Below are 53,566 nucleotides of genomic sequence, written 5' to 3'. Positions count from 1 at the left end.
ATTAACCCTCCTTTGCATACGTTTAGTGTTACCTATGTTCCCGGTCTATTTTGTTACCCATGTCTCCGGTTTGTACCAGGGTGGGGCCTTTTTACAACCAAAGCTCTCAATCAAAGTCATATCTCCCTCCCGCGACAGCGATGCGCAGGGTTTAGTCTCGAAGAGACCGAAGCGATAGCGTAGCCCGTAGCAGCGCGGCCTCGCGTTCGCGAGGAGTCGCCCGCATCCCTAAAGGGACTCGTTTTGATATTTCGAATTATTGGATAGGATATGAAAATGTAGTTACTACAAAATTATAGTTGATATTGTTTTATGGCCTCGCAGGCTCAATATTGAGATCGATCGTAGGAGAGAATTCGGATGGGATTGCGTGAGACAAAGAAGGCTAAAACTCGTAAACTTATCTCGGATATTGCTCGTGATCTATTTATAGAAAAGGGGTATGACGCGGTTACTATCGTTGAAATAGCCGAAAAGGCGGAAGTCGCCGTTACTACACTTTTCAATTATTTTCCGACCAAAGAATCTCTCATTTTCGATCTTGAAGATGAGATAGATGCGGATATCTTGAAGGCGATTCGAGAACGAAAGAAGGACCAAACCATTCTGGATGCTCTCTATCGATACTTTTTCTCAAGCAAGTTATTCAACCCTCCGAATAAAAAGACCTTCTCCGGATTTGGAAAACTTATCCGATCTTCTCCTGAACTTACTTCCTATCTGCGCGGTTTATGGGCTCGTTATGAAAATTCTTTAGCTAAAGAGATCCAAAACGATTCAGGCGTCAATAAGATGGAAGCGGAATGTATTGCAAAGTTGGTCCTGGAAGGTGTGAGTTTCGCATGTAATTCTCCTTCTCCAAAGGATGTATTAAATCTCACGTTTAAAATTTTGAAGAATGGGTGGAATAAATGAAACAAGGCCAACCACATGATGTTATTATTTCCGGAGCGGGCCCGGTAGGACTTTTTTTAGCCTGCGAACTTGCATTAGCAAAATGCAAAGTTCTTATATTAGAAAAAGCGGAGAGTCCTTGGTCTCCATTCAAACAACTTCCTTTTGGAGTGCGTGGACTATCTGCTCCGAGTATAGAGGCTCTCTACCGCAGAGGATTATTAGAAGAACTTGAAATACATAAACGTCTTAAAAATCCTCATGCAAACACGGTTCAACAGGGGCCGCGTCGTCAGGTAGGACATTTTGCCGGGATTCCATTTCTTGAAGGTAATGTGGATACTTCGCAATGGAAACATCGATTAGATAGTTCCACTGAGACCAATTTGATCTCCGCAATGGAAGAGATGGAAACTATTCTGACTCGTCGCGCAGAAGCGCTCGGTGTAGAGATTAAGAGAGGTTTTCCTCTGACCTCTTTTAACCAGACGGATGATGGAGTGACTGTTCAATCGGGAGATCGATCTTTTCAAGGCCGATGGCTTGTAGGTTGCGATGGAGCTCGAAGTGTTGTTCGTAAATTTGGAGGTTTTGAATTTGCAGGTACTGAGCCCGAATTTACAGGCTATTCCACCAAGGTTGATATCGCCGATCCGGAAAAGTTAGGTCCAGGAAGGAATCTAACCGAAAGAGGAATGTATTTACAATCCCAGCCCGGCTTCATCGTGATCCAAGATTTTGATTCTGGAGAATTCCATAGTTCAGAAAAGCCGATCACACTCGAGCATGTGCAGAAAGTTCTACGCCGTATTTCGAATACGGATGTTACTATCAGCGCTCTTCATTTTGCAACTACTTGGACTGATAGAGCAAGACAGGCAACAAACTATAGAAATGGAAGGATCCTTTTAGCAGGAGATGCAGCGCATATTCATTCCCCTTTAGGAGGCCAAGGGTTAAATCTTGGATTGGGAGATGCTATGAATCTTGGATGGAAACTTGCTGCGACCATTCATAAAAAAGCTCCGGAAGGTTTATTGGATACTTATTATACGGAGCGGCATCCGATTGGCGCCCAGGTTCTGGATTGGTCTCGCGCTCAGGTGATGATCATGAAGCCGGATCCACAGGCTCGCGCATTGAATTCTATTATGAGAGATCTTATGGAGACTCGCGATACTTCTACCTATATGGCCGCAAGAGTTTGGGGAATTTTCACTCATTATGATCTGGGTGATGTTCATCCTTTGGCGGGTTATAGTGTTCCGAACTTTGAGTTTGAAGATGGTAGAAGGATCGGTGAACTTATGAAGGACGGCCAAGGAATACTTCTCGATTTTGATACAAAAACTTCTCTTAAAACCTTGGCGGATGAATATGGAGATAGAATAAAATATGTTTCTGGCAGGGCAAAAGAGCAGTTAGGTTTGAGCGCTGTGCTGATACGTCCCGACGGAATTATCGCCTGGGCTTCCGATAGTGAACCTAATGAGCAATCTATTAGACAGTCAGCTTCACTTTGGTTTGCTCAATTAATTTCCTGAAAATTCTACTAGGTAATCATTAACAGAACGAACGTTCTGTTTTTTATATGCTTTCGGATCGCCAAAATCTAGGAAAATAACGAGATTTCCAGGAATTCTGTCCCATTAGGGCTAAAATGAACGTTTAATCAGCCATGTTTTTCTTGATCGAATCGACTATGGCGAAAAATTAGGACTAGAAACTCTCGCAAGAAGGGAAAAAATGTATCAGGAACTGACTGAGCAGCAGATCGAGATTAGGGACACGATTCGTTCTTTCGTTAAGAAAGAGATCACCCATGAAGTTGCTATCCATTGGGACGAAGCAAATAAGCATCCAGAAGAACTTATCAATAGAATGAGAACCGAGTTAGGAGTCAACGGACTCACTATCCCCGAAGAATACGGTGGATGGGGACTTGGTTCAGTAGAGCAGTGTTTGGTAACCGAAGAACTTTCCAGAGGATGTCTCGGTATCAGCCTTTGTTTCGGTTATACCGGTCTTGGTATCCTTCCAATCATGAAAGGTGCGAGCCACGAACAAAAGAAAAAATGGCTTCAGCCAGTCGTTGACGGAGAATACGGAGTTTCTTTCTGTCTTTCCGAGCCTGGCGCAGGTTCTGACGTTCCTGGTATGAGCACTACTGCAGTTAAAAAAGGCGACAAATGGGTCATCAACGGAACCAAACAATGGATTACCGGTGGCGGTAGCGCAGGGGCTTATACCGTTTTTGCTTATACTGATAAAGGCCGTGGAACTCGCGGAGTTTCCTGCTTCTACGTAAAACGTGATACCCCAGGTTTGATCGTTGGTAAAAAAGAAGATAAACTAGGTATTCGTGCATCCGACACTCGTCAGATCATCTTCGAAGATTGTGCAGTTGAAGAAGCTAACATGATCGGAAAAGAAAACCTCGGGTTTATCTACGCTCTTCAAACTCTGAACGCATCTCGTCCATACGTTGCTGCTATGGGAGTGGGTGTCGCTCAAGCTGCTTTAGATCACGCATCTAAATACGCTCGCCAAAGAGAGCAGTTCGGTTCTAAAATTTCCAGCTTCCAAGCTGTTCAACACATGCTTGCTGATATGTCTATCGGTGTAGAAACTGCACGTCAGATCTGCTATCTTTCTGCTCGTATGTCTGACGCTGAAGATCCTCGTCTTCCGAAATATTCTGCAATCGCAAAAGCTTATTGCTCCGAGACTGCAATGAAAGCTGCTACTGACGCAGTTCAAATTTTCGGCGGATACGGTTACACTAAAGAATATCCGGTTGAAAAACTGATGAGAGACGCGAAAATCCTTTGTATCTTTGAAGGAACCACTCAAATTCAGAAAAACGAGATCGCAGCTTATGTGATCCGCGAAGCAGCTTCCGCAAAATAAGAATTTTCTAATATTGCAAAGCTTTAAGAAGGCGTCGGTTTCCCCGGCGCCTTTTTTATTTTCTCTTCGCTCTGATCCTGCTTAAGGATACGGGAGTAATTCCTAAATAGGACGCTATATGATATTGAGGAATCAGCTCTTCTATATCCGGTCTGGATCCTAAAAGTAGATCGTATCTTTCTTCTGCACTTAAAGCTAAGAGCTCATATTCTCTTCTCGCTTTTTTTAAGAATAAATTCTCCGCGAATATTCTACCCAGCCTTTCCCAGGCGATGTTTTGGGAGAAAAGTTTTCTGAATTCCGAGAATTTTGCGACTGCAAGTTCACAATCAGTGATCGCTCTGATATTACAGGTAGAAGGTTGTTCTGTTAGTAAATCGAAATAAGATCCAGTAAAGTCTCCCGGGAAATTGAAACTTTTGATGTACTCATTTCCTTGGTCGGTGAGATAATATTCTCTCAAAACACCCGAAAATACGAAAGCAAACTCAGTGGGCTGGGCTCCCTGTTTGATCAGAAAATCTCCGTATTCTAATTTGCGGATCGTATATAGTGCTTCCGATTTTTTCCAGACTTCTTTTGGGATGGGGGAGATCCGGTTCACGGTTTGGTAAATTTTTTCCCAATTTAGATCTTTTTGATCCATACAATTCCCGCTCGCAGATTTCTAAAGAAAGTCCGCCAACGGAAATTTTACAAATCTAATTATTGGGAAAATCCAAAAACATTCGAAGTCGGTGGTGCGGCTCTTATATGGAATCCAAAAAGGGGAGGGCGACTTTTAGAAATTCTTTCGGATTTTCTGCAAAAGGTACATGTCCTGTTTTTAGATACGCAAGCTTTGAACCTTTTACTTTTTCATGAAGCCTAAGAGCAAGTTTCGGATCTATAACAGGATCATATTCTCCCCAAACGATCAATGTGGGCGCCTGGATCTGAGAGACTTTCTCTCTTAGATCATGTCTTTCATCCAAAAAACTTTTCCAGATGGAAGCGTTTACTTCTTTCGCGCCTTCTACATCTTCTCTTTCTTTGATCCTGGTTAGAATGGACTCTGTGTATTTGTTTCTGATCTTTATATAATGATTCGGGAAGATATTCCAAACGAGTCCTGTAAACCAAACCTTGGATTTTAATCCTGCAAAACTTTTTGTGATCCAGTCCGGATCGTTTAGCCCACCGGAGTCTACGATCACTAACCCTTTTACAAGTTCGGGTTTTTTCAAAGCAAGATCCATGGAGGCAAATCCTCCTAGAGAATTGCCAATAAAGATCCCGCCTTCTGGAGCCAGTTGTGTAACTAAGTCAGGAAGAATTTCCGCATATTCTACCGCAGAAGCAGAAGCCGCAGGTTGTGGATTTTCAGATAGTCCATGGCCCGGCCAGTCCAGAGAAATCACTTTATATTTTTCTGATAAACTTGGAAGAATAGATTCAAAATCGTTATGATCATGTCCTGCGGAATGTAGTAAGAAGATGGTTTTTCCTTTTCCTTCTATCCAATAGGCGATCTTTCCTAATTTAGAAGTATAATATCCGCTGGGTAATTTTGGGGACGGTTTTTTGTTTTCTAAAACTGTTTCCATCTTTTCTCCTCCACTGCATTGAATGAGTAACAAACCTAAGAGTAAGTTTGTCGTTAGTATTCGTTTCATATTTGGATCTTCTCTTAAAGAAGAATGGAAGTCAAGAAGGGAGAAGGGGATCTGTAGATAAACGGATTATCCTATGTTAATTGCTTTTATAGTCGCAACACAACATAAGGCAGCTTCAGGAGCGAAGCGACTATCTTACTATCGCCCATTTTACTAGTTTGGCCACTGGGTTTAACCATTTTGCGACCTTCTTACGATATGTATGAGGGAATAATAAGAAATTCTCTAAAGGATAGATCAGCCCTTCTTCGATCAGTTTATGTTTGTTCTCCATCGATTTTAATTTATCCGGATTTAGCACTGAATAAATTTTAGAAATTCCGTCTTCCTCTATGAGAAAACTTTGCAGATATGCAGGTTGATTATTATAATAGCCGATCAATGTTTCCGCGCCATTTACCATTCCGAAATAAAAGTCCAAAGTATATTTGAGTTTATTACTTCCGGTCCGGATGAAGAAATGAGAAGCTCTTTCTTTTCCAATGATTGGAATTCTCGCAGCATTTACTTTTCCACCGCCGTCAGACCAAAGAACGATTTCTTCCTTTAAGAAAGGAACGAGCAGCTCCGGTTTTCCTTTGGAAGAAGCGAGTAAAAAATCACGGAAGATCTTTTTTCTTTTTTCGGAAGGGGCATCATACTTTTTACGATCGGATTTGAGAGATTCTTTGGCTCTTTTTAGGATTTGCCTGCAATTCTCCTGATTTTTTCCCACTACTTGGGAAATGGAATCGTAACCCATTTCGAAACTTTCTCTAAGTAAGAACACTGCTCTTTCGATTGGATTCAGTTTTTCTAATAGATGTAAAAATGCCAGATCCAATGTTTCAGTATCCGGCTCTTCTTCCATAGGTTCCGGAGCCAATGGCTCCGGTAACCATGGACCTATATAGGTTTCCCTTTTCCTTTTTGCTTTTCTTAAAGAATCCAGGGAGAGTCTGGCTGCAACTGTGGATAAAAATGCCTTAGGAGATCTGATCTTTTCTTCTTTGGATTTTTCCCATCGTAGAAAAGTTTCCTGCACTATATCCTCGGCTTCTACCACACTCCCTGTCATCTTATAGGCGATCCCAAAGACCAAACCTTTGTTTTCTATAAATTGATCTAGTCTTTCTTGGGTGTTCATTTTTCTGCCGTCGCCAATCTTTCGTTTTGTTTGACTGAATCTTTTTCTTTAGGTTGAGGGATCGCATAAAAATCGAAATATTTTTCTGCCTTAAAGGAGAAGACTGTGAATTTACAAATAAGCTCTTTTACAAAGGCTCCTAATCTTCCTGTCCAAAATTTTTCCTTAGGGCTATCGTCATAGTTTAAGAATTGGAATAATCCTTCTTTCCTTCCTAAACTTACACAACGTCCTACATATGCCAGTTCGAAAGGTTTTTGCCCTATTGCGGATTTATTTCCCATTAGGCTGGATATTCTTTCTCCCAGATAAATTCCCATTGGAAGAGCTGTGGCACATGCCATTCTTAAATAGGAATATTCTTCGCCCGGAACTTTTACCGCGTCTCCCGCTCCAATGATATTGGAATATTCAGGAACCTGCATATACTCGTTCAGATAAACCTGGCCGATCTTGTTGGATTCTAATCCTGAGTTTTTTCCCAGATCGGAAGCCACAAGCCCTGCGGAGATCACGCAATAATCATGAAGGACCTCGGTTCCACTAGAAGTTTTGATTTTATCTTCTAATAGAAGCTCTCCTCTTTCTCCTTCGATCAGGTTTACGTGCAGATTTTTCAGGACTTCTTTCATATAAAGAACTGCGTTTGAAGAGAAATTTTTTCCGATCTTATCCGAATCCAAAAGTGTTATTTTTGCATTTGGATAATTTTCTGCGAGTTCCGTTGCTACTTCTATCCCTGAAAGTCCTCCGCCTAATACGGTAATTTTTGCATTAGGACGATTGTTTAATTCTTTTCTCAGTCGTTCCGAATCTTGGAAACTCGCCACCGAGAAATAATTGATCCCTTTTGTGCCTGGATCTCCTGCCCTCATCCCTGCGGTATAGCCCAGATAATCGTATTCAAAGGTGGTCCCATCATTTAAGAGAACTTTGTTCTCTTTCGGAAATATTTTTTCTACTCTTTGGATGATAAGACTTACCTTTGGATTCAATAAATTTCGGATCTGGAAATCTTTTCCTTTGGTTCCTGCGATTACTTGGTGGTTTCTGATCTTTTCCCTAAAGATCGGTTCCGCAGTGATCAGAGTAATTTCTACTTCTGGACTTTTGCGCGTTAATCTGTTTGCCGCTGCGATCCCTGCGTAACCTCCGCCGACGATCAATACCTTCTTCTTTGACATGGTTGCCTCCGGTTCTATAGGCAAGACGCATCCGAATCATTACTTGTGACAGTGTTTTGAATTTTCTTTGAGAAGAGGTCTCAGACGACTTTTAGAATGCTTCTGATTAGGAGATTGACAGAGGCATTCTTTTAAGCATCCTGGATAAGGAACTATGAAGCGTATTTTTTTCCTGATCCTTTTCTTGGTTTCGATCTTAGGATTGATTGTATGTAAGGAAAAAAAGCCGATCCCAGAGCTGGAAGGATTCGTTGTTAAAAGTGTAATTCACCCCAGTAATAACCCATTCAACCAAGAAAAGGTGGAGTTGGGTAAGACTCTATATTTCGATTCTAGACTTTCTTTCAACCAAGATGTAAGCTGTGCAAGCTGTCATAATACTGCTTCTCCTGCCGAAGGTTTTCCTCGTACCAAAATCCATAATCCTGCTCCTTCTCTTACCAACGTAGCATTGTATAAGGATGTATTCAAAGATCCGGAAGCAAAAGAGTTGGAAGATCTTGTAAAAGATAAAGTGCATTCAAAACTATTATTCCAAAATGAAACAAAGCTCATCCAAAGGATCTCTTCTATCCAGGGTTATAAGGAACTTTTTGAAAAGGCATATGGAGATCCTGGAATTACGGGAGAAAGAATAGTTTTAGCACTTTCTACATTCCAAAGGACCATAGTAAGTAAAAACTCCAGCTTTGATAAATTCGTGATGGGAGAAGAGACAGCACTCACTCCTGCTCAGATCAGAGGTTGGGATGTTTTCCAGAACAAGGCAAAATGTATCCAATGTCACCAGGGGCCTAACTTCTCCGATTCCGAATTGCATACAACCGGTCTTGCAGGTATTAAAGATAAGGTTAGAACTCCTACATTAAGAGATGTTACCAAAAAGAAAACATTCATGCATAATGGGATTTTCGGATCTATAGAAGATACGGTGAACCACTTCGCTGAAGGTGGTCATTCCAAAGCGGTCCACGATCCAATGTTAAGACCTGCGGAACTTTCCGATCAGGACAAAAAGGATTTGATCGAGTTCTTAAAAGCGTTAGAAGGGGAACCAATCCAATTGGAAATACCTTCTATACCAAAAGCTTAATATATCTTAGATTATTTATCGGAAGGAGTAGCTTGCCGCGCTCTCTCTACTTCGTTTTTGATGATCGTGTCTACGATCTCATTCACATTCACTCCGAACTTCTCGAAAACGGAGTTTCTTGCCAGTTCGTAACGGATGATATCCACGTTAAAATTGATCCTTGCTTGGGCCACTTGTAACTCTGCTTGGATCAAACCGTCCAGAGCGGATTTAACCAATACTGCGGTAAATCTTCCCTGATTGAAACGTGCTTGGACACCTTTATAGAACTTCTCCGCTTCTTCTTTACGAGTGTTGGCGGTTTCTAAAAGTTCCTGTCCTGCAACGATCGCATAATATCTATTGTCCAACTCTTCTTTGATCAGAGTTCTGAGTTCTGTTTCTTGTTTCGACAAGATATCCAGTTTGAGTTTTGCATCTCTGATATCCGTTTGGATCCCGGTATCAAATAAAGGATAAGATAATGCGAAATTTAAAGTTTTTTCAGGATATTTAAAAGACATCATCCCAGTATCAGGATTCACATAGTTTGTCTGAGGATTTAAGAAAGTTTGTCCTCTTGTAGAATAACTTCCTGTGATCTTTAAAGAAGGCATATCTTCCGCGTTTTTGATCTTCAGCTCTAATTCTGCGATCTGTCTTTGGCGGATCAAATTTTTTAGATCAATTCTATGATCCAATGCGTATTGGTAATCTTTAGTAGGATTGATATCGTTCGGAACTTTTTCCTGAAGATCGGTGATGCCGGAAATTTTAGAACTCGGGTCCACATTCAAAACTCGGATCAAATTTCTTTCCGCTTCCGATCTTGCAAGTCTTGCTCTTTCCAAACTATTCTCAGTTTGAGTGAGAGCACTATTCCATTGGTTGACCTCGAATCCTTCGGAAAGACCTAAATTACGTTTTCTGACGGTGAGATCTCGGATATTTTTGGTATTCTTTTCTAATCTATCGAAAGTTTCTACCTGAGAATCGTAAACACTCAAACTCCAATAATCTACCAGAGTTTTAACTACAAGCTGTGCTAAGATATTGACCAGTTCATCCCTGCGAATGACCGCATTTTGTTGTAAGACTTTTTGTTTCTCCTTTTCAGTCTGGCCGAAAGAATACTTTAAAAGTTCCTGACCAAGAGTTACAGTCAAAGCATCAGTGTATTGAGGAGGAGCGGCTAAATAAGAACCTACGGCTCCTAATCTGGCCGCCGCCGCTTGAGTCTCGAATGCATCCGCGTCAAATCGTGTATGGCTGAGTTCTAAACTAAAATAAGTCAGAGTTTGGAAGTTTTTCTGGATCCCTACGTTTATCCGATCATTGGAGATCTTTGTTCCGGAGAGAACGTTATTATTATTCAGAGGAAGATTAGTTTTTGTTTTCGAAAAACCGCCGACCAGCGTCCATGCATATTGAGATAGATTTTTTAACTCGGCAGTGTCCGCTTTCACGAATTCCATCCCAGCGTTTCTAACTGTGATATTATTCGCTAGGACATAATTGACCGCTTCTTTCAAGGTGAGTTTAAGAACTCTAGGCCTATTCTGAAGGGAAGGGTCTAACTCTTGGGCGAACTGCGAAGCTGGAAAACCAAAAGCTCCGACAAGCAAGAGTCGCAGATAAAATTTCCTTAACGAAGGAATATTTGCAGGCCTAAGCATATTGTCGTTGGTCTTCCTACGGAGCATGGTTTTTGGTTCGGAAGAATTTGCCAAATCGAAAAATCTAAAGTAAAAGTCTAGACAGCTTAAAATCGATGAAAACTCCAGATAAAAAATTGAACCGACTCGCGTCTGAAAAAAGTCCTTATCTACTCCAGCATTCTACCAATCCAGTGGACTGGTTTCCCTGGTCGGAAGAGGCCTTTGCAAAGGCAAAATCCGAGAATAAAATTATCTTCTTATCCATTGGTTATGCCACTTGTCACTGGTGCCATGTAATGGAGAAGGAATCGTTTGAGAATGAAACCACTGCCGAAGTTCTAAATAGGGATTACGTTTCCATTAAGGTGGACCGGGAAGAAAGACCGGATGTGGATCGGATCTATATGGACGCGTTACATGCCATGGGACAGCAGGGAGGCTGGCCTTTGAATATGTTTTTAACGCCTGAAGGTAAGCCGATTACAGGTGGGACTTATTTTCCTCCGGTCCCTAAATACGGTCGTAAAAGTTTCACAGAAGTTTTGGGAATTTTAACAGGATTATGGAAGGATAAAAAAGAAGAGTTACTAGAGGCTTCCGAAGATCTTACCAAACATTTAAAAGAATCAGAGGAAACTAGGGCTCTTGCCGACGGGGCATCTGCCTCTTCTCCCGGACCGGAAGTATTTGAGAATGGGTTTTTATTATACGATCGATTGTATGATCCGGAGTATGCGGGTTTCAAATCCAATTCGGTAAATAAATTTCCCCCAAGTATGGGTCTCAGCTTTTTATTACGTTATCATAAATCTACCGGGGAACCGAAAGCTCTCGAAATGGTAGAAGAGACACTTACCGCAATGAAAAAGGGAGGGATCTACGACCAGATCGGCGGGGGACTTTGCAGGTATTCCACCGATCACCATTGGTTGGTTCCTCATTTCGAGAAGATGTTATATGATAATTCACTTTTCTTGGAAGCATTGGTAGAATGTTACCAGGCAGTAGGGGAAGAAAAATACAAAGACTATGCCTATGATGTGATCGAGTATCTTCATAGAGATATGAGACTGCCTGGCGGCGGGATCGCAAGCGCAGAAGACGCGGATTCGGAAGGAGAAGAGGGCCTATTCTATCTTTGGACAAAAGAAGAAATAAGAGAAGTATGCGGACAAGACTCTTCTCTCTTGGATGAATTTTGGAATATCACCGAAAAAGGAAATTTCGAAGAGAGAAATATTCTACACGAAACATTCAGAATGAATTTCTCCAGACTTCATGGTTTGGAACCTTCCGAGTTGGAAGAGATCGTTTCCAGAAATAGAAAAAAACTTTTAGAAAAACGTTCCGCCAGGATCAGACCTCTTAGGGATGATAAGATCTTATTCTCTTGGAACTGCTTGTACATCAAGGCATTGACAAAAGCAGCGATGGCATTCGGAGACGGAGATCTATTAAGAGAAGCGGAAGAAACCTATAAGTTCTTGGAAAAAAACCTGATCCGAGAAGACGGAAGACTTCTCCGAAGATTTAGAGAAGGAGAAGCAAGATTCTTAGCATATAGCACCGATTATGCGGAATTTGTATTGGCTTCTCTCTGTCTATTCCAAGCAGGAAAAGGATTCAGATATTTGGAGAATGCGATCCGATATACCGAAGAAGCGATCCGCCTTTTCAGAAGTCCTTCCGGCGTGTTCTTTGATTCGGGAATAGACGGAGAGGTATTGCTCAGAAGGACCGTAGACGGGTATGATGGAGTGGAACCTTCCGCAAATAGTTCCTTTGCGACTGCATTTGTTTTACTTTCTAAGTTAGGAGTGGTGGATTCTGAAAAATATCTGCAATATGCGGACTCTATCCTTTCCTATTTCAAACCTGAATTAGAAGCTTATCCGATGAGTTATCCATATATGCTTTCCGCATTATGGCTTAGAAAATCTCCGGGAAGAGAACTTGCGGTAGTATATTCCTCCCAAGAAGAATTATTACCTATTTGGAAAGGAGTTGGCTCCTTATTTTTGCCGGAAACGGTACTTGTATGGGCTAACGATAAGGAAGCAAAAGAGAATGGAGAAAAATTCCTGCTTCTAAAAAACAGAAATTCAGGAGGAGGAGTGAAAGCATACGTTTGCGTAGGATTTCACTGTGAACTTCCTGTATCGGATTGGTCTAGCTTAAGAGCAAGATTGGTAGAAGATTAAGAGAGTTCTATTCTCTCCGCATCTCTCCAAAGTCTGTCTAGATTATAATATTCTCTTTTTTCCGGAGTCATTATATGGACTATAAATTCGCCGTAGTCCAGCAGGGTCCAACCGGAAGAGGAGGATGTTCCCGTTTTATCGGTTTCCTTATGAGGTAGTTTAAAACCTTTTAATGCTTTTTTGATCTCTCTCGCTACAGCGTTCGCTTGCACTGCTGAGTTCACGGTGCAGATCAAAAAGAAACTTAAGTATGAATGCACTGATTCTAGGTTTAATACCGCGATCTCTTCGCATTTTTTATCCTGCATGATCTTATGGATAGTTTTCAGGATTTCCATTGTGTTTTCCGGGTTATTTTTGGGAGAAGGACTCATATTTATTTTTTAGGCTCTATATCGGATCCTAAGAGCACGGTAGAGTCCAGTCCTAGATCCTTTCTTAATACATGATATACTTTTGTTTTTTCTAATATGGAGGAAATTTTATCCGCCACTGCTGTATTCCCGGAACGATCCAAGATGATCGTTTTTTTGATATCTTTGGTCCAGGCGTTGTCCACCGAAAGTACCTTGATCCTTTTGTCCGCTAATGTAGTTCTTACATCTTTTGCAAGACCGGCAACATCTGTTCCGTTCAATACTTCCGTTCTGGCATATTCTCCGTCAGTGAAAATTTCAGCAGATACATCTTTATGAAATTTTCGGATGGCGACGGAGGCTCTGGCAGGATCGGCAGTTAAGAATAAACGTCTTGTTTTTGGATCTAATGCAGGTTCTCCGGGAAGTTCGGTAATTCCGAATGCAAGTCTATGAGAAGTAGCGAATTTTAGAAGAGTGTAAAAATCCTCTTTGGATAGATCCGAATCTATCAGACTGAAAACCATCTCCGACCAAAATGAGTTCAGAAGTTCTTTGTTTTCGTATAAGGTTTCATAAATAGATAGGACTGCACTTTCTTGTCTGCTGATACGATCCAAATAGTCCAAGGTTTCCTTCTTATCCATATAAGAAACGTAATCGTACGCATCTTCTCCAGAATAAGAATACAAACCTGGTTCTCTTACATAAGAAGGAGAAATTCTATTCGTGCGGTTATCAGTGTATAAATTCACTCCGCCTAAGATATCTACTATCTTAATAAAGGAAGAAGCATTGATTTTTACCGTATAATTAGGCTTGGAACCTAGAATATCCTGGACCGCATCTTTTACCGCAGATGTTGCCTTGGATTTAATTTGTTCTAAACTATCTTCCGGATCTTCGAATGTAGTGATCGGATGAAAAAAGAATAAGCCGACTCTTTCTTGAGAAGGGAAGATAGTCGCTAAAAATCCGAATTCATATACATCGTCGTTACTTACAGCATGGAAAAGTATATGGATCGGTTTGCCTGAGCTGATCTTTTCGTCTAAGCCTGTTCTTCTGAAATTACGGAATAGAAAAAATAATAACGCCAAAAATAGAAAGCCTGCGGCGATCCATAATGGAATCAGATTAAAAGGTCGAATCGGTTTGTTAGGACTCAAATCAAAGCCTCGGATTCCATTCAGAAAGAAAAAATAACCCTGTCAATTGGATAATTTCCCCAAGGCGAAATGATACATGGAGATCGTTCTTATATGGATCTCTCTTTTATGATCCAAAAGGTCCTGCATGGTATGGACCGCCTTATTCAAAACGGCAGAGTATAAATTTTCCTTGGCCTTGTTTCTCCATTCAGAATATTCCTTTTGTCTTTCCGCAAACTCGGAACCCAAAAAGTCGGCGGCATATAATATATAATCTAACGGATTCAGGTTTTCTCCGCCGAGAGTATGGTGTTTTACCGCATCTAAAACGGATCTTGTTTTTAAACCGTATTCCGTTTCCAAATAATAAGCAGCGGATCTGGAATGCCAGGCTGCTTCCGGAAGTTTAGGGGATTCAGAGTCTCCCAGTTTGGCAAAAAGTTCCAAATGGAATTCTTTGGTTTTTTGTTTGGTGATATCGTGAACCACACCTGCTAAATAAGCTTCCTTGGTTTCATTCGGAGAATGGATTCTTGCGAGTTCTTCAGCGATCTCTGCCACACGAAGACTATGTTCCCAACGGGTCTTTGTGATCTCATTCGGGACAATATCGGTAAAATATTTTATCTGTTCTGGGGTAGTGTTCGGAAGCATCTGATTCAAGTGGGAGATTGCCGTTTAACAATAAGATCTATTCTTAAGTATGATATCCCACACTTCAGCCGACAATGCAATCGGTTTACTATTCTCCAAAATACATTTGGGAAGTTCTTCTCTTAAATCTATGGAAGCTGCTTCTATGATGCGATTTTGTAAAAATACGATCTTATTTCGGAATTTTTGCAGGTTCCTATTTTGGGGAATGGATTCTGAAAATCTTCTGAATACCAAAAGAGAATGTACCTTATCTAAAATATTCTCCCAATTTTTCCATTTATGGAATTCGGAATAATTGTCTTCTCCGATCAGAAGTACGAGCCCTGCATCCGGTTTCACTTTCAAAAGTTCTAAAATAGTTTCCTCAGTATAACTGGGAGTTTCTCTTTTGATCTCCCAGTCCCAAACTTTCGTATTCGGAAAATTTTGGAACTGAGCTTTAACAAGATCCAGGATCAATTGAGGAGGAGTTTTTTTATTCTGTTTCCAGGGAGAACTATGGTTCGGAACGATCAGAAGTTCTTTTGCATTCGGAAAATTTTGCCAAAAACTGGACGCAACTTCTGCATGGCCTAGATGAGGAGGATCAAAGCTCCCGCCAAAAACTCCGACCAGACCGGAAGAGTTCATTCAAAAAGAAGAAGGTCCCTTATCCTCGGACCTGTCCTTCTCCTTCCGCATATGTAGTGGTTGTTGTAAGATGTACAAGTCCCATCGGACCTCTTACATGCAGTTTCCCTGTTGAAATTCCAACTTCTGCTCCTAGTCCGAATTCTCCACCGTCATGAAAACGAGTGGAAATATTCACGAATATCGCAGCGGAGTCCAAGGAACGACTAAAAAAATTAGCAGCACTTACATCCTCAGTCACGATCGCTTCCGTATGACCGGAACTAGTTGCCTCAATGAATTCGATCGCTTCTTCTATCTTATCCACTGTTTTGACTGAAAATCTTAGATCTAAAAATTCTTCTAGATAATCTTCTTCCTTAACAGGTTGGCCTTGAGGAAAAATTTTTAATGATCTTGGATCTAAAAGAAGCTGTACACCTTTGGACGCGAGTCCTTCTAATAATTCTTTAGTATACGGATATTCGGAATGTATAATTAAATTTTCCGCGGCGTTACAAACTCCAGGCCTTTGTACCTTGGAATTAACTGCAATCGGTAAAACTTTTTTAGGATCCGCTGATCTATCTATATAAAGATTCACCACTCCCTTATCGTGTTTTACCACAGGAATAAGAGAATTTTCCGAAACAAAACGGATGAGACCTTCTCCGCCTCTTGGAACTACTATATCTATATAAGAAGTTTGTTTTAGGAAAGGGATCATATATTCTCTTTCCGTTCTATCAACGAAGGTGACTGCATTCGGGGGCAGACCTTTTTCTTTTAAACAATCTTGGAAAATTTTTGCAAGAATGGTGTTGGAGTGGATCGCTTCCGAGCCGCCTCTCAAAATACATGCGTTCCCTGATTTAAAAGATAAAGCTCCTACATCGATGGTAACATTCGGTCTGGATTCGTAGATCACCATGACCACACCTAAGGGAACTCTTTTTGTATTTAAACGAATTCCATTCGGAAGAGTGGTACCTCTTACGGTTTCTCCCACTGGATCCGGAAGAGCCTTAATTTCTAAAACTGCGTTAGCGAGTCCTTGGATCCTTTTTTCATCCAAGGTCAATCTATCCAAAAGTGCGGAAGATAATCCTTTTGATTTTCCTGCTTCCAGATCTTTAACATTCTCTTTTAAAATTTCGGATTTTCGAGAAACCAAAGCAGCTGCAAGTTTTTCCAAAACCTTATTCTTTTGGGAAGTATGGATGGATCGGATTTGTCTATAAGCATCTTTCGCGGATTTACAAAGTTCGTCCACGTAGATGGATTCTGCGGATCTTTGGATCATTCCTGGCCTCCGTTACGTTTGGCTCGGAGAATGGATTTAATTTCCTCCTCCGAAAAGTTTTTCTTCTTACCGTTAGAGACAACCAATGTCCCTAGTGTATTCGTTTCTATAAACTCACGCACGCAATTTTTAAGATTCCCGTCTATGATCCCGCAAGGAATTCCTGCCTCGCTGGAGATAGAAGCCGCCTTGAGTTTTGTATACATTCCTCCGGTTCCTGGGCCGCTTGGGCCTCCCGCTTGGGAAAGTTCGGATTTTCCTACTTCTTCCAAGAAAGGGATGAGTTTTCCATCTTTTAAAAAACCTTCCACACCTGTGAGAATGATCAGAAGATCCGCTTCTACGATTAGACTTACTATAGCGGAAAGAACGTCGTTATCTCCGAATTTTACTTCTTCCGTGGCGACCGAGTCGTTCTCGTTTACGATCGGTAGAATGCCCCAATCTAAAAGTTGTCCGAATGTATTTTTTAGATTTTTGAATCCTTCCGGATTCTCCATATCCAGAACACCGAAAAGTATCTGAGCGATCGGAAGATTTACCTTAGAAAAAAAACTATCGTATAAGTTCACTAAGCGGTTTTGGCCCATTGCAGCCAGAGCTTGCTTTTCCGGAAGAGATTCTCCTGCTTCTGCCGAGTTTGGAAGTGTGGATAAAAGTTTTCTTCCTCTTGCGATCGCTCCGGAGGAAACTAGGATCACTTGTTTTCCAAGATCTCTTAGGTAGCGTATGTCCGAAACCAGACTGAAAAGGAAATCATTCACTTCCTCTTCCGAGCCTGAAAGTCTTGCGGAACCTATCTTAATTACTATTTTATTGGATGTTTTAATTCTCTCGTTCAGATCATTTCGATTCATCTGAATTTTCCCGGTGTTCTTCTTCGTTAAAATGTAATTCTTCCAATTCTTTTTGGAAGAAGGTGGAATCCATTACGGAAAGTAATTCTTCTAAATTGATCTCTTTTTGGGCGGAGATCGGGATCACTCTTCCCAAAGAAGAAACTGACTTGAGTAATTCTTCCGTGAAACTCTGGTCTTCCCAGATATCTATTTTATTTAAAACGATCAAGTGGGGTCGGTTCAGAAGTTCCGGATTATAAGATCTCAATTCTGCCTGGAGCATTTTGAAATCTTCTATAATATCCAATGCAGCTGCATCAAAAACGTATAATATACCTTTTACTCTTTCTATATGTCTTAAAAAGGAAAGTCCGAGGCCAACACCTTTGCTCGCGCCTTCTATAATCCCGGGAATATCCGCCATAGTATAACGGTAGATATCTCCTTTTCTTTTAACCACACCTAGGTTGGGAGCAAGAGTAGTGAACGCATATCCTGCGATCTTAGGATGAGCTTCCGTAATTTTAGAAAGTAGGGTAGACTTTCCTGCATTAGGAAGTCCTACAATTCCGACATCTGCCAAAAGTTTTAGGCTGAGGCGTAGATGTTTATATTCTCCATCTTCTCCAGGTTGGGAAAATTTAGGAGTTTGGTGGGTAGAAGATTTGAAATGGGTGTTCCCTTTTCCTCCTCTCCCGCCTTTGACAACTTGGAATTCTCCGTCGTCCTTTACAAAATCGTAAAGTAGTTCTCCGCTTTCTTCGTCGAATACCTGCGTTCCAAGCGGGACAAAAAGGATTAGATCCTCTCCCTTTTTACCGGATCTTTCGTTGCCTTCTCCTGGAAATCCGTCCTGGGCCCTGAATCTTCTTTTAGTAAGATAACGATCTAAGGTAACCATGGAAAGGTTAGCGCGCATGATAATATTGCCGCCAATTCCTCCGTCACCACCATCAGGTCCCCCGAATTCCACATATTTCTCTCTTCTGAAATGCATGGATCCGGCTCCACCATGTCCGGCGGTAACTTCGATCAGTACTTCATCTAAAAACTTTTCCATGTGAACCTAAGGCCCTAAAATAAAAAAAGAAAGGCTCGAGGAAAAAATCCCCGGAAGGCCTTTCTTTTTCCACGCACTAAATCTGAGATCTAATGCTTATTTCGGGTAAACGGAAACTTGAACTTTAGTTTTGGAAACTTGTTCAAATTTAACGTGACCTTCGACCAGAGAGTAAAGTGTATGATCTTTACCTACACCAACGTTTTTTCCGGCGTTCAGTCTGGTTCCTCTTTGACGAACAAGAATATTGCCCGCTAAAACCAACTCTCCTCCGAAACGTTTTACACCAAGACGTTTGGATTGGGAATCGCGTCCGTTTTTGGATGAACCGCCACCTTTCTTATGTGCCATGTTTATTCTCCTATGAGTTCAATTTCCGAAGGATATTGTTCCTTCAAGTTGACCAATCCACTTTTCACGAGATCAAAACTCGTAAGAACAATCGGATCGGTCTTTTTTCCGGAGAGGATCTTGAAGTCCAAGAGTCCGTCTCCGATCACCGCTTCTTCTGCCAAACCTTCTTTGCTTAAATGTAAGTAAAGAGTTTGGATGAGTACTCCGACAGCGGCGCAGAGAAGATTTTGTCCTTTGGATCCGTGCATCTTAGAAGCGTGCCCGGAAGATTCCAAACCAAGGATCTCTTCTCCTTTTCGGAGTATCTTAATCCGGATCAAACTGCCGAAAGAGAAACTACCTTAACTTTTTGCAGTTGTTGTCTATGTCCCCAGGTTCTCTGAGAGTTCTTACGTTTTTTGTAAACGTATCCTCTCACTTTTTCTCCTTTTACATCTTCCAATACTTTCAGGGAGACTTTAGCGGATTTGAGTTCCGGAGATCCGATATGGACCTTATTATTTTCAGCGAATAGTAGAACCTTAGCATCGAAGGTATCACCGGCATTTTTACCGGTTTTTTCAGTCAGGAATTCAAGATCCTGAGTGACTTTGAATTGTCGGTTGCCGACAGAGATGATCGCGAACATGATTACTGGCCTAGTTTTCTCGAGTTTTGACCAGTTTTGACCGGTCCGAGCCGGTGTCAAGGGTTTTGGGGGGCTATTCTGCTGATCTTTCCGTCAAGAGGCCTTTCCGGAAAAGTGATTCCATTCTATTTTTTCGCGCGCAGTTTTTCTGATCTAGACCCGGTAAGTTTTAGGAGGTTGTCCTTGACCAACCGATATGCTTACTCCTATAATCGAAACATGTTCGCTCCTACTCTGGAAAATACTCCCCGTTATCATAAATTACGGGTGGACCTTGAATCCTATAAGAACCTCGAAGACGACGGTTTCCGTTATGATATGGTAGAAGGTGTTCTTTACGTGGCGCCTTCTCCTTTCTATAAACACAATTCCGTCCAGGGAGATTTTATTTTCTCTCTTCGGACCTTTCTTAAAAACGATCCATTAGTCAAAATTATATCCGATGTGGATGTTTTTTTCCCGGATGGAGGAGATGTTTTGCGGCCGGATATTTCCCTTCTTCTTCCGGATAATTCTGCGGACACTAGGAAATGGATCGAAGGTGTTCCGGATCTGATTGCCGAAGTTTTATCCTTTTCCACAAAAACCGCCGATCTAGGCCGAAAAGCAAACCGGTATTTGAAATTGGGCGTAAAGGAATATTGGGTGTTAGATCCTGATTCTTCCCGGGTGGAAATTTGGGAAAACAAAGGAGACAAATGGATATTGTACTCCGACGGGAAAAGCAGATTATTCCCAGGATTCCAGTTTGGGATAGATCCCTAAATTTTAGAACTGATACATTTTAGTTTTCTAAAATATCTCAAGAAGAGGTTCGAAGTATTTTTAACCCGAACAAATAGAATTCGGGTTTTAAATCTTGCTTAGATTGCCGGGAATCGGATCTAATAGTCTATACTATTATGAGATATCTTATCGCTAAGAAAAAAGATTTGGGAGACGGTTTTTTTGTAAGAAGGGTACTTCCACAGATCGAAGCCAGAAATGTGGGACCTTTTGTTTTTCTGGATCATATGGGTCCACTTCCCATCAAGACAGGAACCGAAATTGTAGTTCGTCCTCATCCTCATATAGGTCTTGCCACAGTCACTTATCTGTACGACGGAGTGATCACTCATAGAGATAGTATAGGAAAAGTAGAGGATATCCGCCCATTCGAAGTGAACTGGATGACTGCAGGTTCCGGAATTGTTCATAGCGAAAGATCTAAATTAGATCCTGAATTTCACATTTTAGAAGGTATCCAAACCTGGGTGGCATTGCCAAAAGAATTCGAAGAGACCTCTCCTGAATTTTTTCATCATGAAAGAGAAGAATTGCCAACAGTCAGCGGTGGAGGCTGGGAACTCAGATTGATCGCAGGTTCTTTTATGGGAGAAGTTTCCCCAGTTAAAGTATATTCTCCCTTATTCTATGCGGACCTGGAAGTTGAGGCCGGCGCAGAAGTAGAACTGCCTGTTCCCTCCGAACAAGAAGCAGGCATTTATGTTGCCAGAGGTAAGGCTGACGCAGAAGGAAAGATCATCTCCATAGGAGACATGGCAATCTATCCAAAAGGTGGGGCAGTAAAATTCAGAGCGGAAGAAACTTCTCGAATTGTTCTTCTAGGCGGGACCCCACTTTCTACTCCAAGGCATATGTATTGGAACTTTGTATCCAGCTCTCTGGAAAGAATAGAACAAGCAAAAGTGGATTGGAAAGAAGATCGATTTGCTCATGTGCCGGGGGAGACTGAAAGGATCCCGCTGCCTGAACATTAAGAATCTTAGGATCGTTTAAAACCGGTTATTAATAGCGATTTCGCGCGTTCTTTTTCATCTTATTGAAAAGAATTTCCTAAAATTCCACCTTGTCACCCTGGCCCTTACGTAAATTTTGGTCATAGCATGGAAATCCGCAATATCGCCATTATCGCACACGTTGACCACGGTAAAACAACCCTTCTAGACGGTATTTTACGCCAAACAGGCGCAGTTACTGCAAAAGAAGACGGTGAAAGAATCATGGATCATAACGATCTCGAAAAAGAAAAAGGGATCACGATCAAGGCCAAAAACACAGCAGTTGTTTATAAAGGCACACGTATCAACGTAGTAGATACACCAGGTCACGCGGACTTCGGAGGAGAGGTGGAGCGAGTTCTTTCCACAGCGGATTCCTGTCTTCTTCTTGTAGACGCATTCGACGGACCCATGCCTCAAACCAGATTCGTATTAGGTAAGTCCCTTCAATTAGGACATAGACCTATTTTAGTTATCAATAAAATAGATAGAGATGGAGCTCGTCCTGACGCTGTGGTCGATATGGTTTTCGACTTGTTCAGCGATTTAGGAGCTACAAACGAACAATTGGATTTCCCGATCGTTTATGCTTCTGCAAAACAAGGTTGGGCGGTCAGCCAATTAGAAGATGCTCCTGGAACCAATTTGGATCCACTTTTAGATACTGTACTTTCACATGTACCTCCTGTTAAAGCGAATATAGAAGCTCCTCTACAATTCCAAGTTACTTCTTTGGATTATAATGATTACGTAGGCCGTATCGCAATCGGTAAGATCTATAACGGTAAACTCCAAAAAGGAATGAGCGTAATCCAAGTTTCCCCTAAACCGAACGGCAGGGACGAAACCCAAGTTTTAAAGGTCACTAAACTTTATAACTTCGAAGGACTCAAAAGGAACGAGATCGATGAGGCAGAAGCTGGAGATATCGTTTCCATCGCAGGATTACCTGATGTATTTATCGGGGACACAGTTTGTGAGCCTGGTAAAGCGGCTCCAATGCCTGCTATCGAAGTAGAAGAGCCAACCGTATCCATGTATTTTATGGTAAACAATTCTCCTTTCGCGAGTAAGGAAGGTAAGTTCGTAACTACCAGAAATATCCGCGAACGTCTGGACAGAGAATTAGAAACAAACGTAGCAATGCGTTTGGAAGAAACGGAAGACAAAGACCGCTTCAAGGTTTTAGGCCGAGGAGAATTACATCTTTCCGTATTGATCGAAACAATGAGAAGAGAAGGTTTCGAACTACAAGTTTCCCGTCCTGAGGTAATCATCAAGAAGGGAGAAAACGGAGAAAAACTAGAGCCTTACGAGTATCTAGTAATGGATCTACCTGACCAATTCACCGGAAGTATTATTGCAGAATTAAACCGTAGAAAGGGAGAGCTTCAGTTAATGGATGCTCATCCGTCCGGAATGACCAGAGTGGAATTCGTAATTCCTACCAGAGGTATCATCGGATTCAGAGGTTACTTCGTAACTGAAACTAAGGGAGAAGGAGTGGCATCCAGCCGATTCCTAAGATTCGACACCTATAAGGGAGAAATTCCCGGAAGAAAGAACGGTGCACTTATCTCCATGGACTCAGGAGAAACCACAGGATATGCACTTTGGAAAATCCAGGAAAGGGGAGAATTACTCATCGATCCTCAAACTCCTGTATATCCGGGAATGATCATAGGTATCCACTCCAGAGATAATGACCTGGAAGTGAACCCGGTAAAAGAGAAAAAGCTTACTAACGTAAGATCTTCCGGAGCGGACGAGGCGATCAGATTAGTTCCTCCTCGTAAGTTCAGCTTAGAGCAGAATATCGAGTTCTTGGACGATGATGAACTTCTGGAAGTAACTCCTCAGAGTATGCGTCTTCGTAAAAGACATTTGGATGCAAACGCAAGAAAGCGCGCTGCCAAATAATTTCTTTCTAAAGGTTATTTAAAGAAGAAGGCTCGCTTTAAGCGGGCCTTTTTTGTGCGTCTCGCTAAACTGAGTTCTTATACTGAGTTTTGTATCGACCGCTACAGAGTTTTTGCTACACCAAATGGTATAAAACATATTATAATTTTAGAATATTCTTTTTATTTATTCTTAATCGAACGATCGATTTAAGATTATTTTTTCATCTACACTTATAATTCTCTTATTTTCTCAATTGACAATTTAACACTGTTCTATATTTCCCTTTGTGAACTTGAGTTCAGGAAAAGCTGGACAAAAGTTCAAATAGCAAACGTTCGAAATTAAAAAATTAATTCAACTGTTTGTTATATATAAAAAGAACTCCTTCCTAAAGAGGCAAAGCCCAGGGGAGTGAGATCCGTAGAGAGAATAGTTTAAAAGAAGAGGGTTAAGGAGAATGTTAAAAAGAGCAAAGTTAATGGTAGCTGGGGTTCTATTCCTAGCAGCGGGAGCAGTGAGCGCGTCTGGTGGAGGTTCTTCAAGTAAGCCTCTAGCTGGAGCTTATCCAATCGTATTGACTCATGGTATTTTCGGTTGGGGTAAATCTACTGGTATTGTTGATTATTGGGGCGGAAACGCAGCTTATCTTCAATCCCAAGGAGCCACTGTTCTTACTCCTACTGTAACTGCTACAAACTCTTCTGCAGCAAGAGCAGCTCAGTTAAAAACGGCAATCCAAACTGCGATGGCAGCAAATAACTACACCGGAAAAGTCCATATCCTTGGACATTCTCAAGGTGGATTGGACGCTCGTTATCTTGTTTCGAATCTTAGTTTTGCAAGTAAAGTAGCAACTCTCACCACAATCAACACTCCTCACAAGGGAAGCCCTGTTGCAAGCGTGATAGAAGCTGTAATCCCGAATTGGGCACTTCCTTATGTAGGAACCGTTGTAAATACTTTGGTAGGAGTTGTTTACGGACAATCCAGCCAAAACGCAGTTGCTGCGTTAAAACTTCTTACTGTAAGCGGAGCTACTGCTTTTAACGCAAGCGTTCCGAATGCTTCCGGAGTTAAGTATTTCTCTTACGGATCTTATATGATCGGTAATGATCTTATCCAACACCCTGCTATGGGACTTCTTGCGCCTATTTGTTCCATCGGAGCTCCTTTCTACGGACAAAGTATATGGAATGACGGTGTGGTTCCGGACGATTCTCAAAGATGGGGAACCTGGAAAGGTGGTCCTTCTTACGGAGTTCTTACCACTGGAGTGGATCACTTAGAAGCAACCAACGCATTATACCTGGGACAAACTTGGTATGATACTAACGGTTATTACCTAAAAATGGCTTCCAACGCAAAAAGTAATCAATAAGAAGCCGATTTCGATCTCGTAAAATAGGATGCGCCTCCGTTTGGAGGCGTTTTTTTTATCCCTAATATAGTAAGTATGCTTATTATATTGCTTGCATAATATGTGCGCTTATTATATAAGGATCCAGATGGTAAGTTCGCTTATTATATGGAGGAATAGGATGTGGAAGTATGAGTATAATACAACGGTAAAAGGAATAGATGCTAAATCACTTTGGGAAGCAAGATCGGATGTTTCCAATTGGTCCAAATGGGATTCCGATATAGAGTGGACCAAAATAGAAGGAGAAGTTTCCGTAGGTAAGGAATTCGTCCTGAAACCAAGGGGAGGATTCGCATGCAAGGTTCTGATCACTGAATCCGAGAAACCATTCGTATTCGGAGATGTGACTAGCCTTCCTGGAGCCAAAATGAAATTTATACATTTCTTTAAGCCAAACCAAGAAGGAACGGATATCAAGGTGGAGCTGAGTATTTCCGGGCCTTTGGGTTTTCTTTGGAAAAAGATTTTGGGAGAAGAGCAGGCAAAAGGAATGGAAGAAGAGATCCGCAGATTCTCCGAATTAGTCAGAGAGGAGATCTCCAAGTCTTAAATTCTAAAAGGATGGTAGAAGTGTCTAAGGACAAAATATTCAGATACGATAAATCCGACGATAGTCCTGGATTTTTGTTATGGCAGGTCACGAATCTTTGGCAAAGGGAGATCCGAAAAGTTTTAGAACCATTGGATCTTACCCATGCTCAGTTTGTTCTTTTAGCGGTTACACATTGGTTGGAACTCCATGAGGAAGAGACTACTCAGATCAAAATTGCGGACCGGGCTAAAACGGATCCTATGACTACTTCTACCGTACTTAGAACTCTTGAATCCAAAAAGTTAGTGAAACGTATCTCTCATGAGACCGATACCCGCGCAAAATTAGTGAAGACCACTCCGGAAGGTCAGAAGGTATTAAAACAAGCTGTCAAAGTTGTGGAAGATTTTGATGAGGATTTTTTTTCCATCCTGGGTGGAAAAAGAAAGGATATCGTTGGAGGACTACAAATACTTTCCCGGAAATCATCCGGAAAAGTATCATAATTTTCAAGGCCGGGTTTAAGGAAAAAAGCGGCTTTACTCTTTGCTCTTAAGTTTTTCCAATTCCCGGATCAATTCCTCTTTAGAAACATTCGGGTCTTGTTTTAATCTTCTGATCAATTCGTCAGTGCTCTCTTTTTGAGAGAATGTTTTAGTATCCACAACTCCGTCTAAAATTACGGAAGAGAAGTTTTGGATACTAGGAGCAGCGATCCCGGGCCTCATTTTATTCAATTCTACCACGGCTACATGTTCGAAAACTTCTTGTACCTGGCCTGGGAATTCAGAGATCTTGATTGGAGTTCCTGCGGCTACATTATCCGTAGTGGAAAATAGCGCGAAGAAGTTTTGTTTTCCTTCCGTTTGCGGGAATGCTTCCGCATCTAAAGGAAATAATATTACCCCTGCCGCTTCGTTATCGATGGTCTTTTTGAATTTTCCTAGATTGATGGAGATCCTGCCTAAGAGTGGATTTCCTATCCTTCTATAAACGTCTCCGTTAGAAAATACGATCGAGTTTTTGTCTTGAGCAAGTTCAGCGGATCTTCCGGTTCCTTCTCCTATTAATTTATTAAAATCTTTTACCTTCATAAATGGTCCGAAGGAACGGATTGCCCAGCTTTTAGGATCTTTCGTATTTTGTCCGTGATAGTTACGATGGAACTCTTTGCCATTTGTTTCGAAAAATAAAAGTTCTCTATCGCTAGTTAGTAATTTTCCGGATTTAACTTTTAACTCTTCTCTGTTTTCGCTCAGACTGAATTGGAGTCTGATCAATATTTGATGACTGAATTCCATCTCTCCTTTTGCGGTACGCCGGATCCAAAGAGTTTGTATTTTGATCTTTCCGTTTTCGAACCATTCTTTGGATCTTTCATTCACATAAAATCCTGCCAGTTCCGGGATCGCAGGAGTCGGCTTTCCTCTTAAACCGTCTCCGCAGTTTATGAGAATACCAAACAGGGTTAAGAGAATTACATTTATTTTGAAACGGTTTCGAAACATTTGAATTACGTTAGTTTTCTACTGAAAAGGGTAAAGAAAAAAAAGGAAATTCATATTATCTTGACAAAGTTGTCGTTTTCATAGATCAATGAGCGATAAAAACGATGGGTCCTGAGCCGACAGCTTTCCGATTTCAATATTTACTTTCTATAATTTTCTGTATCTTCTTAGTCTCTTGCTCATCTTCGGATGCACCGGTTGCTCAAAAAGGGATCTTAGATTTAACCCATTGGGATTATAGATCCAACCCTACATTCAATCTGCAGGGAGATTGGGCTTTTTTCCCGAATACATTTCAGGCGGATCCTAATTCGGAAAAGTCTCCGGAATTTCGTAAGATCCCCGGAGTTTGGCCCGGTTCCGGTTATGCGCTTCTTAAATTAAAAATACTTCTTCCGGAAAAGCATGGACGTTTAGCGATCTATTCCAAACACCAGGCGACTGCTTTTGAAATTTTGATCAACGGTGTTTCTGCGGGAAGTTCAGGAGAACCGGGAACTTCTTTTGAAACCAGCTCTCCCGACAATAGGCCGGTGTATTATGAATGGGACGAGTCCACAAAGGAAGTGGATATTAGTTTCAAAATTTCTAATTTTCATCATAGGTTGACCGGGCTTTGGTTTGATATCCGTTTCGGTGACGCGAGGGCTCTTTATAAAGAAACTCTAATACTTCGGGACTGGGACCTTTTTCTCTCCGGACTTTTTTTCATGTCCACAATTTACCATCTCGGTCTTTTCTTTCTGAGAAGGCAGGATCGTACTCCTCTGGTATTTGCATTATTCTGTTTTTGTTTATTTTTACGTTTATTCGTGACTGAGGAAAAACTGATCCAATTCTATTTCCCTTGGGCGGATTATCCTCTTTCCATGAATTTGGAATATCTGACCATGTATGCCGCCTTACCCTTAGGGCTTCATTTTCTCAGGCATTCCTTTCCTGCCTATTTTCCTCGAATATGGATGTTATTATTTTATCTGATCTCATTTACATTTTCTTTAAGTACATTATTTCCTTTTCCTATTCCTTCCAGGCCTGTTCCTTATTTTCAATTTGTCTTTTTAGGCGGTGTGGTATTTGCGATCGTAGTACTTTTTAGGGCGATCGTTCATAGAGAACAATATTCTCTTCCTATCGGATTTGCGATCTTTGCTTTGATTATTGCAGGGATTTTCGATATGCTTGCGGCAAGACAGATCATATTCGCTAGATTTATTATCCCGATCGGACTGTTTGTGGCGATTCTCACTCAGACATTCATTCTATCTTCCAGATATAGGGACCTATACAGAGAAAAGGAAAAACTTTCGGATCGTCTGCAGCGCTTGAACGAGACTTACAGTAGATTTGTTCCTATTTCTTTTTTGGAATTTTTAGGAAAAGGAAAGCTGGAGGATATGAGGCCGGGGGATCAGATCAAAAAAGAGATGACCATCCTATTTGCGGATATCAGATCTTTTACGGAAATTTCGGAGAGTCTGGATTCCAAGGAAAGTTTTGAATTATTAAATTCTTATATCTCAGAGATGGAACCTCTGATCCATTCCAATCATGGTTTTGTGGATAAGTATTTCGGAGATGCGATCATGGCCCTATTTCCGGAAAGTTCAGACGACGCGGTAAATGCAGCCATCTCCATGCAGAATCGCATTTTGGATTATAACCAGAGAAGAATGGCCCAAGGAAATCGTGCGATCGGAGTCGGGATAGGGATACACACAGGTTCTTTGATGATGGGTCTGGTCGGTTCGGGAGATCGTATGGAAAGTACAGTGATCTCCGATGCAGTCCATCTCGCTTCTAAATTGGAAGCTTTGAATAAATATTACGGTTCTAGTATATTGATCAGCGAAGATACTTATTCTAAACTAAAATCCCCGGAAAACTTTTTACTTCGTAAATTGGATAAACTTAAGTTTAGAGGAAAAGAAGCACATAGAGCGATCTATGAACTGGGAGATCATTTAAGCAAAACAGAAAAAGAAGCATTCCTAAGATCCAAAAGTAATTTTGAAAGGGGAGTGGAGCTGTTTTATTACGGAAAATATTTGGATTCAGGAGAATCTTTCAGAGAGGCTTTGAGAGTTTACTCCGGAGACAGGGCCGCGAACTTATACTTAAAACGTTGCACGGAACAAATTTATTCTTCGACTGTAAAAGTGCAGCCCGGTCCGGATCTAGCTTAAATTTTTAGATCATTCTCCATTTAAGAATAAGGTCTCTTCTGCATCGTCTTGAGGATCTTCGGAAGCGGAATCCAATGACTTACGGACTTTGGCCCCAAGTTTACGAATATTCTCCGCTCTCCCTAATAGATTTCCTCTTCCGGACTTTAATTTTCCGAGCACTGCATCATAATTGTCTTTGGACTTATCGATTGATTTTCCTAGAACTTCTAATGCTGTTACGATCTCTACGATCTTATCGTACATCTTACCGGATTCTTCCGCGATCTGTTCCGAGTTCTTGTTTTGTTTTTCTTTTCTCCAAAGATTTGCCACCATCTTTAAGGAGACCATTAAGGTAGAAGGAGTTACGATCAGAATATTTTTAGCATAAGCATCTTCTAAAAATTTCGGATCCGTACGAACAGCTTCATAATAAGAAGGTTCCACCGGAAGGAACATCAACACGAAGTCCAGAGATTCTATCCCGTACAGAGACTGGTAATTTTTCTTATATAATCCGGAGACATGTTCGTATAAACTTTTAAGATGTCTTTGCAGCGCTGCCTTTTTGATATCTTCAGATTCTGCGGAAGCATATTCCACATAAGCAGTTAAGGAAACTTTTGAGTCTATTACGATCGATTTTCCGGAAGGAAGTTTGACTACTATATCCGGTCTTAATCTTCCATCTTCCGTTTGTACGGATTCCTGAGCGGTATATTCTCTTCCTTTGACTAGACCGCTATTTTGAAGGATATTTTCTAAGATACCTTCTCCCCAGTCCCCTTGGGTTTTAGAGTTACCTTTCAGCGCGGAGGCCAGACTTTTGGCGTCTTCAGAAAGTGTTTTATTCATTTCTAATAGATTATTGATCTGAGCCTTTAAGTTTGCGGTATCATCCTTATGCTCTTTATGGGAAAGTTCTACTTTAACTCCGAATTTTTCTATTTCTTCCTTAAAAGGACGAAGAAGATCATTCATCTTTTCGTGGGTTTGCTGGTTGAATTTTTGGGAATTGTCTAATAGTGCCTGATTGGCCGCATGTTTGAATTTTTCGTCCAGCTTGGACATGAGTTCTTCGAATTCTTTTTTCTGGTTCTCCAGTCTTTCTTTCAAAAGATCGGATTCCTTTTTCATGGCTTGGTAATAGCCGATCGCTTTTTCCGTTTTTTCGGAATTCTCTTTGAACTCTTTTTCTAACTGAAGGATCCTTTCCTTGGATCTTTGTTCGGAGGTGAGAAGTCCCGCTCTTTCTAATTTTAACTTTTCATGCTCACTCGGATTGATCCCAGACTCTTTGGAATAAAGAGCTTTGGCTAAGAAGAATGCCAGACCAAAACCTATGAGAAGACCGGTGAGTAATACGATTGCAAATTCCATTTTGACTCCTTTTTGGAATTCGGTACAATTCAGGATACCTATTTCCAGGATAGAATTTCCATTTTATGGGGACCCCGGACAAATCTAGGGTCCTTTGTGAAAATTTAGAAAATTAGCGTTTTCCTTTTTTGCGAGAAGGGCCGCCGGAACCGGAGCCTGACCCTTTTTTACCGCCGCCGCTGCTAGCTCCACCGCGATGGAATCGATTGGAGTTTCGGTTTTTATCTTTGTGATCCCGTTTTCCTTTCTGATTTGATTTTCCACCAAAACGTCTGTCTCGATCATTGCGGGAAGAACCTTCTTTTTCTCGGAAACTTCTTTGGTCTTGGTCGAAACGTACATCAGAGTCGAATTTTTCGGACTTTTCCGCGAGAGCCAATTTGAACAGTGCGGCCGCTAGACGTTCTGCAGGAATTCCTTCAGAAGTAAGTTTTTTTACAAGTTTGGAATACTCGGAAACGTCTCCTTCTTCCGAAACTTCTTTTACTATATGAGAATATTCTAAAAATTTCTTTTCAGTGAGTTCTGCAATATCGGGAACTTTTCCTAGTTCCATCTCGAATTCATGGTCTTCTTTGATCTTGCGTAATGTTCTGAATTCTTTATTGGAAACAAAACTGAGTGCGAGTCCTTTTCTTCCGGCCCTTCCCGTTCTGCCAATACGGTGAACATAGTCTTCAGAATCTCTTGGAATATCGTAATTGACTACCGCTTCTACATCGCTTACGTCGATCCCTCTTCCTGCTACGTCCGTTGCTACAAGAACGCTTACCAATCCCGAACGGAACCCGGACATTACCTTATTCCTTTGGTTTTGGGAAAGATCTCCATGTAGTCCCTCGGAGAATACTCCTTTGGATTTCAGGAATTCCACAAGTTCGTCCACTCTGACTTTTGTATTACAAAATACTAATGAAGCCTTTGGAGTATGGTATTCTAAAAGACGTATCAATGCCTCTGACTTGAGGCCTTCTCTCATTTCGAAGTAGATCTGTTTGATCTTAGGCCTGTCCGCTTTTCCGCCTGTGACGTCTACGATCTTAGGGGAATTTTGGAACTTTTTAGTGATCCCCATCACCTTTGCGGAAAGAGTTGCCGAGAATAGAATGGTTTGTCTTTCTTCCGGAACTTTTGCAAGGATGATCTCCATGTCCTCTAAAAATCCCATGTCCAACATTTCGTCAGCTTCGTCCAGGATCACCATTTTGATCTCTCTCAGATCCAGGGTCTTGCGGTCCATATGATCCATGGTCCTTCCCGGGGTTCCTACGATCACTTGCGGTTTTCTTTTTAATGCCTTGAATTGTTTGGTGATATCGTCTCCACCATAGATTGCAGCTACTTGAAAATCTTCTTTATATTTTCCTAATTTTCTATACTCTTCCGCAACTTGGACCACCAATTCTCTGGTAGGGCAGAGTACTAATACTTGGGGAGACTGTTCTCCTTCTTCCAATATTTCTAAACTTGGAATTGCAAATGCCGCTGTTTTACCTGTTCCAGTACGGGAATGACCGATTACGTCTTTTCCGGAAAGAATAAGAGGGATCGCTTCGGATTGAATGGAAGAAGGTTCCGTAAATCCAAGATCGGATACTGCGTTTAAGACGTCCTCGGATAGTCCGAGTTCATGGAATGTTTTTTTGGGTTTCAAAGATTGCTCCTAGGATATTCCCGTGTAAGTTTTCACGGTATCCCCACGATTGTGCCTGTCTGGCTAAGAGCTTGGATCTTTATAGAATGGTCCTATTTAAACATAAAGGAAAGATTTAGGCTCAGGTATCGTTTCTTCCATGAATTCAAAGCCACTTATGCGGCATAGCATTAAAGGTCTTTTATTCCTTACCTGCCTTCATATATTTCGACTTTAACTTGGTCGGAAACTTTTCAATCGCATATCTAAGCATGGTCCTGGGCATCTTATGAGCATGTTTATCCAAAAAGTCGGTCTCCGGTTTGAGACTTCTATTACCGACTTCTCTTAGCATCCAACCGACTGCCTTATGGATTAGATCTTCTGTATCTTTTAATAATAGTTCCGAGATCTTTAAGGTATCTTTAAAGTCTCCTTTGCGAATAAAAGCATAGGTGGAGATGATGGAAACCCTTCTTTCCCACATATTATTGGATTTAACTAGCTTGTATAAGATGTCCCTTTTCTTATTTAAAAGATAATCTCCGATCAATTCTCTGGAACTTAGATCCACGATGTCCCAATTGTTCACGTATTTTAAGTTTTTTAAATAGAACAGATGAAGTTCCTTCCTACCTTCTTCCTGAGTTTTTTGGAACTTCTCACATAATATAAAAAATCCTAAAAGTCTTTCCTCGTGATACTTGGATTTTACGATCTTTTGTAGTTCGGATAACGGAAGGCCCTTGTATGATTTGGAAATTTTTCGTAGAGGTGGGACCTTTATTCCTAGGAATAGATCACCTTCTCCGTATTGCCCCTTTCCTGTTTTGAAAAATCGAGAGAGTATTTCCACCGCTTTGGGGTCGGCGAGTTTTCGGGTTTCTTGGATCACGTCTTCCGCCTTGGAATCTTCTCCTCCTAATAATTTCTTTTGAGCGGCTGTTTTGGATTTGGGCATGGGACAAAATCTATTTTTGGCAGAAGGGAAGGGCAAGCATTATAGAAGGACAAATGTCATGTTCTAAATTTAGGTTTTTGGGCTTGCCAGTTAGGAGGTCCAACAAATCCTAATTTTTAGGAATATTCCGTTCTCATGAAACATAAACCTCTTCATAATATTTATAGTAAGGATATTCTCAAAAAGAAGATAGAGGCGGAGGATTTTGGGCGTACTACTATTTCCTTTTATAGATATGTAATTTTAGAGAATCCGAACGTTCTCCGCAACGAACTATACAGAGAATGGGAATCCTTGGGTGTACTCGGAAGGATCTATATCGCAAGAGAAGGGATCAATGCTCAATTATCTGTGCCTGAATTCAATTTTCAAAAATTCAGGGATTCTATAGATGCGAGAAAGGAATTCAAAGATGTTCCATTCAAGATCGCAGTGGAACAAAATTCCTATTCATTCTTAAAATTGGACATTCGGGTCCGTAACAAGATCGTAGCGGACGGTCTTGCGGATAATACTTTCGATGTCACCAATGTGGGGACTCATTTAAACGCGGAAGAATTTAATAAAAAATTAGAATCTTCGGATACTATCGTAGTGGATGTTCGAAACCATTATGAATCGGAGATAGGTCATTTCGAAGGAGCGTTACTTCCTCAGGCGGATACGTTTAGGGAAGAATTACCTTTGATCATAGATCTTCTGCAGGATAAGAAGGATAAGGAAATCGTAATGTATTGCACCGGTGGGATCCGGTGCGAGAAGGCGTCCGCTTATTTGAAGCATCATGGATTCCAAAATGTGTATCAGTTACATGGAGGAATTATCTCTTACGCTTCTGAAATTAAGGAGAAGGGACTGGATTCCAAGTTTAGAGGGAAAAACTTCGTGTTCGACGCGAGACTCCAGGAAACCGTAGGAAGCGAGATCCTAAGTGAATGCCACCAATGCGATCAAAAATCCGCAAGGCATATAAATTGTGCAAACCCTGCCTGTCATATTCTATTTATCCAATGTTTATCATGCGCGGAAAAATTCGATAATTGCTGCTCGGTAGAATGCCAAAAGATCGCAGCATTACCTGTGGAAGAACAGAAAAAATTAAGAAAAGGTAAAGCGGCTTCCAACCAACATTTTTCCAAATCCAAGATCAGACCTAAGGTTTTCGAACTTTACAAAGGAAAATAATCCAGATCCTTTTCATTTTCCTGAGAAAAATGGAAATATCTTGTAATCATTTTAATTACAAGAAGTCTAACAGGTAAGAAGGAAATTATGCAGAAACTACCGGTATTTTTTGTAGGCCATGGAAGTCCAATGAACGCTCTCGGACCGAATCCGTTAGCCGACACATGGGCGGAGTCCACGAAAGATTTTCCGGAACCTAAGGCGATCCTGAGTATTTCAGCTCATTGGTTTACCAGAGGAACTTACGTAACCTCGAACCAACTCCCTCCTACTATCCATGATTTTTACGGATTTCCTCAGGAGTTGTTCGATGTGCAATATCCTGCACCCGGAGATCCAAAACTTGCAGAAGAACTTTCCAGATCAAAAGATGCACAGGTAATCCAAGACGATTCTTGGGGATTGGATCATGGAACTTGGAGTGTTCTTAGGAATATGTATCCAAAGGCAAATATTCCGGTAGTTCAATTGAGTTTGGACGCAACCAAGTCCGGAGAATGGCATTACGAATTTGCAAAGTCTTTGTCTAAGCTCCGAGAACAAGGTGTGCTTGTCTTGGGAAGTGGTGACCTGGTTCATAACTTACGTTTGTATGATTGGAAAAACCAAGATAAACCGCATGACTGGGCATTGGATGCGAATGAAACATTCAAAGATCTGATCCAAAAAAGGGATTGGAAGAGTCTTTCGAATTACCAAAAATTAGGAACAGCAGTGCAGATCGCTATTCCTACGCCTGAACATTATTTTCCTATGTTATATGCTTTGGCATTGGCTGAGGAGAAGGAAGAGATCCGTTTTTACAACGATATCATCCAAAGTTCTGTATCTCTGACTAGTATGAAGATCAATTAAGATCTTTTTTAACTTGTTTTCTCTCTTCCCCAGATCGCAGCTAAAAGGAGTCCGCTGATCAAATGCCATACTCCCCACCAAGCTGCGATGAGTGCCATGGATCCTATTCCTTGGAAGAATGTAAAAATTAGGATAAGACCGAGGCCCGAGTTCTGGAGTCCCGTTTCCAAAGAGATTGTTTTTCTTTCTTTATGAGCAAGACCTGCGATCCAAGATGCAAAATATCCTACAGTTAAAGCGGAGCCGTTATGAAGAAGTACCAGCCAAAACAAAATCGGTCCGAACTCTACGAAGGACTTCCAGTTCCCTACGAAAGCTATCAGTATAAAAATTCCGAGTAGGACTGTGGATCCTATCCTCATAGGCTTTTTTAAAGAAGAAGCAACTTTAGGAAGAAAACGATTCGTAAGAGCTCCCAAAATCAAAGGTAAGACCAATATTAGAAAAATAGAAAGAAACACATCTACAGGATTTAAGCTGATCTCTTTTAATCTGTCTGCGGCAGGAGAGTATAATTTTCCCCAAAAGAAAAAGTTAAACGGAGTAAAGAACCAAGCAAGGACCGTTGTGGTCGCGGTCAATGAAATGGAAAGTGGGACATTTCCTTTTGCAAGAAGACTGATAAAATTGGACATATTCCCGCCAGGGCAGGCTGCCACTAAGATCATTCCAAGAGCCAAACCAGGATGAGGTTTTAGAATATAAAGTAATCCTACTGTGATCGCGGGCAATAATACCAATTGGGAGAATAGGCCTACGATTGCTGCTTTAGGTTGTTTTCTTAAATTCGTAAAATCGGCGATCGTTAATTCTAAAGAAACCCCGTACATGATAAGTCCAAGGCAGATATTCAGGACAAAGAGTCCTCCTGGACTGAAATTCAATCTGACTAAATCGTAATCTTGCATGTATTTCCTTCAGCGGAAGAGTGATCCGCTGCCGTTTAATATTTTAGATTTTTTTAAACTATATTTTAGTCCGTCCAGGTGACTAAAATTTCCCTTGGGCCGGAGAATGGTAATCTTCCGTGGGAAACAGAATAATTGTCTATCAAAAGAACGTCCCCTTTTTGCCAGGAGAATATGGACAGATGTTTCCAGAATGTCTGGCTGACCTTGTCTATCTCTGAAACGCTGATCTCCGAATCGTCTCCGAAGATCACATTTGTGTCCTGGTCCTTAGGTTCCACTAACTTCTTCTTTAAGAATGTAAGTACATACAATACTCCCGCTAAGATCAGGCTTCGGAGGGTTCCTTGTTGTTTTAGAATTTTTGCATATTCCAATCTGGCTGCGTCTTGGTGGAATACTTGGCTGTGATTATGCCATGCCTTTGTTTTGGCGATTGGATGTTTACGAACGGCAACCTGCTTGTTTGTGAGTTTTAATCCGTCTTCCGGCAGCCATTCTACTTGGAATCTTTGTTGTGCTGCGATCTTTTCTACCTGCTTTTTTTCTTTGGTAGAGAACATTTCGTCCCAGCGTTTTGTTTTCCAAAGATTATAACGGGAAGCATTCGGTCCGTCGTATTTGCGGATATATTTCACTCCCTTAGTTTCAAACTTTTTCAGAAGATCAGGATCCAGGTCTTCGTATATTTTTCGAAGATCCGCGATCGGAGTTTCTCCATGTGAATTGGGCGCGACTGCACAGAAGAACATCAATTTACGGGGAGGTTTGTCCAAAAAGCTCATTTCGGCATGCTGCATGATCGGATAATGAGGAGGAAGTTCACTAGCGGTATGTACAAACTGAGTAACTTTATTTCTGGGAGAAGTTCCCAAATAGTCGGTTTTCAAGTTTTTGTCCAAGCTGAGAGCAATGTCTTCGAATTCTTGGGCGGATGAAATTTGAAAACCTCTAAATAATACAGCGCCGTACTCTAACAGATCCGCTTCGACGGATTTTTTATTTTTAGAGATCCATGCAGGTAAAAATCCGGACTCCAAAGCGTTCGTGTCCCCAGGACCGTAAATTCTTGGGAGTTCTTTTCCTGGGAAAAAAGATCTTTCTACCCGGCCTATACCTTTCGGCTTAGTTTTGTTAGCAGGTAATTTCTTAATTGCGGATTTGCCAGATCGGGAAATTGTATTTGTTTTCATAGAGGCTCTCCCGTTAGAGAATGAAAACTTTTATAAAACCGTAGAAGGGAAAGGCAAGTCTTTTCATCTTCTGAATTAGAGGTCGGTTTAATGACGCTTACCGTTTTTAGTTGGATCCAGTTTCCACTCTTGTAGGAATTCCTACAAATCCGTCTTGATTCAGTGGCTTCTTCTAAAATACGTATACCATGAGTTCTATTGTAATTCGTTCGGAAGATCCTAAGGAGTCAAACGGCAAGACGAACTTGGGAAGAATGCTGGATCCGATCTATTCATAGATATATAAATATGGGGATCAGGGCGTTCATACTTTCCGGGTATCCTTTGACTAACGGAGAAAGAAAATGAAAATTTTATTATCTAAAGAAGGCCCGAGTTTTTCCAGATTAGTCTACGGCTGTTGGAGATTACATACGGATCCAAAAGGATCAAATACTGGTCGAATTTTAGAAAAGATAGAAGTTTGTCTGGAATCCGGGATAGATACTTTCGATCATGCGGATCTATACGGAGAATACGGGAACGAAGAAAAATTCGGAGCAGCTTTAAGATCTAAGCCTGGTTTAAAAGAGAAGATCAAAATAGTCACCAAGGCCGGGATCCAGCTCCCTGGGCCGAATCGCCTCGGGATTTCAGTAAAACATTATGATACATCCTCCGAATATCTGACCAGTTCGGCGGAAAATTCATTAAAAAAACTGAATGTAGATAAGATTGACCTATTTTTGATCCATAGGCCTGATCCTCTTATGGATGCGGACGAGATCGCTAAATCTTTCAGATCTTTGAAAGAAAGCGGTAAAGTTCTACATTTCGGCGTTTCTAATTTTACACCTTCTCAATTTTCACTTTTACAGTCCAGATTGGACTTTTCTTTGGTCACGAACCAAGTAGAGTTCCATCCATTTTATCCGGATCCTTTAACGAATGGAGTATTTGATCAGGCCCAGGAGTTACGTATTAAGCCTATGATCTGGTCTCCGACTGCCGGTGGTCGGGTCTTTCAGCCTAAAACGGAACAAGAAACTGTTTTATATAAAACATTAGAAGAGTTAGCAAAGAAGAATGGCACAACTATAGATGCTGTTCTATTTTCCTGGTATCTCTTTCATCCTGCACAATTGGTCCCAGTTTTAGGGACGAACGAACCGGATCGTATCAGATCTGCGGCTAAATCATTTCAAGTTCTGTTGGAAAGAGAGGAATGGTTCCGAATTTTAGAAGCAGGAACAGGTAAAAGAGTTCCTTAATATAAAAAAATGACCATATAAGAAATTTCTAATTAGAATATAATACTTATATTTATACTGCCCGTTCGATATCAAAAACGGAGAATCCAAAATGAAAATCGAACAAAGCAGAAAGAGGCTTCCTCTTTTGGCAGGGATCTTATGGTTCCTATTCAATTGTAACGGGGAGAAGGTCATAAACACGGAAAGTTTACTGGGGCTCATCCAGAAGGCGGACCAGACGAAAATCGGAACAAACTATTCGGACCTTGCGGTTATAGATACCGTGAACAGGACGGGAACATTTTCTTTACTCAGTTATAATGTGGCAGGGTTATTGGAACCTTTTTCCAGTTCTCACCCGAGTGAGAACACTCCTTATATGGGACCTTTGATGACACCGTTCGATCTGGTCCAAGTCCAGGAAGATTTTAATTACCATGCAAGTTTGTATGCAAACGATGTACATCCTTATCGATCCGCGACAAGCGGCGGTATGGGGATCGGAGACGGTTTGAATACTCTCTCCTACTTTCCTTTTTCCGATTTCGAAAGAGTGGATTGGAATTCTTGTAACGGAACGGATTGTTTAACTCCTAAAGGATTTACTTTGGCAAGGCATACGGTAGCACCCGGAGTATTTCTGGACGTTTATAACTTACATACGAATGCAAGTACGGAAGAAGCGGATCTTGCCGCGAGGAGATCCAATGTATTACAAATCCTGAATTTTATAGAATCCAATTCCGCCGGGAACGCTGTCATTGTGATGGGAGATACGAATACAAGATATACCAGATCCGGAGATAATATCAGGGAATTTATCAATCATGGATTTACAGATGTTTGGATCCAGTTGATCCGAGGAGGATCTTATCCTACACAAGGAGCGGATGCCTTGACGGACTGCGAAGGTCATAGAACAAGCCCAGGCTGCGAGGTGGTGGATAAAATATTCTACCGTGGGAATTCCTATATTTCCTTATCTCCTAGTTCTTATTTGATAGAAGACGCAAGATTCGTTCATCCAGTGACAGGAGTTCCTCTATCGGACCATTATGCCGTTTCTTCCACATTCAATTATTTTCTACTGAAAAATCTGGTGTATAGTGATACATTCGGCGGGCCGCATGGTACTGCGTTCAACGATGTGGATTCCATTCCTTCTTCTCCATCTGCGTCTAAAATAAGTTTAAGATCGGGATCTAGGGTAGATGCAGTTTCTTTACAATTAAAGAATGGAACCGTATTAAGCCACGGAGGAACAGGAGGAAGTCTGCAAACTTTGAGTCTCGGAGCGACAGAATATTTAGACCAAGTAAAACTTTGCAGCGGCGTAAAAAACGGTCATACTCGGATTTTTTATGCACAATTTCGCACGAACCTTGCGAGATACTTAACAGGAGGATCTACTACTTCTACCTGCACTACATATTCTGCGCCTAATGGCTGGGGAATCGTAGGATTTCATGGAAGAAGTGGGGATGAAATTGATAAACTGGGCCTGATCTTTGCTCCAGTTCTATAAATAATTTGGAAAGTATTTAGGACGAACATTCGATAAAAATCGAAGGAATAAAAAGCGATCCATTTGTTTCTAATAGAAAGTTTCTTAAATATGTCCGAGGTTCGATGCGGGACGTATAAGATTTCTAGGAGAAATGAATGTTTCGCTTTCTAACTTCAATCTTAATCGTATCTTTTCTTTTCGTCTGTAAGGCCGAAAATTCCAAAAAACAATCGGAAGATGTTTCCGATCTACGCTCCAGATCCGCAGCGGCTCCAATGCCTTCTTCTGCGGATGAGCAGCCTATGCAAGAGGCCGAGAAAAAACTTACCGGCAAGGCGGGTGAAAGGGAAGAAGCGCCAGAGGACCAGATCAAGACCTTTGCCACTCCAAAGATCGGGAACCTAAAGATAGGGCGCCTTTTAGAATATAAGGTAGATCTAAATTTCGAGACCAAAGATTTTATCGCCGCTCGAAAATTTTTATTAGAACTTTCAGGCAAGTATGGATTCGTGCAGAGCGAAAGCCTTCAGAATTGGGGAGGAGATACCGAACCAAGCATGACTGCAGTCATTCATGTGAAGTCGTCCGATCTATATCAGGTCTTGATGGAATTGGAGAAGTTAGGCACACTCACTTCCGAGAATATACAAGTAGAAGATCATACCGAAAATTATACATTAGAACAGATCCATGCCAAAAGGGAGAAGATCAGGATCGCAAGAAGAACGGAACTTGGCGCCAGATCCACTCCTAAAAACGCGGCTGAGATCGAAGAATTATTAGGACAATCGGAAGATTCCGCCGACTCGGCTGAATTCGAAAAATGGAAAATACTGGATAGAGTTAATTGGGCCAAGATCAGCATTCATATGTACGGTCCTAAAAAACCGAAAGCGGTAGAAGTTCCTAGTTTCGGGGACGCATTTATCGATTTGGCAAGCCTTGGATTAAAACTGATACTTTCTTTGATCTATATTATTCCTTTAGCATTGATCGCGGCGGGGATTTTTTATCTGTTCAAGTTTGCCAGAAATAAATGGTTCAAATAAATTAAGAAAATATAAAGTATAACCAAAGGGTCGCAGAGATCAAAAGTCCTGCGGCCCGGGTATCATTCCAGAAAAATGCCTTAATCCTGAACTTCTTAGGAAATTGTCTCGTTTTATACAAAGAAATCCCTAAAAAGAACGATCCTGAAAATACAAAACTTGCCCAAGCACAAGTATTCCAAATTATTTTGTTTCCGAGGAAACCACGGTTTTTAGCCTAGAAGAAATTAGCCTGGGGAAAAAGATGCCGACTCTGGAAGAAGCTCAAAAAGAAATTATCGCCGAGTTCTCGGAAGCCGCAGACTGGGAAGAAAGATACCAGATGCTGATCGAGATAGGGGACGAGCTTCCTGTTTTGGCCCCAGAACTAAAAACGGAAGATAGATTGGTCCCGGGCTGCCAGTCCAGGGTTTGGGTTGTCCCGGAAGAAAAAGAAGGCAAATTATTTATCCAAGCGGACAGTGATTCTGCGATCACAAAAGGAATGATCGCATTACTTCTTAGGGTTTTTTCAGGAAGAACAAAAGAAGAGATCAAATCCGCGTCCTTGGAATTTTTAAAGGAGATCGGCTTGGATAAACATCTTTCCATGAGCCGCAGGAACGGTCTCTACTCCATGGTAAATAAGATTAGAAGTTTCTAATATCTATCAACCTATATAAGGTTCGTTCGAGATCTCGTTAGGATTTTTTTTGCCGGCAGGGAAATGTTTACTCAATTCTTCCGTGAGATCCTTAATTCCGGCCAATATTGCGTCCTTAGATGCTCCGGATTTGAAACCTTCTCCTATTTTAGAAGAGATCAGATTTAATTTTTCTTGTCCTATCTTTTTGTAGATCCCACGATCCGCTAAGGTCACTATTTTCTTTTCGGAAAGAAGAATATAGATCAGTATTCCGGTATTTTCTTCGGTGTCCCAAACTTTTAAGAAGGAGAACATATCTAAGGCTCGAGCGCTTGCGGTTTTTCCCGAGAATATTTGAAAAATCGGGATCTTTGTTTCGACCGCTACTTTTAATTCTCCTCTGTGAGTTTTTTCGGAATCTGCGACTGCGGATGTGATCTCTCGCAGATCTTTACGACTGAAATATTTTCGTAATAAAGTAAACCCTGATAGAGGTCCGTTCCCTAACCTGAATAGGTCCAAGGCTCCTGCAAAAATATTTTGGATCAGTCTTTCTATTATGGAAGTATTTTTGCTCATAAAAATCACCAATCCGAAGAGGATCCCCCTCCGCTGAAATCTCCACCACCACCGCTGAAAGAATCATCCGAGGATGAAGAAGAACTCCAACCGGAGTCGCCGGAACCAAAGGAAGTCCAAGAACTTCCGGAAGACCAACCTCCGCCGGAACCTGGATTTTTGGCTGCTATGTAGATGATACATAGTAGTATAAAGAAGATCACTAAAAGTGGAAGCATTACTTCTAAAGAAAATCCTAATAGTCCTCCCACCCAATATCCTGCGTATGTAGCAACTCCTGCCTGGAGTAGGCTGAACAGCCTTTTGAATATGAATCCTACTAGGATCCCTATTACGACCAATGCACCTATATATAGTCCGAAATTATCGTCTTCCGCTTCGCTGCTTGATGATTCATAGCTGGTAGAGCTTGGTTCAGGTAATTGTTCTCCGTCTATAAGTCCGAGTATCTTATCGATACCTTGGTCGATTCCTTCGAAATATTTACCTTCTTTGAATAAGGGTCTAACGTATTCTAACTGTATTCTTTTGCTGACTACGTCTGGTATGGCTCCTTCTAACCCTCTTCCTATTTCGAAACGCATTTTGCGATCTTCTTTTGCGACTAAAAAGATGACCCCGTCTGCCGTTCCCTTTCTTCCTATTTTCCAATCCTCTGCGAGGCGAATGGAATACTGTTCTATGGTCTCATCTCCGGTTGTCGGGATGATAACCAAGACAACCTGGCTTCCTTTACGTTTTTCGAATGTTTTTAGTTTATCTTCTAAACCGGAAACTTCGTCCGCGTTTAATGTGGAAGTCAGGTCTGTGACCCTATGCGCCAATTTGGGAATAGGGATCTGGTCCGCGAAAATCCCGGAACAGAAGAGTAAAAATGGAAGAATAAGCAGCCTTCTCATCTGAAATCCGATTTTTAGAATTGGACTTGAGGAGGTTTAGAGATTTCTTTTTCGTTTTCTACGCTGAAATTCGGTTTTATATCGTAACCGAAAATTTTAGCGGTGATCACGTTCGGAAATGTTCTGACTGTGATATTATATTCTTGGACCGAAGTGATGTAACGGTTTCTTGCGACTGCGATCCTGTTTTCAGTACCTTCTAACTGCGCTTGTAACCCGATAAAACTTTTGTCCGATTTTAAGTCCGGGTATTTTTCTACCACTACCATCAATCTGGATAGCGCGGAGGTCATTTGCCCTTGTGCCTGATTGAATTTTGCAAACAGTTCAGGATTATTTAATACTTCGGGTGTGGCTTGGACGGAACCTACGCTGGCTCTGGCTCTCGTGACTTCGATCAATACTTCTTTTTCTTGAGCGGCGTATCCTTTGACTGTATTGACCAGATTGGGGATGAGATCCGCTCTTCTCTGGTACATATTGATTACTTCCGACCAGGCAGCTTTTACCTGTTCGTCTTGGACTTGGATCGTGTTATAACCGCACGAGTTTGTGAAAAACAGAGTCAGACCGGTAAAACCGATCAGAAAACTTTTACGGATCCGAAAAAAATCGCCTTGGGACATTCCCACCTCCGACCAGCGGAATTCTGTAAGTAAAACGTCCCTTGGCAATCGGTTTTTTCTGACAACATTCCGTTTTATGCCGCCTCTTTTGGGAAATTTTCGTGTTTTTCCAGGGCTCTTTTGCGGATTTCTTCTATAAGTTTATCTGCGAGCATTTCGGCAAGAGCAGATATTTTTTCTTGGTTGATCGAGTTTCTATATTCGGTTTTCATTGGCGCCTCCTTGTGGTCCGTATATAAAAATACAGCGGGCCCCGGACAAATTGGGTGGCAGAAAAGTCCAAAACCGGGAAAATTCCCCGACTGCCTCAACCGATAAATAGAAAAATGGCAAGGGCCGCCTGGTACGAATGGAATTGGATTATAAAACCCGACTCGAGGAAATCGAGAAGGTAGACGGTTATTTTCGTAGGTCCCCGGAAGGGATCTGGTCCTACGAGTTGGATTCCCCTTTAGACACCACTCTTCCGATTGAGGAACAGTGCAGGTTGATCTATGAGAATGCAAGACTCACTCATTGCAACGATACCATGGCAAGGATCTATGGATATCATAACGCGGAAGAGATCAAAGGTGTTCTTTTAAAAGATCTTGTCGGGCCGACTGACAAGTTGAATATATTCGGCATTAATGAATTCATTCGTTCCGGTTATAAGATCCACGACAGCGAATTAGAAGAGATAGATCTAAGAGGAAAACGTAAATATTTTCTAAGCACTGCTTTGGGCGTGGTGGAGAACGGGTTTTTGCTTAGAGCTTGGGGAGTACAGAAGGACGTAACTTCCATTCGTGCCGCAGAATCCAGGCTTAAGAGAACAATTGCATTAGAAAGTTTACTCACACAACTCTCCAGATATTTTTTAAGCGTGGAACCCGGAAACACCACGGACGCAGTGAACCATGCTTTAGGTGAGCTTGGGAAATTCTGCGGAGCAGACAGAGCGTTTTTATTTTTATACACTCATGCGGGTCTTACCATTTCCAACACGAATGAATGGTGTGCGGACGGAATAGAACATAGGATCCATCTATTACAAAATCTTCCTATAGAAACATTTCCTAAATCGGATTACGATACGATCAGCAATAAGGGTCATATCGTTTATGATTCTTTGGATAATGTTCCTTCTACTCATGTTTCCTTAAGAAATCTTTTGGAAAGAAGGGGAACTCGTTCCTTGGTTGTGGTAGGTCTTTCTTCTAGGGACGAAGAACTCGGTTTTATAGGATTCGATTCAGTAAAAGGTCAAAAACTTTGGACAGAAGAGGATATTTATGTTCTGAGACTAGTGGGCGACTTGATCGTTCTTGCATTCGATAGGCAAAAAAGAGAATCGGATCTGAATGATTTTTATGAAAGAATGAACCATGATCTTGAATTAGCGCGCCTCACTCAAAGATCCTTGGTTTCCAGGGAATTTCCTAGTTCACCTTTTTATAAAATGGATAGTTATTTCCGTCCTTTCGAAAAAGTTGGAGGAGATATCATAACGTATATACAACATGAAACCGGAGTTCTGGATATTCTGTTCGGAGATGTTTCCGGTCATGGGATCTCTTCCGCAATGGTTTCCGGGATGGCGGTACTTTCTTTTAGACATCATGCAAAGGCAGGCCTTTCTCCTGCGGAAGGTATCCAACAGTTTGTAAAAGATCTAAAACCTATGGTGGTGGAACACCATATTGCAGCGGTCTGGGCTAGATTTTTTCCTTTGGAAAAGAAGCTGGTCTACTCTTATGCGGGTCATCCTCCTATTGTGGTGTTTAGGGGAGAAGAGAAGATGGAGCTGAAAGGTATGAACCTTCCTCTTCTCATCTTTGATTCTATAGAATACTTTAATGAATCTATTAAATTACAAAAAGATGATAGGATCGTATTCTACTCCGACGGAATGTACGAAGTGTTTAATGCGGAAGGCAGGATATTGGATCTTCCCGGATTTCAGGACATTCTTCTCCAACATAGAGACCTTGGAAATTTAGACGAGTATTTGGATCAGGTTGTCTCCGATGTATTCCAATTTTCGGAAGGAGTTTTCGGAGACGATATGGCAATGCTTGTGATCGATATTAAGGGTTAGTTAATCCAGAACCTTCTTCTTTCTTCCTAATAGAAAAACTCCTGAAAGAACTATGATCGTTCCGACCATATTTTCCCAGGTGATGATCTCTCCTAAAAGGATGGCCGCCAGAAATAAGGTAAATACCGGGCCTACACTTCCTGCAATGGAAGCCTTATTGGAACCTATTCTTTGTATCCCTGCGGTTGTTAAGAATGCAGGTAATACCGTGGTTAAAAATCCTAATGCAAATCCGTAGGCGTAGACTGGCAGCGGTTGATTTATTAAGATTTTATAATCCTTTCTGAAAAGGAAATGGATCAGCACAAAAACTCCCGACCAGATCATCAAAAGTGCGGTGAATTTTCGTGATCCCAGTTTGGGGATCATCTGTCCGCTTCCTATTAAATAGACTGCGTAAGCTAATGCGGAAAGGAACACTAGGGTGGCACCGATCCATGCCGATTTTCCTTGTGCTTCCGCGTCGGGTAGAAATGCCAATAGTATGCCTGAGTATGTGAGAGCCACGGAGTAGATCTCTATCTTGTGAACCTTCTTCTTTAAAAAAACGAAACCTAAAAGTAAAACAAGTGCCGGGTATGTAAATAGGACCAGTCTTTCCATGGAAGCGGATAAGTATTCCAATCCCCAGAAATCGAAAAAGCTGGCCATATAATAGCCGATGAATGCGAGTAAAACTACGATCCCATAATCTTTCCGAGAGATCGGTGTGTCGGAAGTTTTAGCGGATTCTTGGTAAAGAACGAATGCGAAGAATGGGATTGCAAATATCATTCTGAGCGCCAAAACCGTGACCGAGTCTATTCCAAATTTATAAACTAGTTTTACGAGTACTCCTTTGGAGGAGAATAAAACTGTGCCTCCCAAAGCGTATAGATAACCCAAGGTTTCTTCGCTGAATCCTAATGAAAAATGTTCTTTGGCCTTCTCGGGAGTTTGGCTCATTCTTCCAAGTTTCTATAAGCCTGATTTGATTAAAGTAGGAATCTAATAAGTGGAGTGGATTGTATGTTTAACGTCCTAAAAAGAAATAATTTAACTGTTTTCGGGAAGTGATAAATCCTCCTCCAGGATAAGTAGCCGGGAAGAAAGAATCTCCTGCAATTTCTGAGGTCGTTTTTAATTCTTTGATCTGTCCGTAACATTCCGAAAGATAAAATGCATGTCCGCATCCTAATAGATGATACCCTTCGTGGACTATCGTATTTGCGGCTCCGCCTACGAGCAAATGTCCAAGAGATGCGGTATGAGCTAAAACAAATCCTCTGGTTCCGGTGGGACTATCCACTGCTCCTAAAACTTCGAATGTAGGGATGAAAAATAATGCTAGAATATAAGAAGCAAATTCGTATGCAATGTCGGAGAATCTAACTCCTGCCAATGCCAAGATCCGATCGCATCCGTCCGGAAGTTCCGCCTTATATAATTCTTCCATGATTGCTTTACCGGTCCATCCGGGTCTTTGCCAATCTTTTACCTGAGCTACCTTTGCCTGCAGATTATATAGGACCAATTCTTCATTCCAAGAATCGAATAGATAGTCCATTCTTTCCTTGGATACGTTTTCGTCCTTCCATACGCATACTCGGATAAATTTCATTTTTCCGTATTCGTATGTATCTCTCACGGAAGATCTATGAAATCCAACCGTTGTGCAGGAGGTTAATAGGATAAGAAGAAGGAAGCGAATATGTCGCATGTTTGCAATTCTTTAGAACCTTAGAAAAACTCCTTGGAAAAGCAAGGACTTTCGTTCGATACTAATAGAGGAAGTTTGTACTCGGGCAGTCAAATTTTTAAGCGATGAATTCTGCAAAACCAAAGAATAAGAAGCAAATAAAGAAGGTCCCATCTAGTAACGGATCTTCTTCTCCTTTATTCCTGCTCTTGGTAGGAATTCCATTCTGCTTTTTTCTGATAAGCGCAATGTTAGGCAGCGTATTAAAATTAGATCGGGTAAGTTCGGAATCCGCATTTGAGAATAGATTGAATCCGATCGAAAAGGCTTGGAGAGGCCTGAAATTGAAAGTTTATGCCTACGAATACGGCTCTGATTATCGAAATAAGATCCCGGAGAACGAGGGACGTGCCCTTGGTTTAATACGCGAATCCATTCTAGAATCCACTCTTCCTAGATATCTTTTTCTGTTTTTGGCGATCGCAGTACCATTTTACTTTTTTGTAAGATTGTTTAAGGACAAACCAAAGAAGAAGATACTCTGGCCGGTGGCGGCAACTTCGGATCCTAGGGGCAGAAAAACTTCTACACTTCCCCCAAAAAAAATCGGACAGAATTAAAATAGATTTGATTACGTTATTATAGCGTATTGAACATGTCGTATGCTTCCAAGTAGACGATATTCGAATTTTTGTAAAATTATTACCCTAATCGGTATAACCTCATTATATCTCCAAAACTGTACTTTAGATAAAAGGATAGAATTCGCAGAAGAGGATAAACTAGGCCTGGAAGCAGGCAGTAAACCCTGCGAGGAGCTGACGCATTATAATCGTTGGTTCGCATTTTATGGTCTATGGCGTATCCCTGGTTCGAGGGATATAGAGATCGACAAGAAAGAAGGTAAGATTTACTTCGCAGAACATTCCGTGAATGGATGGCAGGCAACTCTGAATGTGCTTACCGGTTTTTTCAGCACCATAACATTCTATAAAGTAACGATTAATGAATGCGATATAGGTACCAGATTCGTTCATAAAGACCAATACGAAAAATTCTTCGAAGAAGAAAAGACTAGGGCTCATGCAGAGTTCTTTTCTAAAACCGAAAAAGAATTGGAAGATGCTCTACGTAAGTATTTGGATAAAACAAGCCCGGCGGAGAATGCAGGTAAAAATTACAGCATGATCATTCTGAGAACCGGTAAAACAACCGAAGCCAGGGTAGTGGGCCAAGACGTGGATTCCCTCAAACTGGAAACGGAAGATTCCAACGGTCAAAAGCATGAGTTTACTCTTTTGAAAAAGGAAGTATATAAAGTGATCTTCGCTACCAAGATCATCAAAGTAAAAGATACTCCTGCTCCTAAAGAACCTGGAAAAGAAAAACACTGATCTAATGATCGCATCCCTCCTTTGGGGGATGCGGCTCCTAACTTTCAGTCAATAAATTTACTTATCACGAAAATCCTACTTGTGCAAAGGCCTGATATTGGCTTATCATACTTGTCAGGGAAATTCTCCTATGTTATCTTACCGTTTTTTATCCGATTCTATACTTTATAAATTTATAATATTCCTATTTGCCGCACTGATGCTGGATTGTGGACTTGCATTAGGATACCAATCCGAAGAGCAGGCTAAGGTATCCCAGGAGAATAATAATAACGATCCTATTTTGGCCGCATTGGGTTTGAGCGAGGGTGGCGGAGCTACTGGAGGCGGCGCTTCCGGTCTTCTTTCTTTTTCAGTAAGTGGCAGTCAGACGATTACTACTTCCGGAAGCGTTTCTTACCAGATAACTGTTCCTAAATGGCCTACTTCCGATACGGGCCAAATCGATTTAAGTATTACTTGGAATAGCGGGAATGTGTTTTGTTCCAATCCTAGTCCGAATACTTTTGGTTTTGCACAAGACCAGGGTTACCCTACAACTTCCACTACCATCACTTTTTCCTGTGGTAAACAGGGAAGTGGAACTATTTTGCATACTGTAACTTCCGCTCCGAGTTCTGCTTCTTCTTTGATAGGAACTTCGATCGGCAATATAAATGTGACTATAGAGTAAATCGGTGATTCGAACTTTAGAAAGTTCTATCAGACAAATTACCTAGCCACTCCGAAACAAACGGCCATCATATCACCTTGGTCGAATTTTTTGACTGCCCAGTCTGCCACCTTCTTAGAAGTTTTGTATAAGATCCCGGATCCTTTTTTAGCAGTCAGACCGCTTCCATAAGAAATATGACCTAGCGGAATATAGCCCAACTCATTTCCTAAAGAAATAATTCCTGGCAGACTATAATAATAAAGATGTTCCGGAACATTTAAATATCTCCATTTAGGTCCTAGATATTTTGCAAGAACTCCGTATCTACAAGTGGAGAGGATCATTCTTCCGCCCGGTTTTAAGTGTTTTAGAATTTTCTGAAGTGTTTCTTTCGGATGATGAAGATGTTCTATACTCGCCCAAAGAGTGATCAGATCGAATTTTTCTTTTCCGTCCAAATCCCAGGTCAGAAAATCTTTTTGTTCTACATCTAATCCTAGGGTCTCTTTTGCAAAACGAACAGGGCCGCTTGCGATATCCAATCCTTTGGTTTTCCAATTTCTGCTTTTGAGATAATCCAAAAAATAACCTGCAGCACAACCCACATCTAAAGCGGATCTTTCTGGGCCCAACATTCTTTCCCAGTCAAAAAAACCTAGATCTTTCAGATTCAGATTGAATACTCTTGCGATCTCTTTTTTGGTATCTTCAGAATAATAATTATCGTAACCTCTGTCGGTCCTTTGGGTGAAGTAAGAATCCTCATAATACTTGGAAACTTCTTCCAAGCTTGGCTGGGGATTGACCTGAACTAATTTACATTTTTTGCATTCTACTATTTGGAAGATCTCTCCTTTGGGACTGGCCTTGGTGAAGAGCGGGGTGAATTCGGAATTAGAACAAGTATTGCAAGGGATGGATTGCATACTATAAGGATCGGTGGTTTGCGGGGTTTTCCGACATAAAATGGGAACCTGATCCCGATTTTTAAGGCTTGCTTTTTGGGTAAATTTATTGTTAAACGTAGATGATGCGATCTTCTCTTTGTCTTAGAAATAAATTTATAACAAGTTTTATCTTCCTAATGCTTATTGCCCATAACGTAAGTTGTGGACTTGTACTTACGGGAACAGATGTGGGCAAAGAGTTCTTAGGCCTTTCTGAACCGGATAAAAAAGAACCCGACAAACAAGCCGCGGCTATATTATCAGTGCTCGGAGTAATTTCGAGTCCTTATCTTTTGCAGTTTAATCCTCCTGTCTTGGCCTTAACGGAAGGTATATCCGGTTCTTATACTGTTTCCATCAAAGCTCCCATCCCTTCTGAATGGAGTGGAAATGGGGAATCCGTTCTACAAGCCGGATTGAACTATATAAATTGTCCTCCTCAGAGCGATGATAATCCTTCTTCGGTCGTATTTTCCGGTTCATCAAATTATTCTGCTCAGCAAAGTTTTGCCAGATTTTTAGAGCCTGGTAGTTGCGTGATTGAATTTTTTGCCGCCAGCTATAGTTCGGATATGGACTTTGCCGAAGGCGAAACTATAGGAATTCTTCCGGTGATCGTAAATCCTAATGCAGTGATCACCGCCTCCTTTCCGGATTAATCTAAGGTAAAAACCGCTTTGCCGGGGACAGGGTTTCTAAAATCCTTCCCCTATGTATAGAATCCTTGTATTGTCCTCTCTGGGACTCTCTCTTTTATTTTCCCAATGCCAGCCGATTGAATCAGTAGAACCTGAAACTTTGAAGATCAAGGCGGTAGGGGATTTGGTCATGGGAACCAATTATCCGGAGAATAAACTTCCTTCCGATCCTAGAAACACTTTGTTCTCTCAGGTGGAACCTAGTTTGAGAGGGGCAGATATTCTATTTGCGAATTTTGAAAGTACTCTTACCGACTATCCTCATTGTGCTAAAAATATAAATCGTCCTCTTATATTCGCTTTCAGAACTCCTCCATCATATGCAAAAATTCTAAAGGATGTCGGATTCGATATAGTTTCCATCGCGAATAACCATAGTTTGGATTTTCACCAACAAGGTTTCGAAGATACGGGTAAAAATCTTTCGGAAGCCGGAGTAAGATTCACCGGAAAAAAAGGTGCGATCACTTATATGAACGCAAAAGGAATTTCTGTGGCTTGGATCGGATTCAGTCATATGGAAAGCGCTCATAACCATGTGAACCATATAGAAGAAGGTGTGGCTCTTGTAAAAGAAGCTAAGAAAAAAGCACAATTGGTCTTTATATCAGTCCATGGTGGAGCGGAAGGTGGACCTGCTTTACACGTAAAAAATGAACAAGAAAGATTTTACGGAGAATATAGAGGGAATTTGGTCGCACTTTCTCATGCATTGATCGATGCAGGTGCGGACTTATTCATAGGACATGGTCCTCATTTACCTAGAGCATTCGAATTGTATAAAGGAAAACTGATAGCTTACTCTTTAGGAAACTTTTTAGGATATAGAGTATTTTCTACAAAAGGATACGGCGGTTATTCTTTGGTATTAGAAGCGGACTTGGATAAACAAGGGAATTTTATCAAAGGTAAGATACATCCATTGCAGTTGAGCCAAAATGGAATTCCTGCTCCGGATCCGGACGCCAAAACTACGGAACTGATCCAATCTTTGACTAAATCCGATTTCCCGGGAAAAGGACCGAAATTTCAATCTGACGGAAGCTTCCATCCTTAATTGAAGATTTTTGATGTAGGAGCTCCTACAAAAGAGGCTCCTATTTTTAGTTGTAAATTTTACGATTTTATGATATAGAGTGCAAGGCTTCTCCCACTAACCCGCCTCCTCCACCCTAAGCTGGGTGGGGCCGCCTTCCAAACCACGTTGGAGTTCCAACATCGGCCAGATCTCGGCGCTCTAAAATAAAAAGACCGATGCAGGAATCCCACATCGGTCTTTTTATTTAACAAAATCTTAATGTAGATTATTGGGTTTTGCCGGCAGGCTCTAATGCACCCGCAGGAGCTTTGAAGTTGATCTCATAAATATCATAATGAGAATCTCTCCAACCGGTTACATAAGCCACGGAAACTCCTAAGAAATATCTAAGACCGAATTTAAGAGTGTTTGTGGCGAAGGTTGCGATCTCTTCGTCGGTGATAGAGAATGGGTGAACTTTATTTCTGGTCTCGTCCAGATATAGACCTTCCCAAGTTCCGATCATAGTTCCCTTATATTCTAAACTTAGAATGCGGCCTGTGACTGAAAAATTCCTTTTCCCGCCTGTTTTAGTTTTGCTTACGATCTTATCAGGCAGACCTTTAGGAAGGGATCTTTCTTGGAGTTGAGCTCCTACCACTTCGAAATCGGAAGACAATGCAAGAGCTTCTATTCTGTGGACCCTGTATTGGACTAAAATTTCTTGGTTTAGACTTTTGCTTAAGAAGTTTACCACATCTGCATTTTCAGGACGTACGCTGAATTCGATTTTTTGTTTTGCCGGAACAAAACATTCGTCTTTCATTTCGTCGCAAGCTTCTGAATCGTTTATGGTATAAACTTCTAAAAGACCTTCGTAAGATTCGAAAACGATCCCTCTGCTTTCGAATTGGATCAATTTTGCGACCGTCCAACCTTCGGAATAAGTTCCCGCTGCGGATAAGGATGAGGTAGTTAAAAGAAAGATCCCTAATAAAAGAAATCTTAAGGATGGAATTCGTTTCATTCGAGTTCGGTGCTCCCTGTTATGTAGGTAGACCCGAAGGAGTTTCCTTGGGGTCGCGAATTCGTGAATCCTTTCCGATTTTTATCTTACATCAAGAAAATATTTCTTTGAAAATTCGAAAATGTAGGAACTCCAACACGCGGTTCTAAGGGAATTTTTGGCCGCCTCTTCGCTGCGCGAAGATCGGGCTGCTTCGGGTTCGCTCACGCTCATCCGGGCTTTGCCCGGACTAAAGCCCTTCGCATCCCTGGCGGGTCGAGGCACGGAGGACAACAGAGCCGCTAAGTTCTTTTCCCACGCAGAGCCGCTGTGACGCGGAGAGAAAAAAACCGGAGGAAGGAGTTCCTACAAACAATTCCGCAATTTCCTAGGTCTACCTACCCTGAAAAATCCTCTCCGCCTTCGCGCCTCTGCGTGCGATTCTCTCTGTGCTCTTCGTGAGCTCAGCGCTCTCTGCGCGAACCAAAAA

At 41.4% G+C, this 53,566-nt stretch carries 53 protein-coding genes; 24 read left to right on the top strand and 29 right to left on the bottom strand.

The window, feature by feature from the left end; translation table 11 throughout:
* Positions 1-360 precede the first annotated feature (360 nt).
* The 3 genes from EHR06_RS18015 (at position 361) to EHR06_RS18005 (ending at position 3,804) form a co-directional block, all read left to right on the top strand.
* On the top strand, positions 361-915 hold the full coding sequence (locus EHR06_RS18015) for a TetR/AcrR family transcriptional regulator (protein WP_135758286.1): 555 nt from the start codon (positions 361-363) through the stop codon (positions 913-915).
* Positions 912-2,438 (top strand): FAD-dependent monooxygenase, encoded by a 1,527-nt coding sequence (locus EHR06_RS18010; RefSeq protein WP_135758285.1) that lies wholly within the window; start codon positions 912-914, stop codon positions 2,436-2,438. The genes EHR06_RS18015 and EHR06_RS18010 overlap by 4 nt, the downstream gene beginning before the upstream one ends.
* 202 nt (positions 2,439-2,640) lie before the next feature.
* Positions 2,641-3,804: an acyl-CoA dehydrogenase family protein gene (locus tag EHR06_RS18005; RefSeq protein WP_100706713.1), complete on the top strand. Its 1,164-nt coding sequence runs from the start codon at positions 2,641-2,643 to the stop codon at positions 3,802-3,804.
* A 55-nt stretch (positions 3,805-3,859) separates the two neighbouring features.
* Here EHR06_RS18005 and EHR06_RS18000 read toward each other — a convergent pair whose 3' ends face one another.
* From EHR06_RS18000 to EHR06_RS17985, 4 genes are all read right to left on the bottom strand, one after another.
* Positions 3,860-4,450 (bottom strand): Crp/Fnr family transcriptional regulator, encoded by a 591-nt coding sequence (locus EHR06_RS18000; protein WP_135758284.1) that lies wholly within the window; start codon positions 4,448-4,450, stop codon positions 3,860-3,862.
* A 103-nt stretch (positions 4,451-4,553) separates the two neighbouring features.
* Entirely contained in the window at positions 4,554-5,390 is an 837-nt protein-coding gene (locus EHR06_RS17995) for an alpha/beta fold hydrolase (protein ID WP_135758289.1), read from the bottom strand.
* Positions 5,391-5,589: 199 nt separating this feature from the next.
* Complete coding sequence (gene sigJ / locus EHR06_RS17990) at positions 5,590-6,585, bottom strand: RNA polymerase sigma factor SigJ (RefSeq protein ID WP_135758283.1); 996 nt, start codon at positions 6,583-6,585, stop codon at positions 5,590-5,592.
* Entirely contained in the window at positions 6,582-7,769 is a 1,188-nt protein-coding gene (locus EHR06_RS17985; RefSeq protein ID WP_135758282.1) for an NAD(P)/FAD-dependent oxidoreductase, read from the bottom strand. Before EHR06_RS17985 ends, sigJ begins: the two co-directional genes overlap by 4 nt.
* Positions 7,770-7,923: 154 nt before the next feature.
* On the opposite strand from EHR06_RS17985, the gene EHR06_RS17980 reads away from it, so the two are divergent.
* Positions 7,924-8,862: a cytochrome-c peroxidase gene (locus EHR06_RS17980; RefSeq protein ID WP_135758281.1), complete on the top strand. Its 939-nt coding sequence runs from the start codon at positions 7,924-7,926 to the stop codon at positions 8,860-8,862.
* An 11-nt stretch (positions 8,863-8,873) separates the two neighbouring features.
* Here the strand turns inward: EHR06_RS17980 and EHR06_RS17975 are convergent, their stop codons facing one another.
* On the bottom strand, positions 8,874-10,517 hold the full coding sequence (locus EHR06_RS17975; RefSeq protein ID WP_135758288.1) for a TolC family protein: 1,644 nt from the start codon (positions 10,515-10,517) through the stop codon (positions 8,874-8,876).
* Between the two features lie 95 nt (positions 10,518-10,612).
* Between EHR06_RS17975 and EHR06_RS17970 the strand changes: the two genes are divergently transcribed.
* The gene (locus tag EHR06_RS17970; protein ID WP_135758280.1) at positions 10,613-12,700 is read left to right on the top strand and encodes a thioredoxin domain-containing protein; all 2,088 of its coding nucleotides are present in this window, start codon (positions 10,613-10,615) and stop codon (positions 12,698-12,700) included.
* Here EHR06_RS17970 and rsfS read toward each other — a convergent pair.
* The 10 genes from rsfS to rplU form a co-directional block, all read right to left on the bottom strand.
* Complete coding sequence (rsfS, locus tag EHR06_RS17965) at positions 12,697-13,074, bottom strand: ribosome silencing factor (RefSeq protein ID WP_086446105.1); 378 nt, start codon at positions 13,072-13,074, stop codon at positions 12,697-12,699. The genes EHR06_RS17970 and rsfS overlap by 4 nt on opposite strands.
* Before the next feature lie 2 nt (positions 13,075-13,076).
* On the bottom strand, positions 13,077-14,225 hold the full coding sequence (locus tag EHR06_RS17960) for an LCP family protein (RefSeq protein WP_135758279.1): 1,149 nt from the start codon (positions 14,223-14,225) through the stop codon (positions 13,077-13,079).
* A gap of 42 nt (positions 14,226-14,267) precedes the next feature.
* The gene (yqeK, locus tag EHR06_RS17955; RefSeq protein ID WP_135758287.1) at positions 14,268-14,861 is read right to left on the bottom strand and encodes a bis(5'-nucleosyl)-tetraphosphatase (symmetrical) YqeK; all 594 of its coding nucleotides are present in this window, start codon (positions 14,859-14,861) and stop codon (positions 14,268-14,270) included.
* 24 nt (positions 14,862-14,885) lie between these two features.
* On the bottom strand, positions 14,886-15,494 hold the full coding sequence (locus EHR06_RS17950; RefSeq protein WP_135758278.1) for a nicotinate-nicotinamide nucleotide adenylyltransferase: 609 nt from the start codon (positions 15,492-15,494) through the stop codon (positions 14,886-14,888).
* Positions 15,495-15,513: 19 nt separating this feature from the next.
* Entirely contained in the window at positions 15,514-16,776 is a 1,263-nt protein-coding gene (locus EHR06_RS17945; RefSeq protein ID WP_135758277.1) for a glutamate-5-semialdehyde dehydrogenase, read from the bottom strand.
* Positions 16,773-17,633 carry a glutamate 5-kinase gene (proB, locus tag EHR06_RS17940; protein WP_135758276.1) on the bottom strand — a complete coding sequence of 287 codons (861 nt, stop codon included), beginning with the start codon at positions 17,631-17,633 and terminating at the stop codon, positions 16,773-16,775. Before proB ends, EHR06_RS17945 begins: the two co-directional genes overlap by 4 nt.
* The gene (gene obgE, locus EHR06_RS17935) at positions 17,620-18,675 is read right to left on the bottom strand and encodes a GTPase ObgE (RefSeq protein ID WP_135758275.1); all 1,056 of its coding nucleotides are present in this window, start codon (positions 18,673-18,675) and stop codon (positions 17,620-17,622) included. The genes proB and obgE overlap by 14 nt, the downstream gene beginning before the upstream one ends.
* A gap of 96 nt (positions 18,676-18,771) precedes the next feature.
* On the bottom strand, positions 18,772-19,026 hold the full coding sequence (gene rpmA / locus EHR06_RS17930) for a 50S ribosomal protein L27 (RefSeq protein ID WP_020771288.1): 255 nt from the start codon (positions 19,024-19,026) through the stop codon (positions 18,772-18,774).
* Positions 19,027-19,028: 2 nt separating this feature from the next.
* Positions 19,029-19,349, bottom strand: coding sequence for a ribosomal-processing cysteine protease Prp (locus EHR06_RS17925; protein ID WP_135758274.1), 321 nt, complete (start codon positions 19,347-19,349; stop codon positions 19,029-19,031).
* A complete protein-coding gene (rplU, locus tag EHR06_RS17920; RefSeq protein ID WP_008593635.1) occupies positions 19,346-19,657 on the bottom strand; it encodes a 50S ribosomal protein L21 in 312 nt (103 codons plus the stop codon). Before rplU ends, EHR06_RS17925 begins: the two co-directional genes overlap by 4 nt.
* Positions 19,658-19,840: 183 nt before the next feature.
* Between rplU and EHR06_RS17915 the strand changes: the two genes are divergently transcribed.
* The 6 genes from EHR06_RS17915 to EHR06_RS17890 all read left to right on the top strand — a co-directional run bounded on the left by EHR06_RS17915 (position 19,841) and on the right by EHR06_RS17890 (position 25,798).
* On the top strand, positions 19,841-20,422 hold the full coding sequence (locus EHR06_RS17915) for a Uma2 family endonuclease (RefSeq protein WP_135758273.1): 582 nt from the start codon (positions 19,841-19,843) through the stop codon (positions 20,420-20,422).
* 137 nt (positions 20,423-20,559) lie between these two features.
* Positions 20,560-21,417, top strand: a complete 858-nt coding sequence (locus EHR06_RS17910; RefSeq protein ID WP_135758272.1) for a pirin family protein — start codon at positions 20,560-20,562, stop codon at positions 21,415-21,417.
* Positions 21,418-21,543: 126 nt separating this feature from the next.
* Positions 21,544-23,358 carry a translational GTPase TypA gene (typA, locus tag EHR06_RS17905; protein ID WP_135758271.1) on the top strand — a complete coding sequence of 605 codons (1,815 nt, stop codon included), beginning with the start codon at positions 21,544-21,546 and terminating at the stop codon, positions 23,356-23,358.
* A gap of 439 nt (positions 23,359-23,797) precedes the next feature.
* The gene (locus EHR06_RS17900; protein ID WP_135758270.1) at positions 23,798-24,718 is read left to right on the top strand and encodes an esterase/lipase family protein; all 921 of its coding nucleotides are present in this window, start codon (positions 23,798-23,800) and stop codon (positions 24,716-24,718) included.
* Between the two features lie 160 nt (positions 24,719-24,878).
* The gene (locus EHR06_RS17895; protein WP_135758269.1) at positions 24,879-25,310 is read left to right on the top strand and encodes an SRPBCC family protein; all 432 of its coding nucleotides are present in this window, start codon (positions 24,879-24,881) and stop codon (positions 25,308-25,310) included.
* Positions 25,311-25,321: 11 nt separating this feature from the next.
* Entirely contained in the window at positions 25,322-25,798 is a 477-nt protein-coding gene (locus EHR06_RS17890) for a MarR family winged helix-turn-helix transcriptional regulator (RefSeq protein WP_208757824.1), read from the top strand.
* A gap of 33 nt (positions 25,799-25,831) precedes the next feature.
* Here the strand turns inward: EHR06_RS17890 and EHR06_RS17885 are convergent, their stop codons facing one another.
* Positions 25,832-26,800 (bottom strand): LIC12353 family lipoprotein, encoded by a 969-nt coding sequence (locus EHR06_RS17885; protein ID WP_135758267.1) that lies wholly within the window; start codon positions 26,798-26,800, stop codon positions 25,832-25,834.
* Between the two features lie 104 nt (positions 26,801-26,904).
* On the opposite strand from EHR06_RS17885, the gene EHR06_RS17880 reads away from it, so the two are divergent.
* The gene (locus tag EHR06_RS17880) at positions 26,905-28,986 is read left to right on the top strand and encodes an adenylate/guanylate cyclase domain-containing protein (protein WP_135758266.1); all 2,082 of its coding nucleotides are present in this window, start codon (positions 26,905-26,907) and stop codon (positions 28,984-28,986) included.
* 9 nt (positions 28,987-28,995) lie between these two features.
* Here the strand turns inward: EHR06_RS17880 and EHR06_RS17875 are convergent, their stop codons facing one another.
* The 3 genes from EHR06_RS17875 to EHR06_RS17865 form a co-directional block, all read right to left on the bottom strand.
* Positions 28,996-30,348: a DNA recombination protein RmuC gene (locus tag EHR06_RS17875; protein WP_135758265.1), complete on the bottom strand. Its 1,353-nt coding sequence runs from the start codon at positions 30,346-30,348 to the stop codon at positions 28,996-28,998.
* 112 nt (positions 30,349-30,460) lie between these two features.
* Positions 30,461-32,002 carry a DEAD/DEAH box helicase gene (locus EHR06_RS17870; RefSeq protein WP_135758264.1) on the bottom strand — a complete coding sequence of 514 codons (1,542 nt, stop codon included), beginning with the start codon at positions 32,000-32,002 and terminating at the stop codon, positions 30,461-30,463.
* Between the two features lie 181 nt (positions 32,003-32,183).
* On the bottom strand, positions 32,184-32,942 hold the full coding sequence (locus EHR06_RS17865) for a DNA alkylation repair protein (protein ID WP_135758263.1): 759 nt from the start codon (positions 32,940-32,942) through the stop codon (positions 32,184-32,186).
* Positions 32,943-33,077: 135 nt separating this feature from the next.
* Here EHR06_RS17865 and trhO point away from each other — a divergent pair, with 135 nt between their 5' ends.
* Together trhO and ygiD are read left to right on the top strand one after the other, a co-directional pair.
* Entirely contained in the window at positions 33,078-34,127 is a 1,050-nt protein-coding gene (trhO, locus tag EHR06_RS17860) for an oxygen-dependent tRNA uridine(34) hydroxylase TrhO (RefSeq protein WP_135758262.1), read from the top strand.
* Positions 34,128-34,214: 87 nt separating this feature from the next.
* Positions 34,215-34,982 carry a 4,5-DOPA-extradiol-dioxygenase gene (gene ygiD, locus EHR06_RS17855; protein ID WP_135758261.1) on the top strand — a complete coding sequence of 256 codons (768 nt, stop codon included), beginning with the start codon at positions 34,215-34,217 and terminating at the stop codon, positions 34,980-34,982.
* Positions 34,983-34,990: 8 nt separating this feature from the next.
* Here ygiD and EHR06_RS17850 read toward each other — a convergent pair whose 3' ends face one another.
* Together EHR06_RS17850 and EHR06_RS17845 are read right to left on the bottom strand one after the other, a co-directional pair.
* Entirely contained in the window at positions 34,991-35,890 is a 900-nt protein-coding gene (locus EHR06_RS17850) for a bile acid:sodium symporter family protein (protein WP_135758260.1), read from the bottom strand.
* Between the two features lie 65 nt (positions 35,891-35,955).
* Entirely contained in the window at positions 35,956-37,083 is a 1,128-nt protein-coding gene (locus tag EHR06_RS17845; protein WP_135758259.1) for a TauD/TfdA family dioxygenase, read from the bottom strand.
* 344 nt (positions 37,084-37,427) lie between these two features.
* On the opposite strand from EHR06_RS17845, the gene EHR06_RS17840 reads away from it, so the two are divergent.
* The 4 genes from EHR06_RS17840 (at position 37,428) to EHR06_RS17825 (ending at position 41,514) form a co-directional block, all read left to right on the top strand.
* The gene (locus EHR06_RS17840; protein WP_135758258.1) at positions 37,428-38,333 is read left to right on the top strand and encodes an aldo/keto reductase; all 906 of its coding nucleotides are present in this window, start codon (positions 37,428-37,430) and stop codon (positions 38,331-38,333) included.
* A 91-nt stretch (positions 38,334-38,424) separates the two neighbouring features.
* Entirely contained in the window at positions 38,425-39,840 is a 1,416-nt protein-coding gene (locus EHR06_RS17835; protein WP_135758257.1) for a jacalin-like lectin, read from the top strand.
* 137 nt (positions 39,841-39,977) lie between these two features.
* Complete coding sequence (locus EHR06_RS17830; RefSeq protein WP_135758256.1) at positions 39,978-40,871, top strand: DUF4349 domain-containing protein; 894 nt, start codon at positions 39,978-39,980, stop codon at positions 40,869-40,871.
* 244 nt (positions 40,872-41,115) lie between these two features.
* On the top strand, positions 41,116-41,514 hold the full coding sequence (locus EHR06_RS17825; protein WP_100723019.1) for a SufE family protein: 399 nt from the start codon (positions 41,116-41,118) through the stop codon (positions 41,512-41,514).
* A gap of 6 nt (positions 41,515-41,520) precedes the next feature.
* Here EHR06_RS17825 and EHR06_RS17820 read toward each other — a convergent pair whose 3' ends face one another.
* From EHR06_RS17820 to EHR06_RS19195, 4 genes are all read right to left on the bottom strand, one after another.
* Complete coding sequence (locus EHR06_RS17820) at positions 41,521-42,075, bottom strand: TPM domain-containing protein (RefSeq protein WP_135758255.1); 555 nt, start codon at positions 42,073-42,075, stop codon at positions 41,521-41,523.
* A gap of 5 nt (positions 42,076-42,080) precedes the next feature.
* Complete coding sequence (locus EHR06_RS17815) at positions 42,081-42,974, bottom strand: TPM domain-containing protein (RefSeq protein WP_135758254.1); 894 nt, start codon at positions 42,972-42,974, stop codon at positions 42,081-42,083.
* 14 nt (positions 42,975-42,988) lie between these two features.
* The gene (locus EHR06_RS17810) at positions 42,989-43,600 is read right to left on the bottom strand and encodes a LemA family protein (RefSeq protein ID WP_135758253.1); all 612 of its coding nucleotides are present in this window, start codon (positions 43,598-43,600) and stop codon (positions 42,989-42,991) included.
* A gap of 74 nt (positions 43,601-43,674) precedes the next feature.
* Positions 43,675-43,812 carry a hypothetical protein gene (locus EHR06_RS19195; protein WP_165780177.1) on the bottom strand — a complete coding sequence of 46 codons (138 nt, stop codon included), beginning with the start codon at positions 43,810-43,812 and terminating at the stop codon, positions 43,675-43,677.
* A gap of 137 nt (positions 43,813-43,949) precedes the next feature.
* On the opposite strand from EHR06_RS19195, the gene EHR06_RS17805 reads away from it, so the two are divergent.
* Entirely contained in the window at positions 43,950-45,680 is a 1,731-nt protein-coding gene (locus tag EHR06_RS17805; protein ID WP_135758252.1) for a GAF domain-containing SpoIIE family protein phosphatase, read from the top strand.
* Here EHR06_RS17805 and EHR06_RS17800 read toward each other — a convergent pair whose 3' ends face one another.
* Both EHR06_RS17800 and EHR06_RS17795 read right to left on the bottom strand, forming a co-directional pair.
* Positions 45,681-46,625: a DMT family transporter gene (locus tag EHR06_RS17800; RefSeq protein WP_135758251.1), complete on the bottom strand. Its 945-nt coding sequence runs from the start codon at positions 46,623-46,625 to the stop codon at positions 45,681-45,683.
* 67 nt (positions 46,626-46,692) lie between these two features.
* The gene (locus EHR06_RS17795; protein ID WP_135758250.1) at positions 46,693-47,379 is read right to left on the bottom strand and encodes a hypothetical protein; all 687 of its coding nucleotides are present in this window, start codon (positions 47,377-47,379) and stop codon (positions 46,693-46,695) included.
* 104 nt (positions 47,380-47,483) lie between these two features.
* On the opposite strand from EHR06_RS17795, the gene EHR06_RS17790 reads away from it, so the two are divergent.
* The 3 genes from EHR06_RS17790 to EHR06_RS17780 all read left to right on the top strand — a co-directional run bounded on the left by EHR06_RS17790 (position 47,484) and on the right by EHR06_RS17780 (position 49,425).
* On the top strand, positions 47,484-47,978 hold the full coding sequence (locus tag EHR06_RS17790) for a hypothetical protein (protein ID WP_135758249.1): 495 nt from the start codon (positions 47,484-47,486) through the stop codon (positions 47,976-47,978).
* Between the two features lie 42 nt (positions 47,979-48,020).
* Complete coding sequence (locus tag EHR06_RS17785; RefSeq protein ID WP_135758248.1) at positions 48,021-48,752, top strand: LIC_13076 family protein; 732 nt, start codon at positions 48,021-48,023, stop codon at positions 48,750-48,752.
* A gap of 130 nt (positions 48,753-48,882) precedes the next feature.
* Positions 48,883-49,425, top strand: a complete 543-nt coding sequence (locus EHR06_RS17780) for a hypothetical protein (protein ID WP_135758247.1) — start codon at positions 48,883-48,885, stop codon at positions 49,423-49,425.
* A 38-nt stretch (positions 49,426-49,463) separates the two neighbouring features.
* Here the strand turns inward: EHR06_RS17780 and EHR06_RS17775 are convergent, their stop codons facing one another.
* Positions 49,464-50,333: a class I SAM-dependent methyltransferase gene (locus EHR06_RS17775; RefSeq protein WP_135758246.1), complete on the bottom strand. Its 870-nt coding sequence runs from the start codon at positions 50,331-50,333 to the stop codon at positions 49,464-49,466.
* A gap of 158 nt (positions 50,334-50,491) precedes the next feature.
* Between EHR06_RS17775 and EHR06_RS17770 the strand changes: the two genes are divergently transcribed.
* Positions 50,492-51,013 (top strand): hypothetical protein, encoded by a 522-nt coding sequence (locus EHR06_RS17770; RefSeq protein WP_135758245.1) that lies wholly within the window; start codon positions 50,492-50,494, stop codon positions 51,011-51,013.
* Positions 51,014-51,065: 52 nt separating this feature from the next.
* Positions 51,066-52,109, top strand: coding sequence for a CapA family protein (locus tag EHR06_RS17765; RefSeq protein WP_135758244.1), 1,044 nt, complete (start codon positions 51,066-51,068; stop codon positions 52,107-52,109).
* Between the two features lie 247 nt (positions 52,110-52,356).
* Here the strand turns inward: EHR06_RS17765 and lsa26 are convergent, their stop codons facing one another.
* On the bottom strand, positions 52,357-53,097 hold the full coding sequence (gene lsa26, locus EHR06_RS17760; RefSeq protein ID WP_135758243.1) for a surface adhesion protein Lsa26: 741 nt from the start codon (positions 53,095-53,097) through the stop codon (positions 52,357-52,359).
* Positions 53,098-53,566: the final 469 nt, after the last annotated feature.

It is taken from the genome of Leptospira dzoumogneensis, assembly GCF_004770895.1.
Taxonomy (GTDB): domain Bacteria; phylum Spirochaetota; class Leptospiria; order Leptospirales; family Leptospiraceae; genus Leptospira_B; species Leptospira_B dzoumogneensis.
The sequence above is the reverse complement of the archived record's forward strand: the minus strand, read 5'-3'. Positions and strand labels throughout refer to the sequence as shown.

Coding starts and splice junctions, on each gene's coding strand:
- EHR06_RS18015 (WP_135758286.1), top strand. CDS start 361: ATGGGATTGCGTGAGACAAAGAAGGCTAAAACTCGTAAACTTATCTCG.
- EHR06_RS18010 (WP_135758285.1), top strand. CDS start 912: ATGAAACAAGGCCAACCACATGATGTTATTATTTCCGGAGCGGGCCCG.
- EHR06_RS18005 (WP_100706713.1), top strand. CDS start 2,641: ATGTATCAGGAACTGACTGAGCAGCAGATCGAGATTAGGGACACGATT.
- EHR06_RS18000 (WP_135758284.1), bottom strand. CDS start 4,450: ATGGATCAAAAAGATCTAAATTGGGAAAAAATTTACCAAACCGTGAAC.
- EHR06_RS17995 (WP_135758289.1), bottom strand. CDS start 5,390: ATGGAAACAGTTTTAGAAAACAAAAAACCGTCCCCAAAATTACCCAGC.
- sigJ (WP_135758283.1), bottom strand. CDS start 6,585: ATGAACACCCAAGAAAGACTAGATCAATTTATAGAAAACAAAGGTTTG.
- EHR06_RS17985 (WP_135758282.1), bottom strand. CDS start 7,769: ATGTCAAAGAAGAAGGTATTGATCGTCGGCGGAGGTTACGCAGGGATC.
- EHR06_RS17980 (WP_135758281.1), top strand. CDS start 7,924: ATGAAGCGTATTTTTTTCCTGATCCTTTTCTTGGTTTCGATCTTAGGA.
- EHR06_RS17975 (WP_135758288.1), bottom strand. CDS start 10,517: ATGCTTAGGCCTGCAAATATTCCTTCGTTAAGGAAATTTTATCTGCGA.
- EHR06_RS17970 (WP_135758280.1), top strand. CDS start 10,613: ATGAAAACTCCAGATAAAAAATTGAACCGACTCGCGTCTGAAAAAAGT.
- rsfS (WP_086446105.1), bottom strand. CDS start 13,074: ATGAGTCCTTCTCCCAAAAATAACCCGGAAAACACAATGGAAATCCTG.
- yqeK (WP_135758287.1), bottom strand. CDS start 14,861: ATGCTTCCGAACACTACCCCAGAACAGATAAAATATTTTACCGATATT.
- EHR06_RS17950 (WP_135758278.1), bottom strand. CDS start 15,494: ATGAACTCTTCCGGTCTGGTCGGAGTTTTTGGCGGGAGCTTTGATCCT.
- EHR06_RS17945 (WP_135758277.1), bottom strand. CDS start 16,776: ATGATCCAAAGATCCGCAGAATCCATCTACGTGGACGAACTTTGTAAA.
- proB (WP_135758276.1), bottom strand. CDS start 17,633: ATGAATCGAAATGATCTGAACGAGAGAATTAAAACATCCAATAAAATA.
- obgE (WP_135758275.1), bottom strand. CDS start 18,675: ATGGAAAAGTTTTTAGATGAAGTACTGATCGAAGTTACCGCCGGACAT.
- rpmA (WP_020771288.1), bottom strand. CDS start 19,026: ATGGCACATAAGAAAGGTGGCGGTTCATCCAAAAACGGACGCGATTCC.
- rplU (WP_008593635.1), bottom strand. CDS start 19,657: ATGTTCGCGATCATCTCTGTCGGCAACCGACAATTCAAAGTCACTCAG.
- EHR06_RS17910 (WP_135758272.1), top strand. CDS start 20,560: ATGAGATATCTTATCGCTAAGAAAAAAGATTTGGGAGACGGTTTTTTT.
- typA (WP_135758271.1), top strand. CDS start 21,544: ATGGAAATCCGCAATATCGCCATTATCGCACACGTTGACCACGGTAAA.
- EHR06_RS17900 (WP_135758270.1), top strand. CDS start 23,798: ATGTTAAAAAGAGCAAAGTTAATGGTAGCTGGGGTTCTATTCCTAGCA.
- EHR06_RS17895 (WP_135758269.1), top strand. CDS start 24,879: ATGTGGAAGTATGAGTATAATACAACGGTAAAAGGAATAGATGCTAAA.
- EHR06_RS17890 (WP_208757824.1), top strand. CDS start 25,322: ATGGTAGAAGTGTCTAAGGACAAAATATTCAGATACGATAAATCCGAC.
- EHR06_RS17885 (WP_135758267.1), bottom strand. CDS start 26,800: ATGTTTCGAAACCGTTTCAAAATAAATGTAATTCTCTTAACCCTGTTT.
- EHR06_RS17880 (WP_135758266.1), top strand. CDS start 26,905: ATGGGTCCTGAGCCGACAGCTTTCCGATTTCAATATTTACTTTCTATA.
- EHR06_RS17875 (WP_135758265.1), bottom strand. CDS start 30,348: ATGGAATTTGCAATCGTATTACTCACCGGTCTTCTCATAGGTTTTGGT.
- EHR06_RS17865 (WP_135758263.1), bottom strand. CDS start 32,942: ATGCCCAAATCCAAAACAGCCGCTCAAAAGAAATTATTAGGAGGAGAA.
- trhO (WP_135758262.1), top strand. CDS start 33,078: ATGAAACATAAACCTCTTCATAATATTTATAGTAAGGATATTCTCAAA.
- ygiD (WP_135758261.1), top strand. CDS start 34,215: ATGCAGAAACTACCGGTATTTTTTGTAGGCCATGGAAGTCCAATGAAC.
- EHR06_RS17850 (WP_135758260.1), bottom strand. CDS start 35,890: ATGCAAGATTACGATTTAGTCAGATTGAATTTCAGTCCAGGAGGACTC.
- EHR06_RS17845 (WP_135758259.1), bottom strand. CDS start 37,083: ATGAAAACAAATACAATTTCCCGATCTGGCAAATCCGCAATTAAGAAA.
- EHR06_RS17840 (WP_135758258.1), top strand. CDS start 37,428: ATGAAAATTTTATTATCTAAAGAAGGCCCGAGTTTTTCCAGATTAGTC.
- EHR06_RS17835 (WP_135758257.1), top strand. CDS start 38,425: ATGAAAATCGAACAAAGCAGAAAGAGGCTTCCTCTTTTGGCAGGGATC.
- EHR06_RS17830 (WP_135758256.1), top strand. CDS start 39,978: ATGTTTCGCTTTCTAACTTCAATCTTAATCGTATCTTTTCTTTTCGTC.
- EHR06_RS17825 (WP_100723019.1), top strand. CDS start 41,116: ATGCCGACTCTGGAAGAAGCTCAAAAAGAAATTATCGCCGAGTTCTCG.
- EHR06_RS17820 (WP_135758255.1), bottom strand. CDS start 42,075: ATGAGCAAAAATACTTCCATAATAGAAAGACTGATCCAAAATATTTTT.
- EHR06_RS17815 (WP_135758254.1), bottom strand. CDS start 42,974: ATGAGAAGGCTGCTTATTCTTCCATTTTTACTCTTCTGTTCCGGGATT.
- EHR06_RS17810 (WP_135758253.1), bottom strand. CDS start 43,600: ATGTCCCAAGGCGATTTTTTTCGGATCCGTAAAAGTTTTCTGATCGGT.
- EHR06_RS19195 (WP_165780177.1), bottom strand. CDS start 43,812: ATGAAAACCGAATATAGAAACTCGATCAACCAAGAAAAAATATCTGCT.
- EHR06_RS17805 (WP_135758252.1), top strand. CDS start 43,950: ATGGAATTGGATTATAAAACCCGACTCGAGGAAATCGAGAAGGTAGAC.
- EHR06_RS17800 (WP_135758251.1), bottom strand. CDS start 46,625: ATGAGCCAAACTCCCGAGAAGGCCAAAGAACATTTTTCATTAGGATTC.
- EHR06_RS17795 (WP_135758250.1), bottom strand. CDS start 47,379: ATGCGACATATTCGCTTCCTTCTTCTTATCCTATTAACCTCCTGCACA.
- EHR06_RS17790 (WP_135758249.1), top strand. CDS start 47,484: ATGAATTCTGCAAAACCAAAGAATAAGAAGCAAATAAAGAAGGTCCCA.
- EHR06_RS17785 (WP_135758248.1), top strand. CDS start 48,021: ATGCTTCCAAGTAGACGATATTCGAATTTTTGTAAAATTATTACCCTA.
- EHR06_RS17780 (WP_135758247.1), top strand. CDS start 48,883: ATGTTATCTTACCGTTTTTTATCCGATTCTATACTTTATAAATTTATA.
- EHR06_RS17775 (WP_135758246.1), bottom strand. CDS start 50,333: ATGCAATCCATCCCTTGCAATACTTGTTCTAATTCCGAATTCACCCCG.
- EHR06_RS17770 (WP_135758245.1), top strand. CDS start 50,492: ATGCTTATTGCCCATAACGTAAGTTGTGGACTTGTACTTACGGGAACA.
- EHR06_RS17765 (WP_135758244.1), top strand. CDS start 51,066: ATGTATAGAATCCTTGTATTGTCCTCTCTGGGACTCTCTCTTTTATTT.
- lsa26 (WP_135758243.1), bottom strand. CDS start 53,097: ATGAAACGAATTCCATCCTTAAGATTTCTTTTATTAGGGATCTTTCTT.